Below are 57,226 nucleotides of genomic sequence, written 5' to 3' on the forward strand. Positions count from 1 at the left end.
CCATTAACTACTAATCCCCTATCGTGAAGGAGCAAAAATGCACTGACGGAGAAAATCCCATGTCGATGTCAATCAATACCAATACTGCGGCCATGTCGGCCCTGACAGTCCTGAACCAGACCACGGCTCAGCTGGATCAGACCCAGAACGCCGTTTCCACAGGCAAGAGCGTGGCTTCCGCAAGCGACAATCCGGCCATCTATGCCATTTCACAGACCATGAACTCCCAGATCTCGGCGCTCAAGGGCGTTTCCACGGGACTGCAGTTCGCCGGCGCGGCCCTGTCCACGGCCAGCACGCAGGGAAGTGCCATCGCCGACACGCTGAGCAACATGTCGGAAACGGTTACGAACGCCGCCAATAACGGTGAGAACCAAGACACGCTGAACAGCCAGCTCACCAGCTACTTGAAGCAAATCAACGTCGCGACCGACAATTCATCTTTCCAGGGCATCAACCTGCTCTCCGGTCAGACGGGCGGCAGCGTGAAATACACATCCGTGTCTGCCGCGCAGGACAGCAACGGCAACCTCTTCACCCAGAGCGGCTTCAACGCCACGGCCAGTGGACTCGGTCTCGACGGCCTGAGCACCACCATGAAGGGTGCCACCTTGTCTCTAGCCGGTGCTGACTCTGCGGCTGCGACCCTGTCCGCCACGGGCGCCACGGCTGACACGCTCACCCTTCAGAGCACAACGGCTGTCAATGGCGATGGCACCGCCAATGACCCGGCCACGACCACGGCCTTCGTTCTGGACGATGCGCCGGGCGCCACATCGGGTGCCGGCAGCGCACTGGCATCTGAAATCAATTCTGCCATCGGCCTCGCCACAGGCACAGCCGGCACAGCCGTCAGTGCAAGCAGCTCCGGCTCCCTTACCATCACGGGTGGAAATCCGGTTTCGAACTCGGATGGTTCGACCGTCTATACCTTCAACAATTCTTCTGATCCGTCCAAAAGCTACTCGATTACCCAGTCCTCCGACGCCAGCGGCAACGCGACCTACACCATCAGCAGCGGCTTCGACAGCAATGGCAATGCGACCCGCAACACCCAGATCGTGGATGTGGACACCAGCAAGGCCAGCAGCGACACGGATCGCACCACCACGCTCATGACAGCCGTGAGCAATGCCGGGTTCGGAATTTCCCGCGCCAATGACGGCACCCTCACGATCGCAGGCGGAAATCTGGACGCCAGCAGTGGTGTCCAGTTCGGAACCATGTCTGCGGCCGGAACGAGCATGTCCCTGACGGCCGATACACAGGCCGCTGCAACAACGGCCACCACATCCGGCACGGACGTTGTCCAGCTTGCCGTCACGGGTGCTATCAACAAGATGAGCCGCATCACCTCCAGCCTGGGTGTGGCATCCAATACCATCACGCAGCTTCAGAGCTCCAACAGTGCCCTGTCCGACTCCCTAACGACGGGTGTTGGCGCCCTGACGGATGCCGATCTGGCAGCGGAAAGCGCCAAGCTGACCTCACTTCAGACGAAGCAGCAGCTGGCCATCCAGTCCCTGTCCATTGCCAATTCCCAGTCCTCCAACATCATGACCCTGTTCCGCGGCTGATGCTGGATGAAGGGTGCCGGACTACTGGCACCCTTCATCATCCTGCCGGAACTGCTTCAGCGGTTTTCTGCATGCGCCGGGAGATTTTTCCTCCACGAATTTCGGAATACCGCTGAAACAGTTCTTTTCCTGACGGAGTTTCTGCCCATGACCTACGCCGCCTCACAATACCAGAAGCAGTCTGGTGCCTATCTGCCACCCCGCGAACTGGAAGCCATGGCCTTCCGTCACGTCAATGATCTGCTGGCACGGGCCAGACGGTCCCATGAACGAGTCGAAGCACTCTCAGCCAATCTGAAACTCTGGGGCATTCTGATGCAGAGCCTCCAGCGCGTTGACTGCCCGCTGGATGTCATTCTCCAGAAGGATCTTCTGACACTGGGAAGCTGGTCCATGAACCAGTCGAACAAGGCCCTGAACAACACTGACAGTATTCAGCCCATCATCGATATCAACACTGACATGATCGAAGGCCTGAGCGCTTCTATCCCTCCGGATGCCTCCATGCCTGCGTTTCAGGCCTCCGCGACGTCTTCGACCTCTCTCGATCGTTCGTCACTGGAATTGACGGGCTGAGAAGGGTGCGTTTTGCGCGGCCCTTCTCGCTGGCCGCCTGCAGGGAAAACCCATGGTGAAGACCATTCCACGCCTTCACCACGAAGCCCTGCCTCAGGGCGCAAGCACTGCCCTGTTATCCGCACGGTCGATATCCGGAATAACGTGATTCGGGTCCAGCGTAACGGCCTTCAGTCCTGAATGGGCTGACAAAGTAACCTGTATATCGCTTTTCTGCCGCCAGGCCTCGGTGGGGATGCGGACATCTTCCGAATGGCCGTCCGCATACTCCGCATGAAGGACGACAGGCAGGGGCAACGTTCCATAATTCAGAACCTGGACTTCGGCCGGTTTTCCAGCGTCACGCCGGATATGTCCGAGCGCGTAATCCGGGGCAGCATTCGTGAAGTACCAGCCGCGCCAGAACCAGCCGAGATCCTCCCCGCCTTCGCTTTCCATCATACGGAAGAAATCCGAGGGGGACGGGTGACGGAATGCCCAGCTTGCAATATAGCGCCGGAACGCCGCATCGAACCGGACCGGACCGAGGATCTGCTCCCGAAGCAGTTTCAGCCCATAGGCGCCTTTGAAATAGGAAACGCTGTGACGGTAATGCTCGGAAATGGCGTCAGCCGGCGTCATGAGAGTGGGAGCCTGCGGGTCCGTCAGGACGGGAACGATGTCCTGTGCCGGATTTCCGGTTTCCGGTGCGAATTCCGAATCGCGTTTGGGGGCGAATTCGCCGTTTTTGAAGTGATCGGATGCATAGGCATCAATGAAGGTGTTGAAGCCTTCGTCCATGAAGGCGTTACGGCGCTCGTCAGTGCCGACTATCATGGGGAACCAGCTATGTCCCAGTTCATGGGTCGTGATCCAGAACAGTTCCGGATCACGATCGCTGATGCCGTCGAACACGATGCCGGGATACTCCATGCCCGCACCATGCCCAGCCAGATTGACGGCGTTTGGCCAAGGATACTCGTACCACTGGGACGAGAAGTATTCGATGGCGTGCTTGACGTATTCGGTGGAGCGGTCCCAGCCATGGGGGCCGATGCCTTCCCGCGGATAGATGGACATCGCCAGCCGCGGCACGGGATGATAGTTCGCCCACGGGACGACAGGCTGCAGCCTGATGCGTGCGGCATCCCACAGGAAGGATGGTGACGCTGCAAACGCCACGTCACGGGAATTGTGCATGCCGTAATGCCATGTCGCTTCGCCGCTCTGTTTCAGATGGCTCTTCGGGTCCGTGACGTCATCAAGCGTCCGGATCATGACGCGCGTATCGCTCTGGGCGGCCTGGGCGAGGCGGGAGCGCTCCGTTGGCGTCAGGGTCTGCTCCGGGTTCAGAAGTGCACCTGATCCGACGAGCGTATAGTTCCACGGCACCGTCACGCTGTAATCGAAATTACCGTATTCCAGGAAAAATTCCTGCCCCAGATAGGGCAGCGTGTTCCAGCCGCGACGATCGTCATACACGCTCAGGCGCGGATACCACTGCGCAATTTCATAAATGTCACCCGCCCGATTCGGCGTTACTGCCGTACGTCCGCCCCAGGGACCGGGAAGGGTGTAATGCCAGTCCACTTTCACATAGGCCATACCATGCGCTTCGATCAGACGCGGCAGGCGGAGCTGCATCCGCGTATCCGAAATCAGGGGCGTGATCTCGGTTTCATGACCACCCTGAACGATCGAGACGCGCTCGACGGTCAGGCCATCCGTATGGTGGCTGTCATACCGGTCCCCGTATACGGCGCGGGCATCAGGACGGTAGATGTTCTGGTCGAGCTGAAGCCAGAGGATATCAAGCTGGTCGGGGCTGTTATTGGTATAGGCTACCGTTTCGGAGCCATGCAGGACATGGGTCTGCGTGTCGATCCGGGAATGAATCGTGTAATCCGTGCGGTTCTGCCAGTACTGCGGACCTGGCAGACCGGAACCGGAACGATAGGCATTTGGCGCATCCGGAAGGACCAGCGGGGCAAAGATCCGGGCTGGATCAGCCGGGGTCTTCGCGCAGAGTACGGGCGGGACCAGTACGCCTCCCAGCAGGGACAAGAGAAAAAGGCGTCTATGCATCCGGACCGGCCTTCCGTTCTGATTTCGGTTCTAAGCCGTTATAATATCACTCAGCTCTCCGAGATAAGATGCAAGATCCACTTTCAGGGGCATAATGTAGGCATTGTCATTTTTTTCCCGGATCATTGTCAGCATCTGGCGCGCAGCGGCGATGTTACCTTCCAGTGTGCCGTCATAATCATGGGGGAAAACCACGTGATTGATCCGCTCCCAGTACCGGCGGGAACGCTCTCCCAGAACGGGTGAAATGCCCCAGAACACCGTGTCGTCCCGCAGCCAGTCCATGCACAGTTCCAGCATCGGGCGTTCAAAAAGAGGCTGCGTGAAGAAACCACGGACCCCGGCGTCACGCTTGCGGGCAACTTCCTCGAGTTCAAGCCATGGCGCACGCCGGTAGGGGTCAAAGACGCCATAAACATCCAGATGCGGTGCTTCCCGGCGATAACGTTCGATGATCTGCGTGGAGGTGTTGGGGTAAATAACATGCCCTCCTCCCGCCGGGGGCGGATCGCCCGCCACGACCAGCACAGCCTTGAGATTGGGGAGGTTTACGCCAGGCAGCGGAGCCCCCGGCGCGATATCGATGGCACGGATATGCGGGATGACCTCAAGGGGATATTCACCCGCCACTTCGGACGCCGCTTCATAACTTCGCAGATCGAACCGCAGCAGGTCCGGGATATTCAGCATCCCGACCTGAGGCAGAACATGCCGTACTGTCTCCACGTCTGCCCGGAGGGCCTCTTTTGAACGGGGGACCAGTTCAATGGAGACACATGTCATGAAGAAGGATTTCCTTTCTGGATGTGCCGGGCGTATCGGGCGGCCTGGAGGGTATTGTGCAGCAGGCAGGCGATGGTCATTGGCCCGACACCGCCGGGGACAGGCGTAATGCGTCCCGCGACCGGAAGCGCCTCGTCAAAAACGACATCCCCCACCAGCCGCGTCTTGCCATCCCCGACCGGGACGCGGGTGATTCCGACATCGATGACGGTTGCGCCCGGCTTGATCCAGTCCCCGCGCACGAGCCCACTCTTGCCGGTCGCGACGACAAGAATGTCCCCTTCCCGCGCCAGCGCCTTTGTATCGCGCGTATGGATGTGGGCGACGGAGACCGTGCAGTTCTTATTCAGCAGAAGCTGGGCCATCGGTTTCCCCACGAGATTGGACGCCCCGATTACGACCGCATGCTTTCCCGTCATGTCTTCATGCACGGACTGAAGCAGCATCAGACAGCCCAGCGGCGTGCAGGGCACAATTCCGTCAATACCCAGCGCAAGACGGCCGGCATTGACCTCTCCCAGACCGTCCACGTCCTTGTGCGGCGCGATGGCGTTTGTCACGATGGCGGGATCGATCTGCGGTGGCAGGGGCAGCTGTACGAGGATACCGTGGATCTGCGGATTGGCGTTGAGCTGTGCGATCAGGTCCAGCAGCTCGTTCTGGGTGGTGCTCTGCGGCATCATGTTCATGAAGGACCGCATACCGGCGCGATGGGTCTGGATGGCCTTGTTCTTGACGTAGACCTCCGAGGCGGGATCATTACCGACCAGTACGACGGCGAGCCCCGGCACGGCGTTTCCCTCGTCCATAAAACTCTGGACTTCGCGGCCGATCTGATCCGTCAGCGTCCGGGCAATGCCTTTGCCATCAATGAGTTTTGCAGCCAGTTCGGGGGACAGCATGATTATGGGTTCTCCGGATGACAACGGATCGGGGTTTCGATTACGCTTCTGTGTACGACCCGCGACGGTCTCAGAAATCTTTTGAGGACAATCTCGTGACCGAGGAAATACGCAAGAATTTCGCCAGTGACAACGTCACTCCTGCCTGTCCCGAGGTTGTTGAGGCCATTCTGCAGGCCGGCACGGGATGTGTGGGATCTTACGGCGACGATGATCTGAGCGGTGCGCTGAACGGGCGTTTCGGTAAAGTTTTCGGAGCGGACGTCGCCGTTTTCCCCATTGTGACCGGAACGGCAGCCAACAGTCTGGCCCTCTCCGCACTGACGGCGCCCTATGGCTCCATCGTGTGCGACCAGAGCGCCCATATCAACAACGACGAAGGCGGCGCACCGGAATTCTTCACCCATGGAGCGAAGCTTGTCAGCATTCCCTCCGACGATGGCCGCATGGATGCAGCGGCTCTGGAAGTTGTTCTTAAGGCCAACCGGCAGAGCGGTATTCTGGCCCCGCCCATTCAGGCCCTTTCCCTAACGCAGGCCAACGAATGGGGTCTGACCTACGCGCCCGATGCCCTTAAAGCACTCGCGGGTCTGGCCCATGACCATGACCTTGCCGTGCATCTGGATGGCGCTCGGCTGAGCAATGCCGTCGCCCATCTGGGGTGTGAGCCGGCGGACGTAACCTGGCGGGCGGGCATTGATGTCCTGACGTTCGGAGGAACGAAATGCGGGGCGCTGGCAGCAGAAGCAGTCGTGTTTTTCCTCAATGACCGGACGGCGGCACCCGCCAGGGACTTCCTGCGCCGGGTCAAGCGCAGTGGACATCTGTGGTCCAAGCAGCGCTTCCTCAGCGCCCAGCTTCTGGCGCTTCTCGATGATAATGTCTGGCTGAAAAACGGCGCACAGGCCAATGCCATGGCCCAGCGCTTGGCACAGGGACTGCACCGGCATATTGGAGCGCATCTCCCTTATGAGACGCATGGAAACGAGGTTTTCGTCATCCTGCCGGAGCCGGTTGTCAGGGATCTTGAAGCTGCGGGATACGGATTCTACCGCTGGCCAACGCCGGAAGGCGTATCCGGTACCCTGATCCGGCTTGTCACCAGTTTCTATACGCGGCCACAGGATGTAGACGCCCTTCTGGCGGAAGTCAGCGCCTAATGGCGCACGGGTACCGTTCTGACAGGAACGCCCCTGAACGAAACGGCGCCAACCCGCTTGTCAGATCCTGACCGGAGGCGCCAGAAGGGCAGACGTTTTCTGTTTCAGAATGGTAAAGTTCCATGATCAGCCTGTTTGACCTCTTCCGGATCGGTATCGGGCCATCTTCGTCCCACACCGTTGGTCCAATGCGGGCGGCCCATCGTTTCATGGGCAGTCTGCCATCAGACCAGATACCCGCACATCTGAAGGTCACACTCTACGGTTCCCTGGCATGGACGGCGAAGGGCCATGCGACGGATCGTGCCGTCATTCTCGGTCTGGCGGGTGAGATTCCCGAAACGGTTGATCCGGCCCATGCTGACAGGATCGTCCGGACGGCACGGGAAAAACATGTCCTGCACAGGGCGGAGGGCGTTCTTCCCTTCGATCCGGAACGGGACATCATCCTGGACCGGGAGACCGTTCCCGTGTTCCATCCCAACACGCTTCAGTTCGAGGCCTTCTCTCCTGAAGGCGACTGCCTCTCATGCCAGCGGTTCTGTTCGGTAGGAGGCGGGTTCATAGTGCCGGAAAACGCAGCCGAGACCACATCCTATACCCTGCCGGACATGCCGCATGATTTCCGGAACGGAGAAGAACTGCTGGCGCGTGTGGCGGAAACGGGAATGGATATCGCAGGTGTCGTTCTGGCCAATGAGAGCGCCCTGCGCGCCCGGGCGGAGATCGAGGCCTATCTCGACCGGATTGCCGATGTCATGATGAACTGCATCAAGGCCGGACTGCACCATTCCGGCACGCTGCCTGGCCGCCTGAATGTGCGTCGGCGTGCCGCAACGCTTTATCGGAAGCTGGAGGAAACGAAACTCAGCAACCGGCCTTCGCCCCATGCCGTCATGGACTGGATCAGCCTGTTCGCCATCGCCGTCAATGAAGAGAACGCATCAGGCGGGCGTGTCGTGACGGCGCCGACCAATGGCGCTTCGGGTGTCATCCCTGCCGTGCTGCGCTATTACCGTGACTTCTGCCCAGATTATACGCTGGACGGTCAGCGGCGCTTTCTACTGACGGCAGCCGCCATCGGCGGGCTGTTCAAGCTGAACGCTTCCATTTCGGGTGCGGAGGTCGGCTGTCAGGGGGAAGTGGGCGTTGCGGCATCCATGGCGGCGGCTGGACTGGCCGCTGCGCTGGGAGCGACCCCGCTTCAGGTGGAAAACGCCGCCGAAATCGCAATGGAGCATCATCTGGGCATGACCTGCGACCCGGTGGCAGGGCTTGTGCAGATACCGTGCATCGAGCGCAACGCCTTCGGCGCAGTGAAGGCGATCAATGCGGCGTCTCTCGCGATGCACGGGGATGGCAGCCATCATGTCTCCCTCGATCAGGTCATCCGCACCATGGCGGAAACCGGACGCGACATGAACCATCGCTACAAGGAAACATCCCTCGGCGGACTGGCGGTCAACTTTCCGGAATGCTGAGAAAGATCCTGTCCTAACGCATCACTGTCAGCTTTCCGGCCGGGCACAACGCTACAAAAAAGGCGGAAGGACATGGTCCTTCCGCCTTTTCCATGACCGGCCCGCAGGCCAGCCTGTCATTCCGTGACGGCCTTACTGCCCGTCATCAGAACCGTCATCATCCGACCCGTTCGGAGAGACAGCGACAAAGAGCTGCTGGCCATCACGCAGGATACGGAGCAGAGGCGGCTGCTTGTGGGACAGGGCCTCATGGACCTGCGAGACCACGGCGCGCGGGGACGGCGTTACGTGATTGCCGACCGCGACAATGATGTCACCAGGACGGATTCCGGCCTGATCGGCAGGAGAGCCCTGAACGATATCCGCTACGACGGCTCCCTGCACGCTGTCATCCAGCCCCAGTTCCTGACGGGTGCGCGGCGTCAGGGACGCCAGGGAGACGCCAAGCTTGCCGGTTCCGGAATTCTGGGTGGCATCGCTGCCGTCACCGTCTCCGTGATCATGGGCGGAAAGGTTGCCAACGGTGAAGTCCACATCCATGGGCTTGCCGTCACGCAGCAGCCCAAGGGTTGCCTTCGTACCCGGCGCGATGGACACCACTTTCACGGCCAGATCATGCCCGTTCTTGATCGGCTTGCCGTTCAGAGTGAGGATGACGTCGCCACTCTTAATCCCTGCCTTCTCGGCCGGGCTGGATTTGGAAACGGATGCCACAAGCGCGCCATGGGGCGGGGCCCCCGGCTCGGGAGCCTTCAGGTTGAGGGCCTGCGCCATGGTCGGAGAGATGTCCTGCCCTTCGATTCCGAGATAGCCCCGAATAACATGACCAGTCTTCTGAAGCTGGCTGACCACGGATTTCACGGTGTTGGACGGAATGGCGAAACCAATACCAATGGAGCCGCCGCCATTGGGAGAGATGATCATGGAGTTGATCCCGACGACCTTGCCGTCCTGCGTGAACAGGGGGCCACCGGAATTACCGTGATTGATCGGCGCATCGACCTGGATGAAGTCATTATATGCGCCGGAATGGAGATCACGTCCGAGGGCAGAGACGATGCCTGCCGTCACCGTACCGCCGAGACCGTAGGGATTACCCACGGCGATCACCCATTCGCCCGGCTGGACCTCATCGGAATCGCCCAGTTCGATGAAGGGCAGCTTGCCGGTTGGCTTGACGCGCAGAAGGGCGACATCCGTCTTCGGATCGCGTCCGATGATCTTGGCGGGTAGCGTCGTGCCGTCATCGAGCGTGACCGTCACCTTGGTGGCGCCATTCACGACATGGTTGTTCGTGACGACATAACCGTCAGGCGAGATGATGAAGCCGGACCCGCGGGCCTCGACCGTGCGGCGGGGCTGCTGCTGCGGCATCATCTGGAACGGAAAGGGGAAAGGAAAAGGCGAACCGCCCATGCCTCCCATTCCGCCCCCACCGCCGGGACCGTCTTCTTCCTCGTCCGCGACATCAGCCTTGATATGCGACGTGATGGAGACGACGGCCGGTTTCACCTGCTTCACGAGGTTAACGAAGTTCGGAAGCGCCTGAACCCCGGTCTGGGGCTTGATGGCTCCGGACGCGGTGGTGGCCGAGTCAGCCAGCGCGACTGGAGCCGTGACCAGCATGGTAGTGGCGGCGAAAGCGGCGAGGGAAGTGCGGAAACGTGAGGTCATATCCATCCCGACGGGTTGCAGGTGAGCGGTCGTTACAGGTCAGAACTATGAACGCGCGTTCCGTTCCGCAAGCTGAACGCCGTGTGAAACATCCGTAAGCCGTTCCGTTTGCCGTTGCCGAAGCTTCTGGAAAAAAATCCTGAGCTGGCGGGAAGCCTCGGTTTCCCTCACCCCTCCAATGACGTCAGGCCGGTGCAGGCAACCGGGACGTTCGAAAAGACGGGGGCCATGTTCCACGCCACCCCCCTTCGGGTCATAGGCTCCAAACACCACGCGCGCGATCCGGAAATGCACCATCGCCGCCGCGCACATCGGGCAGGGTTCAAGCGTGACGACCACCGTACAGCCACTCAGACGTGGCGAGCCGAGGCGGGACGCCGCCTCCTGCATGGCCAGCAGTTCGGCATGGGCGGAAGCGTCATGCGTGGCTTCCACGCGGTTGGATGCCACGGAAAGTACCGTCCCGTCCGGCCCCAGGACAACGGCCCCGACCGGCACTTCTCCCCTGTCCGCCGCCGCCTGCGCCGCCTGAAGGGCCATCCGCATGGCATGGCGGGCATCGGTGCGGAACCCTGACGGAGAAAGGCTTGTCTCGTCCTGAATCATGATGCGATGATGCGGCGTATGATCCCTTCCCGTCCACCTCTCATCGGCCTGACCCTTGACCATGAACCTGGTGGGAGCGGCCAGTTCTCACGATATCCTTTCCACGCCCTCCGGGAAAACTATTTCACTGCCGTCAGCATGGCTGGAGGCCTGCCGGTCGGACTGGGTTATACGGGCGACGCGGAAGACCTGATAAGCCGGCTGGATGGACTGATCGTCACGGGTGGAGCCTTTGATATCGATCCGGCGCTTTATGGCGAGGTCCCTCATCCGCTGACCACACCACGCCCTGCCCGGACAGCCGCCGAGCAGGCACTCCTGCGCGCCGCGCTGCGGCAGAGGAAGCCGGTTCTGGGGATCTGTGGCGGAATGCAGCTTCTGGCCGTGGAAGCCGATGGCACGCTGATCCAGCACCTGCCGCCGGAACGTCTGCACGAACAGCCCAATCCGCGTCACGAGCCGGGACATGAGGTCGCCCTCCTGCCCGACACCCGTCTGGCGCGGATTGTGGGGACGGAACGGATGAATGTGAACTCATCCCATCATCAGGCCGTGCGGAACGCCGGACGGGCAACAGTTTCAGCCCGCGCTCCGGACGGTATCATCGAAGCCATCGAACTTGATGACGTTCCTTTTGCCATTGGCGTGCAGTGGCACCCCGAATTCACCCTCGACCCCGGCGACCGTCGCCTGTATGCGGCGCTGGTGGAGGCAGCAGCACGATGACCGAAGAAAACAATTCCCCCAAGGGCGAACGCATCGCCAAGTATCTGGCCCGCTCCGGCGTCGCCAGCCGGCGAGATGTGGAACGCATGATCGAGGACAACCGCGTCAAACTGGACGGCCAGCTCGTCACGCATCCGGCAACATTTATACAGCCGGGCGATATCGTGCTGGTCGATGGCAAACCGATCGATGTCCCCGAACGTACACGCCTCTGGCGGTATCACAAGCCGGATGGCCTGCTGACCACACACAGGGACCCGCAGGGACGGCCGACCGTCTTCGAAAAGCTGCCGGAAGGGATGCCGCGCGTCATCAGCGTGGGGCGACTGGACATCAATTCCGAGGGTCTTCTGCTGCTGACCAATGACGGCGAACTGGCCCGGCGGCTGGAGCTGCCGGGCAATGCCTGGGTGCGCCGCTACCGCGTGCGCGTTTTTGGCGTGGTAGATGAAAAGCGTCTGGCCTCCCTTGCCAACGGCTTCGAATATGAAGGCGTGAAATACGGTTCCATCGAAGCAGCGCTGGACTCCACGAAAGGCGACAATTCCTGGCTGACGGTCAGCCTGCGGGAAGGCAAGAACCGTGAGATCCGGCGCGTCATGCAAGGACTGAACCTGCATGTCAGCCGTCTGATCCGCCTGTCTTACGGGCCGTTCCAGCTCGGTCAGCTCAAGGTACGCGAACTTGAGGAAGTGCCGGGCAAGATCCTGCGCGAACAGATCCCCGACCTGCCGGCCCCGTCCCGGAAGCGGACGCGCTGATCCATGCGGATTGTTGGGGGGGAAAACAAAGGTCGCGCGCTGGTGGCGCCGAACGGCAATAGCACACGTCCAACCTCGGACCGGACGCGGCAGGCCATTTTCGACATGCTGGCCCATGCGCCCTGGTACGGACGGGAGGAACTGGAACAGGCCATTGTCCTGGACGCCTATGCCGGAACAGGCGCTCTGGGGCTTGAAGCCCTGTCACGCGGAGCTATCCGGGCTTCTTTCATCGAACGGGACAGGGCGGCGCTGGCGGCTCTGCGCGCCAATCTGGATGTCTGCCGCGAGCGGGACCGTGCGCGCGTCCTGAGTTGCAGTGTCACTCACCCTCCCCGCGCAACGGAACCGCATACGCTGGTCTTTCTCGACCCTCCCTATGGCAAGGGGCTGGTCGAATCGGGATTGCGGGCGCTGGCGCGGACAGGGTGGCTGGCAGAGGGCGCCCTGATCGTTGCGGAAACCGGTGCAACGGAAGATTTCACACCGATCGTGCCTCCTTCTGAACACTTTATGCCCACATTGACGCCAGAAATCCTGTCCTCACGCCGCTTCGGCGCAGCAAAGGTGACGATCTGGCGACATTCCGCCACAGTTTCTTAATTTTCCTTCTGTATTCAGAGACCTGTCAGCTATAGTTCAGAAGAAATTCCAGCATCGCAAACCAGAAAACCGACGGGGTGACGAGACTTGGCCGCGTTCAGCCGATCGACCAGCACAATGCGCAACATCGTTCGTGACGCGCATGACCGGCATATGACACCCGGATTACGCAGCGCCCTGCGCGCCCGTTTCATGGAACTGCTCGGGCTCAGCCTGCTGATCCTTGCGGTCGGAATCGGAATCGCACTCTGGAGCTTCAATCCGCACGACCCCTCCTTCAACACCTCGACCGGAACGCAGCCGACCAACTACCTCGGCCGGACGGGCGCGACCGTTTCCGACGGGCTGATCCAGTGGCTCGGCCTTGGGGCCGGACTGCCGATCGTGGTGCTGCTGGCCTGGTCCTGGCGGATGGTGCGCCACCATGGAATGAGCGTGCCGATTGTCCGCGTGCTCTCGGCGCTGGCCCTGCTTCCGGCGGGCGCGACCTTCATCGGCACCCTCCAGCTTCTCATCCCCGGTCTTCAGGTCGGATGGCCGACTGCCAGCGGACTGGGCGGGGAAATGGGTGTCTCCTGCGCCCACCGAATTCTTGACGCAGCGCAGGCGGAAGCCGGTGCGGCCGGCAATGCCATCGCCGTTCTGCTGGTTCTGGCCTTGATGGGTATTCTCATGCCTCTGGCCATGGGGCTTCAGGGACGCGAATGGCGCGCTCTGGGACAGGGTCTGCTTCTGCTGGGACGCAAGCCGCTCGATCTGGCACGTCGCATGAACGGGCCTCAGGATACACCCGGACGCCCCGCACCAGACCCTCGCCTCTATGAATTTCAGACCAGCCCGGCGGGTGGTGCGCCAGCTGCTGACGCGACCCCTCTATCCTTCCTGCGCCGGAGTTTTGGACGCAGCGACCCGCGGACGCGGCCCGAGCCGTTCGTGCCGGAAAACACAGGTTGGATGCAGCCACCCCTTGAAGGGCCGGACGATTCCTACGAGGCTCCTGCCGCCACGCGCAGAACCTCCCCGACACCACCCCCCCTCCCGCAGGAAGAGGACGCCCCTTCCAACCCCTATGCCGAACGTCTGGCCCAGATTGCCCGGCAGCGTGATTCCGCTCCGCCCGCACCGCGCCATGTGGATGACGAGGGCGATGACGAGTATCCGCAGAGCAGCATCGAGCCCCAGCCGCAGCCCGTGCCGGAGAAACGCGGCTTCTTCGGCATGCGCCGGGCCGAATGTCCGGCCGCGCCGGTTGCCGCCACGCCACGGCCGGCTCCACGCTCTCCGTCCGGAACAGGCTGGCAGCTCCCGGCGCTTCAGCTTCTGAACCCGCCACCGCCCCATGCCACTACGGGCCCCTCACAGGAAACGCTGCAATCCAATGCCCGTCTTCTGGAAAGCGTTCTGGCTGATTATGGCGTTCAGGGCACAATCGGGGACATTCACGCCGGGCCGGTCGTCACGCTGTATGAACTGGAACCCGCACCGGGCATCCGCTCGTCCCGCGTGATCGGGCTGGCGGATGACGTGGCGCGCTCCCTGTCCGTCCTGAGCGTGCGCATTGCCACGGTTCCGGGCCGCAACGTGATCGGTATTGAAGTCCCGAACGCCAAGCGCGAAACCGTGTACTTCTCCGAGCTGCTCCAGACGCCCGAATGGGCGAACGGCACGGGGCGTTTGCAGATCGCGCTAGGCAAGGACATTGCCGGTGTCCCGGTTTATACGGACCTGGCGAAGATGCCGCATCTACTGGTGGCGGGCACCACCGGTTCGGGTAAATCCGTGGGTGTGAACGCGATGATCCTATCGCTGCTCTACCGACTCAGCCCGGAAGAATGCCGCCTCATCATGATCGACCCGAAGATCCTCGAACTGTCGATCTATGACGGCATTCCGCACTTGCTGACCCCCGTCGTGACCGAACCGCACAAAGCTGTCAGCGCGCTCAAATGGACGGTGCAAGAAATGGACCGTCGGTATCGCCTGATGGCCCATCTTCAGGTTCGCAATATCAACGGTTACAACGAACGCGTCACGCAGATCCGGACGACGGGCGAGATGGTGACCAAGCGTGTCCAGACCGGCTTTGACCCCGAAACCGGCAAGCCCGTCTTCGACGAGCAGCAGGTACCGCTGGAGAACCTGCCCTATATTGTCGTGGTCATCGACGAGATGGCGGATCTCATGATGGTGGCGGGCAAGGAAATCGAGTCCGCGGTCCAGCGTCTGGCCCAGAAGGCACGTGCGGCGGGCATTCACGTCATCATGGCGACGCAGCGGCCCTCCGTGGATGTCATCACCGGTACCATCAAGGCCAACTTCCCGACCCGGATCTCCTTTCAGGTCATCAGCAAGTTCGACAGCCGGACCATCCTCCAGGAACAGGGCGCCGAGCAGCTTCTGGGACAGGGTGACATGCTGTTCATGCAGGGTGGCGGTCGCATCACGCGCGTCCATGGTCCGTTCGTGGCGGATGAGGAGGTCGAAGCTGTCGTGGCGGATCTGCGCTCCAAGGGAGACCCGATCTACAACGATGATGTTGTCTCGGGCGGGGATGATGACGGCGCTGCGACCGGCGGCAGTTCGAGTGCCTCCGGTGGAGGCGGCGATGGCGAGGGCAGTCTTTTCGAACAGGCGGTCGATATCGTCATGCGGGAAGGCCGGGCGTCCACCAGCTTCATCCAGCGCCATCTGTCGATCGGCTATAACCGGGCCGCCAAGCTCATCGACCAGATGGAGAAGGAAGGCATCATTGGCCCTGCCAACCATGTGGGCAAGCGCGAGATCCTGATCCGCCGCAAGACGGATGAGGAAGAATGACCGGCGGCCGCGTAGGCCCCACTTCCCATCCGGCCCTGTCTCTTCGGCGGCATCGCCTACCCCACGGGCCTTGTTCCGTGAGGGATGCGCCCTACCCGTCCTGCTGGAGACACCGCGTTTCCTGATCCTGAACAAACCGGCCGGACTGGCGGTTCACCCCGGCCCTTCCACGCGGGATTCCGTTGAAACGCGGCTGGTTCCCCATCCACGTGGCGGCCCCTGGCTGGCACACAGACTGGATGCGGATACAGCCGGCTGTTTGCTGATCGCCCGACGCAAGACGGCTCTTCTGGAAGCACAGGACGCTTTCCGTCACCGCAGGACGCACAAACTGTACTGGGCCGTCGTGGTTGGAAACCCACCGGAAGACAGCGGCAGCATCACGGGCCCTCTGCTCAAACGGTCGGACCGGAACGGATGGCGGATGGTCGTGGACGCGAACGGGGACAATGCCCGGACGGACTGGCGCGTTCTGGGTCGGAAGGATGGTCTATGCTGGCTGGAACTGGATCTTCTGACCGGACGCACCCATCAGGCCCGTGCCCATTGCGCAGCAGCACTCGGGACTCCGATCCTGGGCGATCCTGTTTATGGAACCTCCTGCCCTGCGGGGCTGCATCTGCTGGCCCGGCGACTGGAGGTCACGGTACCGGAGAGTGTACTGGCCGCCGAAGCTTCACCCTCCCCGGCCATGGCGGCCACATTAAAGGACTTTGGCTGGGACAGTCAGTTCTAGTCTTGAACAAGCCGGACCTTACCACTTGTCGTCTTGATGTGAATCTGGTCACGGCCACCATTCACACTGCCGGTCACGGTAACAGTCCGGGTTTTTGTCGAAGAGAGGACATGGCTTTCCCATTCCCCGGTCGCGACCGTCAGGCCAAGCGCCTGCTCTACCGGAAAGGTACTGTCATGGCTGCTCTGAACGGCCCGGATGTTGAAGGTTCCGCTGAAACCGGGTGACAGATGCAACGTCACGTCTCCGGAAACCGTAGTCAGATCGATGATCCTTGGCGTTCCGGCCGGAGCAGGCACGGTCAGTACCACGTCCCCGCTCGTACTTTTGATGTTCACGTCCCGGTTCACGGCACCAAGGGACATATCACCGCTGATGGCATGAATGGTGAGAGAGCCATCTGCGTGACCCAGACGGACATCCCCGCTGACCGTGTGGATTTCGGTCCGGTCAGTGGCGCTGCGGACAGTGATGTTCCCGCTGACTGTCCGGATTGATAGCGGGCCGGATACTGAGCCGAGCGTGAGATCACCGGATATCGTGGACAGCGTTCCACCGGTAGGCAGGTCGGACAGGGTCAGGTCATCACTTATGCTCTTCTGCACGAGCGGACTGGCGACGGCGCTTCCTGCCAGACAGAAAACACCAGCAAGGACACGGGAAATGCGAATCAGGGGAAGCATGGCGGTCTCCTTCACGCGCAGAACCGTGCGGACGCAACGGAACGGTTGAGCAGAAGGGCATGCATGCCCCGGGCGATGGCCCAAGCGGTCAGAAGACCCCAGCACAGCGTCAGACCCCACGGAATGACCATGAAAACCAGTCCCAGTCCCGCCGTCAGGGCGCCCAGACCGGCAACCATGAGATGAATGGCCCCGATCACGGTCAGGGACAGTGCGCCATACCAGAAAAGACGGATCTGCCAGTCCAGCTGCGCCCGGTTCAGAGCGGTAGCGTTCCGCCGGACCCTATGCGCAATCAGCACTCCGATGAAGGCCGTCACACCTGTAAAGAAACCGGCGATATACAGCCCGTAAATCAGCAGGATCAGGTCCCGTCCCGTGTCCTTCCGGACAGGCTCGTAAGGCATGTGGGCTGCGTACATGAAGGTATTCCCTGAAAGAATGGTCTCAACAGGGAGAGATCATGCAGAAATCATGCCAACACTGTTTTGCCGTACTTTCTGGCGTAGAGGGTGAACACAGGGGAGATCAGAATGGCGAGATCCACCAGTTTCCGGAGCCGGTTTTCAGTCTGCTAGCGTATGAAGCCGCCGGGGTACGGGGCCTTCTCCTGTCGTCAGGGCCCGGACGCCATAGATCAGGGATACCAAGAGCGCGATGTTCCACAGCGTGAAGATTCCGATTGGCAAAAGAAAGATCAGTTGCCCCGGTCCAGAACTGCCAGGAGGTTCGGTTATGAAACAGGCTCCGAACAGGGCAAGACAGCCAATAATGAACGCCACATCATACCAGAAAAGGCGGATCAGCCAGTTCAAGTGAACCCGCTCCAGCCCCTGGCTCCCTCCGCGCAGCACATAGGCCAGGATAACACCGACCAGCAGCGTGATACCCGTGAAGAAACGCGCAATATACAGGCCATAGACCAACAGGACGCCGCCGCGGCTCACATTGGTGGACGACAGAACGGATTCATTCATGAAGCAGTATCCTTACTGGCTGCATCCTATAAAAAAACGTCCGGTCAGACGACCGGACGTTTCACGGGTCTGGTCGAGGCAGATCAGATCAGCGACCGAGCTTCCGCAGTTTCACGCCACTCATGAGTCGCTGCTCGATCAGGGCCAGCGACATGCCCCGGGTTTCCGGTACGAACAGAATGGTCAGCACCAGAAACAGGGCATTCAAGCCTGCAAAAAGCCAGAACGTGCCCGCCGTTCCCAATATTTCCATCAATGTCAGGAAGCTGACGCCAACGAGCAGGTTCGTCATCCAGTTCGTGAAGGTGGAAATCGCCATTCCAAAATCACGCCCGGCCATGGGCTGGATCTCCGAACACAGCACCCACATCAGCGGCCCGGCTGACATGGCGAAACCGGCACAAAACACCATCAGCAGAAAAACGGCGGCAATCTGGGAAGACTGCGTCGTCATGCCGGTCTGGAGCAGAAGCGCAAGAGACGCCATGCCCAGCGCCATGACGCTGAACCCGGTATAGAGGATCGGCTTGCGCCCCCAGCGGTCCACCAGCCCCACCGCCACGAACGTCGCCAGCATGTTCACAAGCCCGATGATGGCCGTGCACCACATCTGCGCCTGAGCATCGAAATGCGCTGCCGCAAGGATGTTGGGTGCGTAGTACATGACGATATTGATCCCCGCGAGCTGCTGCATCATCTGGAGCATGATGCCCAACGCGACGGACCGCCGGAAGTTCGGGTTCGTGCGGAACAGCCGGAAACCTTCCTGTTTTGTTTCAAGCTGGGCGCGAATGGCACGAATCTCCTTGGCCGCTTCAAGCGGATCATCGCGCAGGTCGAGCAGGATCTGACGTGCTTCCTTGTGCCGTCCCTGCATGATCAGCCAGCGCGGACTGTAGGGCAGGAAAAGCACTCCGATCAGGAACAGGACGGCCGGAATGGCGGCCACACCGAACATCCACCGCCAATCCCCGCTGTAGGAAAAGTACGTATCGGACAGGAACGCGATGAAAATGCCGACGGTCACCATGAGCTGATAGGTCGAGACCATTGCCCCACGGGAATTTTCACTGGCGATTTCGGAGAGATAAAGTGGCGCGGTAAAAGCGGAAATTCCGACGGCCATTCCCATGATGACGCGAAAGACGATCATGGATGCCACGGACCAGCTCAGCGCGCATCCGACCGTACCGATCCCGAAAATGGCTGCACCCAGGATCAGGGTATGCTTGCGTCCGAGCGTGCGGGACAGCCAGCCGGCCGTCAGCGCGCCTGCGGCAGCCCCCGCCATCATGGAACTCACCACCCATTCCAGGGCGACGGTGGACGCATGATACTGATGGCCGAAAAGGTCGAGTGCCCCTGCCACAACCCCGATATCAAGACCGGACATCAACCCTGCCAGCGCTGCGATCACGCCGATGGCGATGATCTTGAACCGGGTCGCATCGAAAAAGGAGAACGTTGTATCGTCAGTCTGGGGCGGAACGGGCTGTGTGGTCTCGACCTGATGATTCATGAAGTGGCGGCTGCCTTTCGTGTGGGTGAACGGAACGAACATCTCCCCTTGTTAAAGATGTCCATTCTGTAACCTATAACACGAAAAAGTTAATCTGTCAGGGCAGCCCGGATATCCCCGACCGTCATGCCATTCCAGTTCCTGAGGGTCTGCCGCGCCGTACTGTCCAGAACCTGACGGTCTTCGGCTGTCCGCAGGAGCGTATCGCTGCCGAATTTCCGCAATAGGGCCGACATGGCGACTTCCGCCGCACGGTTGGCGCCATCATCCGTCTTGATCGCAAAGCCAAGGCCCTGTTCGGGCAGGGCGGCGACCATCACGCCCTCCGCACCCATCTTGACGAAAGCACGGGTTCCAAACTGTTCCATGACCGTCGTGTCGTAACGTCCGCTGCCAGCTACCATGAACGGATTGTCCGCAACGGCCTGCCGCAGCCGCGCCGTGGCTTTCGCGCGACCGGCAGACAGCCCGTGACCGGTTCCAAACCGGGCGAAAGCCAGGGCGAGTGCCTGGAGAGGTACGGCGTAGGTAGGCATGGAACAGCCATCAATCCCGCGATTATCCGCGTCATGAGGCGTTCCGGTCATGGTCTCCAGAACAGCCGTGACGCGCCGCTGGATCTCATGTGCGGGGTCGATATAGCCGGTCGGGTCCACGCCCTGGTCGCAGGAGAGACACACCATCCCGGCATGTTTGCCGGAGCAGTTGTTATGAAGCGCGCAGGCCTGCTGATGATGCGCCGCCAGTATGCGCCCCGCCGGCTCGTAAGTCGGCCAGTGTGTGCCGCATTCCAGGGACGTCGCATCCCGATTCACTGTTTCCAGCATGGACGCCGCTAGCCGGGTATGGGCTTCCTCGCCACCATGGGATGCACAGGCCAGCGCCAGCGCTTCCGCCGACAGTCCCAGTCGGTCCGCCGCTCCGCTCTCCACCAGTTCAATGGCCAGAAGCGCCTTGACGGTGGAACGTGGAAAAACGGCGGCATCCACATCGCCGCTAGCCCAGACAATGTTTCCATCCGCATCCACCACCACCGCACAGCCCAGATGGCGTGATTCCACCCGTCCGCCCCGCGTGACTTCGGCAAGGAGCCCCGATTGTCCTGTCATATTCCGATGTTCCCCGTTCCGTTATCTGATCGTGCCGGCCTGAAAGACGAGGACATAGCATTTCTGTCCTTTCGGCCCATAGGGGCGCAGCCAGGGCAGGATCAGGCGGCGGCGGACACGCAGGATCCGCACGTCCTGCTCTGGTGAGGACGCTGCCAGATCAGCCGCCAGTCTCATACCGTCCAGAAAAACCGTTTCATCCGCCAGAGCCAGCCCGTCGCGCAGACAACCCTCGCCCTGCGCCATTTCTACCAGTGCATAAAGGAATGCTTCACCGGATGGCGGACGGAAACCGGACGGTTCAAGAAGACAGGCTTCCACGTCCGCTGCGGGAAGATGGGTCTGTGGCGGCTGCCAGTCCAGCAGGTCGGGCTGTGAAGAGGATGCGGGCGGCTGAGGACGGGAACTGACGGGAGGACGATCCTTCCGCTGCACCGGCAGGGCGGGGAAAGGCAGCGCGGCCGACCGGGAGCGACGCTCGCCCACTGTCTGCTAGCCGTGCCCGGCTGTCGGGGCGGCGATAGATCCATCTTTCTGGCAGGCGGCGCACAGACCCTCGATCTCGACGGTAGCAGCCTCTGCCCTGAACCCCACCTTCCGGGCGGCAGTCATCAGGGCAGGCGCCACCGTTTCCTGTTCCAGTTCCCAGGCCCGGCCACATTCCCGACAGATCAGGAACTGCGCGCGATGCACACCCCATTCCCCGTGGTCACATCCGTGATGACAGACCACCGCATGAGAGCACGCCACAAACGCGCTCAGACGCTCAAGACGATGAATCAGTCCGTGCTCAAGGAGGAAATCCAGTGCACGGTAAACCGTAGGCGGAGCGACATTCGGATGAACGGGCCGCAATCGGCCCAGCAGGTCATAGGCTCCGGAGGGCCGGTCATGCGAAAGGATCAGGCCGAGGATCTGACGGCGTGTTTCCGTCAGGCGCTGCCCCCTGTCACGGCACCACTCCGCCACGTCATCAAGGCGCGCGGTCACTACGGGAGAAAATGAAAGGCCTTCCGGGACGGAAGGGGCAGAAAGCGAATCCGGCATGACGTCAATATGGCACTTCAGGATGTTTTTTCGATAGGGCCGAACGGAATTCCCGCAGCGCTCAGGGCGCAAACTGCCGCACAAGCTGGCGTATGGTCTCCGCGTCCGTTTCCATCATGACCTGCCGTCGCAACTGGTCACAGTCTTCCAGCGACAGGGTCCGGAGCAGACGCTTGACTCGCGGCAGGGACGCTGAATTCATGGAAAAAGACCGTAGGCCCAGCCCGATCAGCAATGCCACGATCTGCGGAACAGACGCCATTTCCCCACAGACCGATACCGGCCTACGCGCCCGAAGCGCTGCATCCGCCGCCATACCGACCAGTTTCAGCACGCCCGGATGCAGAGGCGTATAACGGTCCGCCACCATGGAATCCGCACGATCCACGGCCAGCGTGTACATCGTCAGGTCATTGGTGCCGAGGGCCATGAAATCGGCATGCTGGGCCAGCGTATCCGCTGTCAGGGCCGCCGCCGGGGTTTCAACCATGATGCCCAGAGGTGGAAGCGGATCGGGCAGGGTATGTCCTTTCCGTTTCAGGCGGCGCGCCACCTTTTCATAGATCTCGCGTGCGGCGGTGATTTCATCGGCGGACGTGACCATCGGCAGCAGCACCCGCACAGGCCCGGGCGTATCCTGTCCATCATGAGGCATGGCTGCGCGAAGGATGGCGGCAAACTGCGTTTCCAGAACCTCTGGCACACGAAGCAGAAGGCGGATGCCGCGCAGGCCCAGCGCCGGATTATCCCCGTCCGCAACGTGTTCGGAAATGCCGAGACGGCGCATGCAGGCACGTCCCTTCTCTCCGCCCCAGTCGAGCACACGAATCGTAACCGGGCGTCCGTCCATGGCTTCCACAATGGAGCGATAGGTTGCGGCCTGCCCGTCCTCGTCGGGGAGGTCATCGTGTTCGCCAAACAGGAATTCGCTACGCAGGAGACCGATTCCCTTGGCTCCGTTCCGCAGGATCATTGGCAGTTCGGCAGGCAGTTCCAGATTGGCCAGAAGCTCGATCGGCTCGCCACCGTGAAGCTGCGCCGGAAGACGCTTGAGACGCCCGAAGGCGCGTTTTTCCTTTGCCTCCTTTTGGGCGGCCTCACGTGCAAGACGCAGTTCCGTCTCGCCGGGAGACAGGGTGATTGTCCCGAGATGCCCGTCCACGACCAGCATCTCGCCTTCCTGCACCTGTGCCATCAGATCCGGCACGGCAAGAATAGCCGGGATATCGAGGGCGCGCAGGAGAATAGCCGTATGGTCCGCCCCGCCACCACCTTCCGTCACGACGGCCGCAACGCGGGCAGGGTCGATCATTGCCACATCCGCCGGACGGAGCTGCTCCGCCACGAGCACCGAGCCGGGCGGCATGCTGGAGAAGGCGCGATAGGAAATACCGCTCAGATTCCGCAGGAGCCGGCGACCGATTTCCTCAAATTCGCCCGCCAGGCGCAGATTGGCATCCGCGTCCTGATCCTCGTTTTCCTGCGCCATGGCTTCGGCGGTGCGTGCAACCTGAAGCGCCAGCGCTTCGCTGACCTCGTCCACAGCGGCCTCGGCGCACAGGCCATCTTCCTCAATCCGCGCCCGTATCTGCCGCGTCAGGCGCGAAGGCCCCAGCATACGTTCATAGACCGTCAGGAGCATGGCGATTTCTTCGCGCCCCTCTTCCGGCAGTCCGACCAGACGGTCCCGCATCTTGTCGATCTGATGAAGAGCACGGCCAATGGCCTCATCAAGACGGACAAGCTCGGCTTCCGGGCCGATGGCGCTGAAACGTTCGCTGATTTCGGGAAGCGACAATTCCTCGACACGACCGGCCGGTCCAAGGCCGATTCCCTGTGTGATAGCTTTTCCCTGCAGGGTAACGGATGACCGGTGACCGCGACGACTGGCGCGGGGCGAACGTCCTTTCACGCTGCGCCCTGACGAACCCGGACCATCAGTCACGCTCACCGAATCCATCGGCAATCAAGGCTTCAAGCGCATCCAGAGCCTCGGCGGCCTGCGGCCCGTGGGACCGGAGGGTTACGGTTTCCCCTTCCCCGGCGCCGAGCATCATCAGCCCCATGATCGACAGGGCCGAGACCACATTGCCACCCCGTTCAACCGTGGTTTCAGCGTCAAAGCGCTCGATGGTCGTAACGATTTTTGCGGCCGGGCGAGCGTGCAGGCCCAGATGATTGACGATGCTGACGGTCCGGGGGGAAAGGGTCGTATCGCTCATGCTTCAGTGAACCGGCAGGATGCAGGCTCGTGGACCGCCATGCAGGCAGGGATCGGGAAGCTGCGAAGCCACCGCGATATATTTCCGTCCCGCGATGGTCGCCTTGTCCACGCAACCTGCCAGATCAAGACAGGCCCGCGTCTTGGCGAGCTTGACCAGCATCGGCACATTGACGCCAGAGACCACTTCCACCCGCCCTGGCTCCCGGAGCGAAAGGGCAAGATTAGAAGGAGAACTGCCAAAAATATCCGTCAGAACCAGAACGCCATCACCCGTATCGAGCCTGTGCAGAAGACAGTCCGCGCCGGGGCGGAGGACGGCCGGGTCATCGTCATCACCTACGCCGACGATTCCGATCTGGGACTGGGGTCCGGCAACATGCTCCATTGTCTCCAGCAGGACGTCCCCGAGGCGACCATGCGTAACGAGCATCAGTCCGATCATGCTTTACTGTCCTGTGGAGGAACGGCCCAGCGCCAGGACGCCAAGCCTTTGCGGGCGAGTTCACGGTGAAGGACCATCATGGGTCCGACAGGGGCGGTCTGCGGCAGAATGCGCGCCAGTTCCTCGATGATGGTCACGGAACGGTGGCGGCCACCGCTGCACCCAACGGCGATGGTGGCATATTTCTTGCCTTCCCCGACAAATCTCGGGAGCACAAGATCGAGAAGACTGTGAACATGGCTAAAAAAGGCTGGATAGGCCGGATCTTCCTTGACGTACTGCACAACGGCTTCATCCAGACCTGTAAGGGGCTGGAGATAGGCATCATAATGTGGATTGCGCAGAAAACGGGCGTCGAAGACCATATCTGCTTCCCGCGGGAGACCGGACGGATAGGCAAAGGACATCAGCGCGACCGTCAGTCCATCCGCCGTTTCGCTGCCAAAGCGCGTCTCGATCAGCTGGCGCAGTTCGGGAGCAGGAAGATCGGATGTGTCGATGACAAGATCGGCACTGGCCCGAAGCGGGGTCAGAAGTTCGGTTTCCTGCTCGATTCCGGGAAGAATTGTGCCGCTGCTGACCAGCGGATGGCGCCGTCGGGTTGCGGTGAAGCGGCGCAGAAGCACCTCGGGTTCCGCCGTAGCATAGAGAAGCTGGACGGTTGTGCCGGGAACGAGCTTGAGTCGCGTCACATCCTCAAGAACCCTGTGGGCTTCAAACCCCCGGCTTCGGACATCAATCCCAATGGCCAGTCGCGGACCGGAACGTGTGAGCAGCGCTTCAAGCAGGTGCAAGGGCGGGTTGTCCACAACCTCGTAGCCCAGATCCTCCAGAACCCGCAGAATGGATGATTTCCCCGCGCCGGACAGGCCTGTGACAATCAGAACGCGTCTCGGTCCGGGACCGTATCCTGATGAAGGCGCAGACTCGGGGGCGTTCGCCACTGTCATGTGCCTCACTCTAGCCCTTTTTCGTTTCGCACGGAACCATTTCATCAGAGTGCGAGTCTGCCATATCGCCACCCGCTCCGGCGACCCAGCCATACGTTCCATCGACGGCACGCAGGGCGGCCCTGATGCGGGCTACGACGCCCGGAAAACCCGGGTCCAGACGCAGAACGACGCAATCACTTCCGGGCTCGGGATCGGGCTCAGGCAGACGGGGGCCGTTTTCCCCCAGATGAACCTTCAGCCGGACAGGTACTTTTATGACAAAAGGTGTCCGAAGGATGCCGACACCCCGCACCTCGATGAGTCCCGCCAGTCGCCTCGGGGCAGACGCGACAGAGTCGTCCAGCATGACCCTGTCATCCGCGACAAGCTGGAATCCGGCATCCATCAGCCGCAGGGCAAGATCGGATTTGCCTGCGCCCGGCGGCCCCAGAAGGAGGACACCCATCCCGTTCCATGCCACGCAGGAAGCGTGGATCGTCATGGGTTCGGGCAAATTCTCGTTCGACCGTGGGGAACAAGGCACAGATTGCGACCTTTTCGTGACAGGACTAAGAGTCAGATCGCCTGCGCGACCGACAGGCCCAGACCGATGCACCGGGAATCACTGACATATGGGCATTTCCCCCACATATGAAACCATCACGCGGCACGGCGATGAAGTCATCTGTACCGATTTCAGCGGTCTTGACCCGCAGGGCGAGCGTCCTCAGCGCCTTTCCGAAGAATGTCAGGCCGCACTGGATGCCATAGGGCGGGCGCTGGCTAAGCATGACCTTACCCTGGGCCATACTCGTCACGTCGCGGCAATGCTGCGCGAAGGAGATGCTTTCGGGCAGTGTCAGGCCATTCTGGACCAGGCGCTTGCAGCGTCCCGGCCCATCATGACACTGCGGATCGTGAAACGTTTTCCGCTCGCCGGACAGCGCATCGCTCTCAGCGTCGCAGCCAGTCCGCACGCGTAATAGGCATAAAAGATCATTCCGTGGTGTATTATGCCATTTTTGGTGAAATATCTCTTTAAGGTTGCTTTTTTTCTAAAAGAAAGCGGCTTTCGAGCAGGTTTGGCACGCTTTCTGCTTTGAAAGAATCCAGGTGGCACGACCACCCGATTTCTCTTCAGGAGCGCCTCTACCATGTCCCGTCTTTTCCCTGTCGCCGCCGCCCTTCTGCTGACTGGTCTGCCTTTTGCTCCTGTCTTCGCACAGGGCGTGGACACATCTGACTCTGCCTTCACTCTTAGCAAGCGGGTAGACATCTCCGGGCTGGACCTCACCCGTGAACAGGACTGGCGAATCGCTGCACGACGTGTAGAGACGACCGCGCAGAATATCTGCCAAACTCTCGCGACGCCGCAGGCCGATACCTTCTACGACATCGAGGCCTGCGCACAGGACGCCCGCCAGAACACGTTCCGGGATCTGCGTGACCTGCGGGAATACCAGCAGGACAGCCATCGTCGCGGGCATGTCATTCTGGCGGGAGACACCGATGGAACACCGCGGCTCTAACGGAGGGATTCTGCATGTCTCTCCACCCGCTGGCGATTCTCTCGCTTGCTCTGCCTTTCTCGGCCAGCCTGCTGCTCTGTCTGCCCTTTCCGGACAGACAGATGCCGGACATTCCCGTTACCGGGTTTTCGGAACACGCCTGTCAAAAAATATCAGGATGCCTGCGGCAGCCGCACGACAAAACACGCTCCGCGGATCTCACCGCCCGGACCGTGGATGTTCTCGGCGAAGAGACTTCCCCGCAACGCATGGACAATCTGACGGCTGATGGCCAGTCCAAGGCCGGAGTGCTGGCCGAAATTCTCGGCCTTCGGTCGCTCTGAATAAAAGCGGTCGAAAATGCTTTCCAGTTTGCCGGGGGGGATACCGGGGCCCTGATCGCTGATGGTGATTTCCACCACGCTCCCCGTTCCTGAACCCAGCCCCTCGATCTCGCGGGCGCTGGCATGAAGGGCGATTACGCCGTGTGGTGGCGAGAACGAGACGGCATTGCCGATCAGGTTCCGCAGGACCTGAACCAGCCGGTCTTCCACCGCGAGCGCCTTCAGGGGCGGGTCCTGTTCACGCACGTCCAGCCGCAGGATCGGATCGTCCTCGCGTCGCGTCGTCTGATGCATTTCCGCCAGAATGGACAGAAGCGCCACCACCGCCACGGGTTCGGGACGAACACGGGACAGCTCGGCGTCGATCCGGCTTGCATCGGAAATGTCAGTAATTAGGCGATCCAGCCGCCTGACATCACTGCTGATGATACCCATCAGTCGATCCCGCCGCTCTCCATTTTCAATTCTGGGCAGGGTCTCGATGGCGGAGCGGATGGACGAGAGCGGATTCTTGATCTCATGGCTGACATCGGCTGCGAATCGTTCGATGTCGTCCATTCTGGCCCAGAGCGCCAGCGCACTCCCCCGCAGGGACCGGGCGAGAATGCCGATCTCGTCCCGCCGGGCCAGAAGCCGCTCGGAGACGAGATCATTGCGACCATCGGTCTCGCGCATGTCGTTTGAGGCCCGCGCCAGCATTAGTAGCGGACGGGCGATCGTCAGCGACAGATACCAAGACAGCAGGACCGTCACGACCAGCGCCGCCAGAACGAGCGACAGGATCGAGGACCGGACCTCGAACAGCGTCCGGTCCACTTCCGGGGCATGGCGGGTCAGCTGGATTTCACCGACCGTCTGCCCGTCATGAACCACCGGCTCGACCACTGTCACCACGAGCTGATGATCCCTGGTACGGCGGATATAGGGCGGCAGTTCCGACTGTGGCCTGAGCGGCTGGGCATCCTGCGGGCCTTCCAGCGCAGTGTCGGACGTATCAAGCGTCACGACGCCTTCACTGGAGGTCAGGGGAAGAAAGGACAGGAGCCAGTCGTAAAACCGCTGGAGTACGTTACGATGCGGTGGCTGCCAGGCGCCGTCCGTGATCGGGTCCGGCCTGGGCACGCCCTTCGGAACTCGCGGTCCGGTCCGGCTGTCGGCCACGAGCTTTCCGTCAGGATCGAACAGAAGTGCGTGGGCGTTGGGGCTCGGTTCGGTCAGGCTGGCCAGAAGCGGCCGGGCCTTGGCGGCGTCAAGCATCAGGTCACCGCCTGGGGCAGGATGCCCGCCCCGGGCGCCCGGGGCAACACGCACGGTGTCCTGCCCAATGGCGCCCGCGTAGATATGGGCCTGTTCACGCAGGGCATTAACGTCCGTTTCGAGCAGACCGTTCTGAAACTGGTCAAGAAACAGCAGCGTGATGGCGAGCAACACCAGCGGCAGCGCATTCAGGAGCAGAATCCGGATCAGAAGCGGAGATGCCTTGCGCCGGGAAGACAGGGACGCGGAAGGCGGCCTGGCCCGTTTCAGGAACCGCTGGAACAGTGTGCGCAGGAACCGCCCCGCCGTATGACGGCGCGAGCCGGCCCGCCGCCGCTCACGGCCCTGCGCCAGACGCTCGGCGTCCAGCGCCTCGGTATCATAAGCGGCGGGGGGAGGCGGAATGTGACCACCATCAGGACGTTCGTCCTGCGGCCAGCCCTTTCCGGAGGGATAGGATCCCGTCACGCAGCGTTACTCGTCCCGGTAACGGTAACCGATTCCATAAAGCGTCTCGATCTGGTTGAAGTCGTCATCCACCTGCCGGAACTTCTTGCGAACGCGCTTGATGTGACTGTCGATCGTGCGGTCATCAACATAGATGTTGTCACCATAGGCGGCGTCGATGAGCTGATCGCGGGATTTCACCATGCCGGGCCGCTGCGCGAGCGCCTTGACCAGAAGGAATTCCGTCACTGTCAGGGCGATGTCGCGCCCGTCCCACAGGCACTGATGGCGCGTCTCATCCAGCGAGAGCTTGCCACGGATAATGGCGGAACTGACGGCGGCCGTGCCGGTGGCTTCGGCGCGGCTGGCGTCCTGACGGCGCAGGAGCGCGCGGATGCGTTCGATCAGCAGTCGCTGGGAAAACGGCTTGGTGATGTAGTCATCCGCTCCGAGGCGCAGGCCCATGAGCTGGTCCAGTTCCTCATCCTTGGAGGTGAGGAAAATCACAGGCAGATGCGAACGCGCCCGCAACCGCTGGAGCAGTTCCATGCCGTCCATGCGGGGCATTTTCACGTCAAGCACCGCCAAGCTGACCGGCCGCGAGGTAATGCCCTGAAGCGCACTTTCGCCATCCGTATAGGTATGGACGATGAAACCTTCGGATTCGAGCGTCATCTGCACGGAGGTCAGTATGTTCCGGTCGTCATCCACCAGCGCGATGATGGGGGCGGCAACCGGGGAGGCCACGGGCTGGGAAGCAGCCGTCGGCGGCATGGTGGGGGTTCGGGGCGTCTCCATAAGGGGTCCGTCTGCTGAAGGCTGAGGCGTGTTGGAACTATAGCTCAAGAAGCGGCTAGGTCAGAAAATAGGCATTTCAATGACATCCCGCGCGGTTGCAACCCTTGTCTTTAAGACAATCAGCGTTATCTCCTGAAAGAGAACGGGGCCGCGTGACGGCCCGTCCCATAGCAAAAGGTCGTGACATGACAGACCACAAGGCATCACCGGAAGCGGTCAACGATGCGCCTGATCAGGGCGTCGAGACTCCCGGCATGAACGAAACCGGCGGCGAAACGGTGGATGAGACCACCCCGGAAGCCCGCATTGAGGCCCTCGAAGCCGAAGTCGCGGAACTGAAGGACCGCTGGGTCCGCTCGGAAGCGGAGAACCAGAACATCCGCACCCGCGCCAAGCGTGACGTCGAGGATGCGCGCCAGTACGCCATTCAGAAATTTGCCCGCGACGTGGTGGAAGCCGCTGAGAACCTCCAGCGCGGACTGGCCTCCATCCCGCCGAAGACGGAAGGCGAGGACACGCTCATCACCAAGCTGCGCGAGGGCATCGAGGGTACGGAACGCTCTTTCCTCAACATCCTCGAACGCCACGGTATTACCTGCGAGGACCCGACAGGCAAGCCGTTTGACGCCAACCTGCATCAGGCGATGGCCGAACAGCCGTCCGACCAGCATCAACCGGGCCATGTCATGCAGTCCTGGACGCCGGCGTGGCTGCTCAAGGGACGCTTGCTAAAACCGGCAATGGTCGTCGTCGCCAAGGGAACGCCAGAGGCCAGCGCCGCCAGCACATCCCCGGGCCTCAACACGACGGCCTGACATCCTGCCCCATGGAATTTCCCTTTCCCCAAGGAAAGGGGATTTCTTTTGCGGAACACCGCTCTGACCAGTTGGCGCGCCGCCACAGCCTGCTACAACAGGTGGCATGAGCCGCATTCTTGTCATAAAGCTTGGCGCGCTGGGTGATTTCATTCAGGCATTCGGTGCTTTCGCATCCATCCGGGCTGCTTTCCCTGACGCCTCCATCACCCTTCTGACTACGCAACCCTTTGTGGATCTGGCCTTGGCCTCCCCGTGGTTCGACGATGTCATGGTCGATGACCGTCCGTCCCTGTGCAGGCCACTCGGGTTGTGGCGTCTTTCACGCAAGCTGCGGGGATTCGATCAGGTATTCGACCTCCAGACCTCCGGCCGCTCGAAAATCTATTACCGTCTCGCCGGAAAGCCGCGTTCATGGTCGGGCATTTCTCCCGGATGCGATCTGCCGCACGCCAATCCGTCGCGCAATGACATGCACACTTTAGCGCGGCTGGATGACCAGCTTCGGGCCGCGGGCGTGCCGTCCCTGCCTCGGACGGTTCCGGACTGGCTGAAAGGCGCAGGCCCCGAAATTGCGGGCCGTTATGCCGTTCTGGTTCCCGGCGCTGCGCCACATCGCCCCCAGAAACGCTGGCCCGTATCACGCTTCGCGGATGTAGCGCGCTCACTGGAAGCCCGTGGCATCCGCCCCGTCATTATAGGCGGTGCCGAAGAGAAGCCGCTGGCGTTGGCCATCATTCGGACCTGCCCGGACGCGCTGGATCTGACAGGCAAGACGACTCTGCCTGAACTCGCAGCTGTTCTGGATGGGGCGGAAACAGTGATCGGAAACGATACGGGGCCGATGCATCTGGCCGCTGCGATGGATACACCCATCATCGCCCTGTTTTCCTCTGCCAGCGATCCGCGTCTGACGGCTCCCCTCACTTTGTCAGCAGACCGGACCGAAATCCTGGTCGTCCCCGATCTGGCGCTGCTGCCGGCGTCCCGCGTGGAGGCACTGCTGCCGGTATGACCGTCATCCGCTGCGTGACCATGCAGAAGAACGAGGCGACGCTTCTCGAACCCTGGATCCGGTGGCATGCAGCGATTTTCGGCCTCTCCAACCTGACGGTCATTGATAACGGCTCGACAGACCCGGTAGTTCTGGACATCCAGAACCGTTATGAGGCGCAGGGACTGACGGTCATCCGGGAGTTTCCCGAGCGCGAGCATTTCCTGCACAAGGGCGACGTCATCACGCGGATCATCCGGCGGTGGGATGCTGGCAGGGCCTGTGATTTTGCCGTGCCGCTCGACTGCGACGAGTTCATGGCCGTTTTCCTGGACCAGCTTTCAGTTGATCCCGCCATCATCCTTGCAGAATTCGAACGCCTGAAACACGAGAAGGCCACGCTCCTCACGGACCGGCTGCTCCTCAATGTTCCTAGTGCGCCGAACTATTACGGGCCTCAGATCGTCCGTCGCTGCCTGTTCCGGGCCGGAACGATCCGCAGCCTCGACCGCGGCTTCCACGACCCGCAGACCATCCATCGTCAGCGCTATATCCAGACCGCCTTCGTGCATATCCATCTGCACAACCGTCCGGACTACGAGGACATCCGCCGCTTTGCCCGGCAGAAGCTGGACCCGTCCGGAACAGGCCCCCGTCCCGTTCATGCACAGGACGGTGCGCATCTGCGATACTATTTCCATGCCAGTGCGAAAGAGTTCCTGAACAGCTACCGTCACACGCCGGATCTGTATGCGCCCGTCATCGCGGAACGCTTTCAGGAACTGGGCCTTGCCGTAGAGCCTTTGCTGGGCACCGGTCCGGTGCCGGAACCTGCCTTGAATCTTGCCGCCCGGTTTGCGGCTCATCGGTTCCTCGATACACCGGCACGTCACGAATATGTCGCGTTCGATCCGGTTTTCTACGCACAGGCCAACCCCGATGTGATGGCTGATCCGCATTACGGGATCTGGCCGCTGATCCATTTCATGGAAGCCGGCTGGCAGGAAGGCCGGGCGCCCAATCCCGCCAATTTTCCTCCGCTTGTACTCCAGACCCCGCCAGAAGGCTGAAAAACCGTATTCCTTTGATGGGAAGGGGTTGCGAGCCGTCCCGGATTAGGGCCATTTACCCGCTGTCTTTTTCCGGCAGAGGGCTGCCGGAACCACTCGCAGAGGAGCGATCTCCATGCCCGCCATCACACTCCCCGACGGAAGCGTCCGCACCTTCGACGGGACCGTGACGGGCACGACCATCGCGGCCTCCATCGGGCCGGGTCTCGCCAAGGCTGCCCTTGCGATGGACGTGAACGGCAAGCTCGTCGATCTCGATACCCCGATTTTGGAAGATGCCACCGTCAGGTTCATCACGAAAAAGGATGAAGCGGCACTGGAAATGATCCGCCATGACGCGGCGCATGTTCTGGCGGAAGCCGTCCAGTCTCTCTGGCCGGAGACGCAGGTCACGATCGGACCGAGCATCAAGGATGGGTTTTATTACGATTTTTCCCGCGAGAAGCCGTTCACGCCGGAAGATTTCGACGCCATCGAAGCCCGGATGCGCGAAATCGTCACCGCCAACGCCCCGTTTAAGCGCGAAGTCTGGAACCGTGACGACGCCATCCGGTTCTTCGAGGAGAAGGGCGAGAACTTTAAGGCCGAGCTGATCCGCGATCTCCCGGAAAACGAGGAAATCTCGATCTATCGTCAGGGTGAATGGCTTGACCTGTGCCGTGGCCCCCACCTGCGCAGCACTGCCGATGTCGGGACCGCTTTCAAGCTGATGCGCGTGGCAGGTGCCTACTGGCGCGGAGACCACCGCAACCCCATGCTGACCCGCATTTATGGCACCGCCTGGCGGGACAAAAAGGAGCTGGACGCCCATCTGTTGCGTCTGGAAGAGGCAGAGAAGCGCGATCACCGTCGCATCGGCCGCGAGATGGATCTCTTCCATACACAGGAAGAGGCGGTCGGACAGATTTTCTGGCACTCGAAAGGCTGGCGCCTTTACACGGTGCTTCAGGAGTACATGCGCCGCGCCCAGACACGCAACGACTACGAAGAAGTGCGTACGCCGCAGCTCGTGGATCGTGCCCTGTGGGAAGCCTCGGGACACTGGGACAAATACCGCGAGAACATGTTCGTCGCGACAGTGGAGGACGAGGACAAGACCCTTGCCCTTAAGCCGATGAACTGCCCATGCCATGTGCAGATCTTTCGCCATGGCCTCCGGTCTTACCGTGAACTGCCGCTGCGCATGGCCGAGTTCGGAGCCTGCCACCGGTATGAGCCGTCCGGCGCGCTGCATGGCATCATGCGCGTCCGTGGCTTCACGCAGGATGACGCGCATATTTTCTGCACGGAAGACCAGATTGCGGATGAAACCGCGAAATTCGTGCGGATGCTGGATGAGGTTTACAGGGACCTCGGATTCGAGAGTTTTCGCGTAAAGTTCTCCGACCGTCCGGAAACGCGCGCGGGCGACGATGCGACCTGGGACCGGGCGGAAGGCGCGCTCAAGAAAGCCTGCGAAATCGTAGGTGTGGATTATGAACTGAATCCCGGCGAAGGTGCATTTTACGGTCCGAAGCTGGAATTCGTCCTGACGGATGCCATCGGACGGGACTGGCAGTGCGGCACGCTTCAGGTCGATTACGTCCTGCCGGAACGTCTGGATGCGTCCTATATCGGAGAGGACAGCAACCGGCATCGCCCGGTCATGCTGCACCGCGCAATTCTCGGGAGTTTCGAACGCTTTATCGGCATCCTGATCGAGCAGTATGCAGGCAAGTTCCCACTCTGGCTGGCACCGACGCAGGTTGTGGTGGCCACCATCGTTTCCGATGCCTCGGACTATGCCCATGAGGTCGCAAAGACCCTCAAGGCCGCGGGGCTTCAGGTCGAAACCGATGTCCGCAGCGACAAGATCAACGCCAAGATCCGCGAACACAGTCTGGCACGCGTTCCGGTCATCCTCGTGGTCGGACGCCGGGAGGCGGGGGAACGCAAGGTCGCCATGCGGCGTCTGGGCGGGGCTGCACAGGAAATCCTGTCTCTCGATGACGCCGTGAAGACCCTGAGGGACGAGTCGCTTCCACCCGATCTGGCAAGACTGACATAGGATTGAGTGTAATCCCCTTGCACCGGAAGGTATGCAGGACTATTTGCAGAAGTAACGGGATCGATTTGGCCGCATCCCGCCTTTCATCATGAAGGCGGGTGACACTTTTCGGCTCGGTCCCCGTTGGAAACTGATGACAGGAGCTGACCATAGCTAGACCGCCGATGCAGGCCGCGCCCACCCGTGAAGGACCGCGCGTCAACGATGAAATCCGTGTTCCACAGGTTCGTCTGATTGACGAAGCCGGCGAAATGATTGGTGTCATGTCAACACGTGACGCCCTGAACCGCGCTTTCTCGGCTGGGCTTGATCTGTTGGAAATCAGCCCGACTGCCGTTCCGCCTGTCGTCAAGATTCTTGACTATGGCAAGTTCAAGTATGAACAGCAGAAGAAAAAGAACGAGGCCCGGAAGAAGCAGAAGGTTATTGAGATCAAGGAAGTGAAGGTTCGTCCCGGAACGGGCGAGCATGATTTCCAGACGAAACTCAAGGCCATCAACACCTTTCTGGACGAAGGCGACAAGGTCAAGGTTTCCCTGCGCTTCAAGGGCCGTGAAATGGCCCATCAGGAACTGGGTATCAGGATGATGGAACGCATCCGCATTGAGGTAGAAGAGAAGGCAAAGGTCGAACAGATGCCTCGCCTCGAAAACCGCCAGATGCTGATGGTTCTGGCTCCGCGCTGAACGCGGCGTCCGATCATCCTGACGCATACTGAAAAAAAACCGGCGCTCCCGTCCCGGAACGGAGCGTCGGTTTTTTTATGCCTGTTCTCTTTCGGGCCGCTCTCCAGCTGGAAAAAACATCATTCCATGGGAAGCGCCCTGCGATTCGGGAACAGGCTCAGGCCGCTTCGGTCTCCTGATGGGCGCGATAGATCGCAACGAGTTTTCGCAGCATTTCCGCTGCGTCCACAGCAACACTCTCCCAGTCTCCAGAGACCGGCTGATGGAAGATACGCATGGTAGGATACCAGGGCGTAAGGGTCTGTCTTTCGCCCCAGCGCCAGCATGCGTCCGCACGCGACAGCATCCAGACCGGGCGCCCGAGCCCTCCGGCCAGGTGGACCATGGATGTATCCACACTGATCAGCAGGTCGACACCGTAAAGCCGCGCCGCCGTATCGGCGAAATCAGTGATGCCGTCCGTTGCATCGTATAGAGGAAACCCCGTCTCCGCGATCTGATGTCTGGGAGCCCCCATCTGAAAACTGGCAAACCGGACCCCATCCACGGCAAAGAGTGGGGCCAACCGGCTAAGGACCACACTGCGACGGCGATCCGTCTGAAAGGCGCGTTGGTCATGCGGCCGCGGATCACCGCCCCAAACAAGCCCGACCGTAAGATCAGGCCGTGCCTGTCCCGCCGTCAGAGCCTGCCGCAACGCACCACCCTGCCGGACCTGCTCCTCCAGCGGGGCAGACAGGTAAGGCAAGGAAGAGAGGCGTGATGGATCGATTTTCAGCCGCAGGGGCAGGCTGAGCAGCGGAACATGGTAATTCGGCTTCAGGAACGACTCCCGCGTGGCCGTGACTTCCGTAACGCCCTGCACGCGTTCCATCAGCCGCTTCAGGGGCAGCGGAACCTGAAGGGTGACCTTCGCCCCTTTCCCGGCCAGCATCCGCACCAAACGGACGAACTGAAGCGTATCGCCATAACCCTGTTCATGATGGACGAAAATGGTCTTCCCGCGGAGGGATTGCCCCTCCCATAACGGAACGGCGAGATCCAGACGCGGCATCTGGCATGCTCCCCAGCGCCACTCATATTCCGCCCAGCCCTCCCGGAACTGACCGGCCCGCAGGAACGCCGTCGCCCGCCCGAACCGGACAGTCGCGTTCCCGGGATCAATCTGAGTGGCCTGGTCATAACAGGCCAGAGCCTCCCCGGAGCGGTTCATGCACTGAAAGGCATGGCCCAGATTGTTCAGGGCACTGGCATCCCCTGGGCGGAGTTCGAGAGCCGAGCGTGCCAGACAGGCCGCCTCTTGGAACGCGCCCTGACGGGAGAGAACCATGCTGAGATCAATCCTGTAATCAGGGTTTTCTGGTGCCAGGGCGATGGCGCGTCGCAGAGCGTCCGCGCCGTTGTCCAGATCGCCGATGTTAAAGAGGGTGATGCCCAGCCGGTGCCAGCTCCGATGTGCCTCCGGAGCCAGAACCACACAGCGGCTGAAAAACGCCGCCGCCTGTTCCCAGGCTTCATACCGTTCATACAATCCACCTACCAGAAAGGTCGCTCCTGCCGTATCCGGCATGCACGGTTCTGTCTGGAGCAATTCTTCCAGAGCCTGCGACCGCTGCTGCGGAGCGGTCAGACTCATGATGTGTCTGATCCGTGCGATGAAAGGGGCATCGGAAAGCAGACTCGGGGACGATGCGGGGGGGGTCATGGCGGACTCCTCTTTCCTTCCGGGAATAAGGAAGTATCTTTTAAGAAAAGCCTAAGATTGCGTTCGAAAGCCCATGTTTCCGCCCTTTACCGCCTGCAGTACTGCCCCGTTTCCCAAAGACCGCATAAAATAAATCCGCTTTCTTCACCCTGACAGGGTGTTCTCGGGCAAGGCTTGCGCTAAGACGCCCGTGTTCTGTCACAGAACCTGTTCAGGGTTCTGGCCGTCTGGAATGGACCCATGCCCCATTCATCTCCATCTCCCCGGCCCCGGCCGCTCCGTGCCTTTTCCCGCCTGCTTCAGTCACGGGCGCCACGCTCGGCCCGGCGGGACGCCATTTCCGCGGCGCATTACCGACCGGAAGCGGAATGCATCGAAGCTCTGCTGCCGAAAGCGCAGCTGACGCCCGAACAGGACCGACAGGCATCCGAACTGGCCCGGACTTTGGCACAGAGCCTGCGCCGGATGCCAGCGGGTAGCGTAGAGAGCCTGCTTCACAGTTTTCCAATTGCCTCGCCGGAAGGAACCGCCCTTCTGACGCTGATGGAAGCGTTCCTACGTGTGCCTGACACCCCGACGCGGGACGCCCTGATCCGGGACCAGATCGGCCAGACGGACTGGAGCCGTTATACGGGCTGGCAGCGCTCCCCGCTGGTCAACACCATGGCCCGGAGCATGACGCTGGCAGCCAAGCTGAGGCAGGCGAAAGGGTTCAGTCTGCGTAGGCTGACGCTCCAGACGAGCGCGCCCATGATCCGGCGCGGACTGGACAAGGCGCTTCATCAGGCGGGTAACGAATTCATTCTCGGCTCCGACATCGGAGTAGCCCTCAAGGCGTCCCAGCCACGCGAAAAGGATGGGTTCACCTTCTGCTACGAGATGGAGGTCTGCACTGCCCTGATGGCAGATCAGGCGGCACAGGCCCTCACCACCTATGAAGAGGCGCTAGAAGCGCTGGGCCGTCATGCCGGCGTGACGGGGACACTTTACGAGCGGCCATCTCTCTCGATCCGTCTTCCGGCTCTGCATCCCCGGTTCGGGCGGGCACGACGGGAACGTGTGATGGCAGAACTGTTTCCCGTTCTCCACAGATTGATCGGCCGGGCGCGACAGCTCGATATCGGGGTGGTTCTTTCCTGTGAGGACAGCACGCATCTGGAACTGACGCTCGATCTGTTCGAGGCCCTGTGCGGACAGCCGGAAGTGGAAGGCTGGAACGGGCTGGGGCTTACGCTCCAGGCCTATGACCGCCGCACGCCGGCGATTCTGGATTTCCTGATCGATCTTGGCCGCAGAACCGCACGGCGCATTATCGTGCGGCTCGTGAAAGGCGCATGCTGGGATTCGGAAATCCGCCGCGCCCAGCACGAGGGGCTACCGGATTTCCCGGTCTATACGCGCCGTTGTCATACGGATCTGGCCTATCTCGTCTGCGCCCGCACCCTTCTGGGTGCGCTGGATGCAGTCTATCCGCGCTTTGCCACCCATAATCCCCGCACGATCGGCCATCTTCAGGCGCTCGCAGGCCAACAGGAAGCCGGAAGCTACGAGTTCGAATGTCTCAACGGCACGAACATCATTCCGCTTCTGCGCCAGCAGGGCCTGAATGTTCCATGCCGTCTCCATGCGCCCGTCGGCCCTCATGACAGGCTTCTGCCCTGTTTCGTGCGGCATCTGCTGGAAAATGGCGCCACGTCCCTGATCCTCAACCGTGATGCGGACCCAGCGGCCACGATCGAGGCGCTGACGCTTGATCCCGTGGAGGCCGTTCGGGCCATCCGTCCGACCGAACGCGCCAGCCGGGCCATCCGGGCGCCAGCGGATCTCTTCGCGCCCGGACGCCGCAACGCCAGTGGATACGACCTGTCGGACGAGGCCTGCCTGCGGGCGCTTCAGAATGCATTGAAGGATGAGATTCCCTTCCTTGAGGCGGGGCCGCTCACGCCGGATGCTCCTTCCTCTCCGCGTCTTCCCCGGACGCTGTGCAACCCCGCCGATCGCAATGACGTGCTTGGCAACGTGGTGGAAACAGATGGCCCGACCCTTCTGGCAGCGCTAGACACCGCCGGACGGGGCCAGCCGGGCTGGGCCGCCCGGTCCCGTGAGGAGCGCGTCCGGATCCTTCAGGCGGCAGCGGACCGGCTGGAAGCGGATATCTTTACCCTGATGGCGCTTCTGGTGCGCGAGGCGGGCAAGACCTTCCCCGCGGCACTGGATGATGTCCGGCGTGCGGTCGATTTCATACGCTATGACGCCGAATCCCTTCAGGATCAGGATCTTTCCGGTATGCCGCTGGGTCTGGTCGCCTGTATCAGCCCCTGGTGCAGTCCGCTGGCGGCGTTCGTGCAGCAGGTGACGGTAGCTCTGGCAGCGGGCAATGCCGTTCTGGCCAAGCCAGCGGAAGAAACGCCATTCATTGCCTTTCATGTTGTCCAGCATCTGCTGGCGGCCGGGATTCCGGCGGATGTACTGCATTTCTTGCCGGGGAACGGATCGGTCGGGGAGCAGCTGGTCGCGGATCCCCGCATTGACGCCGTGATGTTCACCGGCTCGACCCCCGTGGCCAAGGCCCTCTCGCGGCAGGTTTTCGACCGCAGGAGCCGAACGGGACTGCGGATGCCACTGATCGCACGGGCAGGTGGTCAGAATGCCATGCTGGTGGACAGTTCCGTCCAGCCGGAGCAGGTGGTGCAGGACATCCTGACCTCGGCGTTCGACTGCGCCGGACAGCACTGCTCCTCCCTGCGCATCCTGCTGCTTCAGGAAGACTGTGCCGATGAGGTGCTGTCCCTTCTGCGGGGCGCGATACAGGAACTGTCCCTTGGTAATCCGGTGCATCTCTCCACGGAGATGGGGCCGATCATCTCTCCCGAGGCGCAGACAGAGGTGGAAGACCACATCAACATGATGCGCCGTGCCGGGCGGCCTGTCTGGTCTCCCGAGCTTGGGGAAAACTGCCTGTTCGGAAATTTTCTGGCCCCGACCCTGATCGAGATCGGGCGTGTCGCGGATATTCCACAGGAAGTCTTCGGACCGGTCCTGCATATCCGCCGCTTCGCCCGCTCGGAGATGGATGGCGTGATCGACGCGGTCAATTCAATGGGCTATCGCCTGACCTTCAGCGTACAGTCCCGCCTTACCTCAACGATCGACCGCATCACACACCGGATCCAGGCCGCCAACATCTTCGTCAACCGTCCCATGACCGGAGCAGTCGCCGGGTCCCAGCCTTTTGGCGGAAACGGCATGTCCGGTAACGGCCCCAAGGCGGGCGGACCCCTTGCCCTGCGGCGTATGGTCGCCAAGGCCGGGAACTGGAGACTGCCCGAAGACGGACAGCCGGGAAAAATTCCGGGACGCGCCAGGGGACTGGTGGCGTTTCTGGAAAGCCGGGACGCCGTCTCGGCACGTCGCATCCGGCAGGACATCAGCCATGAACTGACGGGCGCCGTACTGAACCTGCCTGGCCCTTCGGGGGAGATCAATACTCTCACGCTGGCGCCTCGCGGAGCCATCCTGTGCGCAGGTGAGAGCTGGCCTGCCATCCTGCGGGCAGTGGGTATGGCTCTCGGGACCGGAAATACAGCGCTGGTTCTGGGGCCGGATCACGCCCTGGAATGGATGCAGCGCCTCCCGCAGGGGCTGGCGGACGGTATCCAGCGCGTCGATCCGGGGGCACTGCCCGAATGCGCGGCACTGCTCATGGAGCCCACATCCGCCCTTGCCCGACAGGCCGCCAGTACGCTGACAAACCGGGAAGGCGCGATCGTGCCGATCTATTGCCTGAACGACGTGCGCCCGGAATGGCTGCTGGAAGAACGCGTCATGACGGTCAACACGGCCGCGCTTTGTGGTGATCCCACGCTGATGACACTCGCCTAGCCCGGGATCAGCGGATCAGCGTGCGGGTTACGGATCCGGTGACCAGTTCGCGGGTAGTCCGGGCTTCCTCGTTCAGGTCCATCGTATAGACGGCGTGAATGATGGCGTCGTCCATCGGGGTCAGGGTGAAGGGACCTGACTGGACCTGCCGGTTATGGATGAAAGCGCCAAGAACGGTGTCCCTGCTGTCATAATCTTTCAGAACAGGGTCCAGCAGCGCCACCATTTCCACGTATGAGAAGATGGACGACCATGATGCGCCTGCCATCTTCGACAGATCGACGATAACGACCATGTATTTCAGGTCCTCACGCGTCTCCGGATCCAAGAACGTCGTGTTCAGGGGCTGGGAAAGATATACGACACCACTGCCTCCGGGTACAATCATGGGCGGCACGCCATAGGCATCCTCGACGCCGACATCCGCGAACCAGCGGACCGGATAATCCCGGCGCAGGGCGGCAATGATTTCCTTTGAGGGACGATCGCCGTTGGTCCAGAAACGCGGATCAGTATCCAGCCCCTGCATCAGGGAAGGGTCCCGTTTCAGGATCCGGTCCACGAGAGGAGTGGCCTGTGTGGTGACGAACACCATGAGATGCGAAAAACGGCAGGAGAATTTCGCTGTCACACCAAAGCGGCTGAACGTCGCCGTCATATGCTGGCGGAACTGCTGTTCTGTCGGGGCGTCCAGTCCCTTGAACTCCGTACAGACCGGCATGTTCCAGCGTGGTACCTGATGTCCTGGCGGCGGGGTCAGGACCTCCCTGACGGTACGGTCAACCTGTTCGGACCGGTATCCACGCACCACCATCCGGTCTCCACCACGGTCTTCGCCGAAGGCGGTCTGCCCCATGGTGAAGACCAGCAGGAAGAGGGCTGGAAAGAAACGTCCGATCATATTTCAGAATCGTAACACCCCTCTCCCGCAGCAGAAAGATATATCCTTCCGCCAGATCTTCCCTCAGGGAGCCAGTTCGGCCTGCACGGACACGTCCACCCGGATCGTCTGTTCCTCCAGTGTCCGCTGCGGAGCGGGGCCTGCATCCGCCATGCGTGCCATCATCATGAGCGGACGCGGCCCGGGTTCGTTGGAAGAGACCCGCACCTGCTTCAGGCGCAGGACATGCAGCCCCAGCGTTTCGGCGCTTTCCGTCGCCTGGGGACGAACCTTGCGCAGGGCTGTCGTCCGGGCCTGCTGAAGAAGCTGTTCGCGCGTATGGGCATCGAGGGACCAGTCCAGCCCTTCCAGCATCAGGCCCTGCGCCTGCAATGCACCGGCCAGAGACAGGAGCCGCACGGAATCTGTCCCGCTCAGCTGCATCTCCTGACGTGCGGTCCAGCGGGACGTTCCGTGGTCGAGCGTGATCTGCGTCATGGAATATCCACCTGCCCGGGCCTCGACGCCATCCTGTGCGGATGCGGTCTGAAGCGCCTTGGCCATCCGGGTATTCAGCGCCTTCTGGGCCTCGGCGGCAGAGGAGCTGTCCTGCTGGCCTGAAAGCCGGACTGTCAGTAGCGTGGGCAGGGCGCGGGCTTCCCCCGTGACGGAGAAATCAAGTTCGGTGACGCTGGAAGCTGGCATGTCTGCTGCCCGTGCTGGAGAAAGAAACGGCGTTCCGGCAATGAGCGCGAACGCAAGAGCGGAGGGAAGAAGCCGTTTCATAATTTTTCCTGACCGTGTTCCAGAAGGATCAGCGCCCGGCGCAGACGTTCAATCCCGGCGCGGACATGATTTTTCGCACACAGGAGATCACCTTCGCGGCGGAGATGCCGGGCATCTTCCATCGCCCCCAGCGAAACGGCATGAGGGGTAGCAAGGTGCCTGTCCACGCTCTCCTTCAGGCGAAGGCAGTATTCCATGCTGTCCGATGTCACGGAAATGACGCCATCCGTCCGGCTGACGGGAAGAGGCGTGACGGGATGCACGACAGGCGCGGCAGCCAGACAGCCCATCAGGCAGATCACCGAAACAGTAACGGGAGAGATCAGAAACGGACGCATTAAAAGTACTTTGCCACAGGACAGCTAATCCCAGAGTGAGAGCCGCATGAAACTTCCGTCATGCGATGTCTTTTCCGGTCGCGGCGACAGGCAGAAACAGCGTCACGAGCAGGCCCGGCTCTCCGGCGCGCAGCTCCATGCGGCCGCCATGCAGGCTGACGACCGCCTGCACCAGTGCCAGTCCCAGCCCCGCTCCGGGTGTATTGCGAGCGGCATCTGCTCGGAAAAACCGTTCTGAAGCGCGGCTCATGTCTTCCGCGCTCATGCCAGGCCCCTGATCCGCGACCGTAATGGCGATCTGTCCGTTCTGCATCCGTGCGGACAGCGTGATGACGCTGCCCGCCGGGGCAAACTTGATGGCATTGTCCAGAAGGTTCACCACGGCCTGCTGCAACAGGTGGGGATCTCCGTTCACGGGCTGCAATGGCGCAATCTCGAGTGCAAGGACAATCCCCGCTTCCTCGGCGGAAGCTTCGTACAGTTCTCCCAGCCCTGTCAGGAGCGGCGCGATGTCCAGAACCGTGAAGGCCGCCCGGCGGGACCCCGCTTCAAGCTGCGCAATACGCAGAAGGGCCTCGAAAATGGACGTCACATGATCTAGGTCCACGACTGCGCGATCGATGGCGGCATGAAGTTCCTCCATCGAGGTGGCAGTGAGGCTCGCATCCTCCAGCCGCGCGCGGGCACGGGTGATCGGGGTTCGCAGGTCATGGGCGATGGCGTTGGAGACCTGACGCACGCCGTCCATCAGACGGTCGATGCGCTCCAGCATCGTATTGACGGTTTCGGCTACAAGGTCAGTCTCATTGCCGGTCAGGGGAATGCGGCGGCTGAGGTCCCCCTGCGCCACAGCGGAGGTCGTGCGCGCGATGGAACGGACCACCTGACGGAAGATGCGCCGGACCGCCAGCGCACCACCCGCCGCCAGCATGGAAACCATGATCCAGGCCCAGATCAGCGTATCGGTCAGGACGTGCCGGACTAGCTGCCGCCCGCGCACATCTCTGCCAACGATGAGATGGAACCCGCCCGACAGGTCATAGGCGTGCATCTTCGCATTGGTGCGGAAGCCTTCCCGGCGGATGGCAAGTTCATAAAACCGGTCCCGACTCGTGATGACCACGGGCCAGCCGGGCAGGTTTCCGGCATATTTCCGGCCTTCCGGCCCGATCAGGAGGTAAAGTTCGTCGTCCTCGACGTTCTGATCCAGCCGGTCCTGAATGGCCATGAGGAGGGCCGCCGGACCGCCATCGGCCCAGCGATGGGCCAGATCGTTGGCGTCCACTTCTACTGCTGCCTCGACCTGCCGGTCGAGTTCACCCGTGGTGTTCCACCAGATGAAGGACAGGAACAGCCCCGCCGAGATCACGAAGACCAGCCCGTAGGCCAGGGCGAAGTTCACCCCGGCGGACCGGACCGGCCATCGCAGGCGTTTCCTCAGGCGGGAGAACACGCTCAGAATCTCAGTCCGCCCGGAGGATGTAACCGGCGTTGCGGATGGTATGGATCAGGGGCTTGTCAAACGGCTTGTCCACCTTCTGCCGCAGACGCGAGACATGCACGTCGATCACGTTGGTCTGCGGGTCGAAATGATAATCCCAGACCCGCTCCAGCAGCATGGTCCGTGTCACGACCTGACCGGCATGGCGGATGAGAAACTCCAGCAGACGAAACTCGCGTGGCTGAAGATCAATCTTCTCGTTGCCGCGCTTCACGGTGCGGGCCAGCAGATCCATCTCCAGATCGCCCACGACAAGGCGCGTCTGGGGCGCGCTCTCCGGTCGGCCGCGACGGCCAAGTGCTTCTACCCGGGCCAGAAGTTCTGAAAACGCAAACGGCTTGGTCATGTAATCATCACCGCCAGCCTTGAGCCCGGCAACACGTTCATCAACATCCGCCAGCGCCGAGAGCAGCAGGACCGGCGTCCCGTTCTGCTGTCCGCGCAGGGTTTCCAGGATGCGCAGTCCGTCAATGCCGCCGGGTAGCATCCGGTCAAGGATCACGACGTCATAATGTTCGCTGACCGCCAGAAACAGGCCATCCTTGCCGTTGTCAGCTTCATCCACCACGTGCCCGGCCTCCTTGAGGCCTTTCAGCACGAATGCCCGGACGGTGGGATCATCTTCGACCAGCAGGATACGCATCGTCTTCCGCTCTCTTCAAACCTGGCACGTTCATGCGCCGTGCATTCCGCAACAGGATACCGGCTTCACGCGATGGGTCAAAGCCACCTTTCCGCCCATGCCTCCTAGCGGGGAATATGGTCATCGAAATCGGATTCCTGCGCATCCTGCACGGAAGAGTTCTGGATCGGCCCCCAGGAATAGGGCGAAGCTTCGGAGGGACCGTCCACGTAGCCGCCTTTCCCCTGCCCGGGCATAGGCGGAGCCGTCTGACAGGCGCCCAGTGCCAGAAGCGCCAGAACACCGGCTGCCCTGATGCCTGGGGACATCAGTTGCCCGCATCCTTCGGGCGGCGTCCGATGTGAACCGGCAATGTCAGGGTGTTCTTTCCGCGCTGGATGGTAAAGGTCAGGATTGTATCAGGGCGGGCCGCGGCGATACTGCGCAGGAGCATCCGGCCACTCGTCACAGGAACGCCGTCCAGTTCCCGGACGATATCTCCCCGGCGCAGGCCGCTTTTCTGCCCTGCGCCACCACTATCGACATCCGCGATGCCGATCTGGGTGTCGCTGTCATCGAGCGTAATGCCCAGCCAGCCGTGTTCGGCATGGCCGGTGGCCTCGATCTGGGCCACAACCGGCTCCACGATTTCGGACGGAATCCCGAAGCCGATGCCGACCGAACCGCCCGCCGGGGTCACAATCGCCGCGTTCACCGCCACGACCTGCCCGCGCATGTTGAAAGCAGGACCGCCGGAATTACCCGGATTGATCGGGGCGTCGAGCTGAATGAAGTCGTCGAGCGAACTCATGCCCAGATCCCGCTCCACCGCGGAAACGATCCCCGCCGTGACGGACGAGCCGAACCCGAACGGGTTGCCTGCCACCAGGATCCAGTCCCCGATATCGGTCTGACGACTATTCCCCCAGGTCACATGCGGCAACGGCTCGGGACTGTCCACCTTGATTACGGCGATATCTGTCAGGGGGTCCGCCCCCAGCAGGCGTGCAGGCATTTCATGGCCGTTGGAGAGGGACACCACGACCTTGTCCGCTCCGCCGACGACATGGCGGTTGGTCACGATGATGCCGGAGGGATCAACGATGAACCCGGACCCGGCACCCACCATTTCCTCCTGCTCCCGCTTCATGCGGTCGTGATAGCGCTTCTCGAGGGGCGTTCCCCTGATCTGGGGCGGCGTATGGTCATGACCATCCGGACTGTTCTGGGTAATGGCGATGTTGACGACGGCGGGAATGACCTGTCGCACAAGCGGCGCGAAACTCAGAGGACCGTTTTTGACCAGAAGCGGCGGAAGTGCGGGGGCAGCGGGAGGAACCGGGGCCTGAAGGGGAATGCCTTTCTGGTCCGATTTTTCACCGGCGACGGTATGGTCCGGGATAACGGTCGAAGGGATCTTCGGAGAGAGAGACTGCCCTGTTGCCGGGGTGCTGGAGGACGGGACTGTTCCCTGTGATACGGGCGTTATCCGCAGGCCGGAATCATGACCGCGCAGGGCGAACATGATCCCCATCGTCACGACGGTCGCCGTTCCGGCGCCGATCGCAGCGGCCTGCAGGGTCCGATTCATGGGAAACAGGTCAGGAACATCGTCATATTTCTGCTGCTAACATAAAATCCGGCCCGTGCCTAAACCGGGAGAGCAAAAGGCGTCGTTCCGTTGTCCTTGCGTTTCCTGAAAAACACGCCTTTGCGCCATCAGGGCCAAAAACAGGGTAAGGGCCTGCGGTCAGCTGCGCCCCTACCGACTTCCGGAGCGGCCCGGCCGGGGCTTCGGCGGCTCGGCCGTGGCGGGATCTTCCGGCCAGTCATGCTTTGGGTAACGACCCCGCATATCCCGGCGCATATCGGCCCAGCTCCCTTTCCAGAACCCGGCCAGATCCGCTGTGATGGCCTGTGGACGACCAGCCGGAGAAAGAAGTGCGCATTGCAGGGTGACCTGCCCGTTCGCGAGGAGGGGCGTACGCGCCGTGCCATAGAACGCCTGCGCCCGGGCGGAGACCGTCGGAACGGGAGTGGTGTAGTCGATGTCGTGCGTGCTGGCTTTCAGGACCAGACGGGGCGGGAGGTTGCGGTCCAGATCGGCCAGATCGGCATACTCCAGACGGGCGCGCAGAATGGACAGAAGGTCAAGCGCCCTGACCTGCGCCAGACGGTCACACCCCGCCAGATAAGGTTCCAGCCAGCCCAGCGAGGCGGATAGTCCTTCGTCCGAAAGATCCGGCAGATAGGAGGCGTAGGTCCGGCGCGCATGGGCGATACGCGCCTGAAACTGGCGAACGGCGTCCGTCCAGTCGAGCGTTGCGGTCAGGTCCGATGCGACCTGTTGCAACAGCAGGGTCTGTGCCTCCTCCGGCGTTAACTCTTCGTTCCGGTCCCGCAGCACGAGCATGCCCAGACGGAGGCGGCGGCGCGCAATGATGCGACCGGAGGTTCCGTCCAGACTTGTTTCCACCTGTTCGCGGGTCCGCTCCAGTAATGTGGCAGGAAGATTCGCAGGGTCCAGAGGAGCGGCAAGCGTGATTTCCGTGGCTGTACGGGTATGGAACGCTGCGCCGGCCAGAAGTTTTTCCCGGGCCAGCGGATCGTTCGCCGAAACACGCGCGCTTCCACCTCCCGCCAGACGGAAGCGTCCCATTTCACCTGCGGCCTGAGCCACACGATCGGGAAAACCGGCCGCCAGAAGGGCCCCGGCATAATCCGGAAGCGGGAGCAACGGCAGATCCCGCCCTCCCATGCGCCGCAGGAAACGTTTCGCGGACTGGCGGATATGGAACACGCTGGTCCGGTCCGCACGCGGATCGTCCCGCTCGAACAGGGCAAGACGGGTCCGGATATCCGCCCCGGCAGAGGGGCCGCCGCGCGTGTTGGGGCGCGGGCGAAGCGGGTCGCGTTCCTCCAGCAGGGCCGCAAGGCAGGCCGCCGTCACCTGCTCGGGTAAGGTGCGCGCTGCACAGAGCATGGCCGCCAGCCGGGGATGCGTCCCCAGAGAGGCCATGCGTCTGCCCAGTTCGGTAATCCGGTCGCCGTCATCCAGCGCGCCGAGTTCGCGCAGCAGTTCCCGACCGGCCGCCAGCACGCCTGCCGGTGGCGCGTCCAGCAGAGGCAGAGTGTCCGGATCCGTCCCCATAACGTCGCGCCAAGCCGCCGTCACGAGCGCGAAATCCGTCAGATCAGCCACAAGGATTTCCGGCGCATCCTGTGGTCTGAGGCTACGCTGTGTGGCCTCAGACCACAGATGGATGGCAATCCCGGGCGCCTGACGCCCGGCACGGCCAGCCCGCTGGGTCGCGGTCGCACGGGAAATCCTGAGCGTTTCCAGACGAGACAATCCGGTATTGGCGTCCAGTCGGGGTGCCCGACGCAGCCCTCCGTCCACGACGATCCGCACACCGGAGACCGTGACGGAGGTTTCTGCAATGGACGTGGCGAGAACGACGCGACGCTGCGTAGAGGGTGCGATCGCACGGTCCTGATCTTCGGTGGTCTGTTCACCGTGGAGCGGAAAGACGGGTACGTCCTCTCCCAGGAAGGCCTGCGTTCGCCGGATTTCACTCACACCCGGCAGGAAGGCGAGAATGTCTCCTTCTTCCTGTGCCAGAGCCGTCCGGATGGCGTTAGCGCAGACTGCCGGAAGGTCACGTGGGTGCGGAATATCCCGCGTATGGCGGATGTCGATGGGATACTGGCGGCCTTCACTCTCGATCAGGGGGGCCTGCATGAGTGTGGTGAAAGCCCGGCCATCGGGCGTAGCGGACATGGCGACAATCCGCAGGTCAGGCCGCATTTCGCGCTGGATGTCGAGGCAGAACGCCAGCGCCGCATCCAGATCCAGCGAGCGTTCATGCACCTCGTCGAACAGGATGGCTCCTACCCCGTCCAGAAGGGGATCAGCCAGCAGGCGACGCAGAAGCAGTCCTTCCGTCACGACCTCGATGCGGGTCCGCGCCGAAACGGCGGAGTCCGTGCGCGTGCGGAACCCGACCGTACCGCCAGGCTTTTCCCCCAGCGTGGACGCCATGCGGGCCGCCGCTCCACGGACTGCCACGCGCCTTGGCTCTACCAGAATGATCTTCTGGCCTTCCAGCCATGATGCCTCCGCCAGAAGGGTCAGCGGCGTGACGGTCGTCTTGCCCGCTCCCGGCGGGGCGACGAGGACGGCGTTTGAGCCGGCATCCAGCGTGGCCAGAAACTCCGGCAGGATGACCGTCACGGGCAAGTCTGGAATCGGGAACGCAGTCAGGACGAACCTCCGGCGACAAGAAGACAGCAGCGTCCTGCTATACTGCGCGCAGGACGCTGACCAAAAGGGGATGGCATCTTTTCATGCTGTCAGAGGTTTGAAGAGCGAACCGGCGCAAACCGGCTAACAGGACTGTCCTGCACTCCCCCAGGTCTTTTTCCGGCGGATGGCATGACGGGTGGAAGGTTTTCGATGAAGCTCTGTCGCTTTGGTCCTGCCGGGCAGGAAAAACCGGGACTGATTGATCTGAATGGCAGGCTCCGCAGTCTGGCCGGTCATCTGGAGACAATCGATGTCACCACGCTGGCACCGGACCGGCTGGCGGCCCTTGCCCGGATCGACCGGGCGACCCTGCCCGTGGTCGAAGAGACGCAACGTTATGGCCTCCCGTTCACGGGAAGCCGCAAATACATCGGCATTGGCCTCAATTACAGTGACCATGCCCGCGAGGCCGGAATGGCGACGCCATCCGAACCGGTCATTTTTCTCAAGGCCATCTCCGCGCTCTGCGGCCCGGACGAGGACATCATCCAGCCCAGTGGCTCCACGAAACTGGACTGGGAAGTTGAACTGGCCGTCATCATCGGAACGCAGGCGTCCCGGGTGTCACGCGATCAGGCCCTTGATCACGTTGCAGGATACTGCATCGCCAATGACGTATCCGAACGGGGTTTCCAGCTCCAGTCCAGCCAGTGGGACAAGGGAAAAGGCTGCGACACGTTCGGGCCGGTCGGTCCCTGGCTGGTTACGAAAGAAGACGTGCCGGACCCGCAGGTGCTGGAACTGTGGCTGGACGTGAACGGCCACCGCATGCAGCACGGCACGACCCGCAACATGATTTTCGATGTCCGCACGATCGTATCCTATGTCAGCCAGTACATGACACTGACGCCCGGAGACATCATTGCCACCGGCACTCCGGCCGGCGTCGGCATGGGGGTACGGCCCGACCCGGTCTATCTGAAAGTTGGAGACCGGATCGAACTGGGCATCGAAGGACTGGGTAGCCAGAGGCAGAAAGTCGTCGCGCTTTCCTGACAGCTTTATTTCAGGGGGAAGCCCATCCGGGCCAAAACGGTCCTGAGCACGTGTCGCCCACCAAGCCCCTTGTAGCTTTCCACGCGTCTGGCCACGATTTCGGTCCAGGCGCGGTGAGGAAGCCCCTGCTCCTGCTGGTAGGCATCGGCTACCCGGTCATAGGCAGCGATTCCTTCCGCTTCCCCGACGGCGCTGTACCGCTCGTGATGAATCACGACATCCTGACCCAGACGCGGCTTGTAGCCGTTCTGGCAGGAGGGATCCGGTCGACCGACGCACATTCCGACGACCGCGAAGGCGCGTTTCGGCAGGTTCAGCAGCGTTGCGACCTCCTCGGGATGATTGCGTAGCCCGCCGATATAGACCGTTCCAAGTCCCATCGACTCGAAAGCCGTCACGGCATTCTGGGCCGCAATCCCGGTGTCGAGCGTGCCCATGGTGAAGGCTTCCTCGTAATCGAGGGCCTCATGCGCCAGGCCGGCGCGGTCTGCCACCCGCTCGAGACGCGCCAGATCGACGATCCACGCCAGAAACAGGGGGGCGACCTCGATATGTTTCTGGTTACCGCAGAGTTCGGCGAGTCTGGTGCGCGTTTCGGGATCTTCCACGGCGACCACGGACCAGGTCTGGAGGTTGCTGGAAGTCGCGGCCGAGGATGCTGCTGCGATTCCGGCCTCCAGCGTCCCCTCAGGAAGAGCGTCAGGCAGGAATGCCCGGACTGAATGATGTTTCAGCAGCAGTTCAAGAACAGGATTATCCGGCAGATTCCCGGGAACGGGAGTGCGGTAACGGGTCTGCCAGAGCGCGGACATACCAGCCATTGTACGTTCCTTACTCGTCGTAAGTGATGAGAGCGTTGAGCGGCACGTCCAGTTTCTCACGTCCCTTCAGTCCTGCCAGTTCGATCAGAACAGACGCCCCGACGACCTCGGCTCCGACCTTGCGCAGCAGAGCAACGGAGGCCGCCAGCGTGCCGCCCGTTGCAAGAAGATCGTCCAGAACCACCACGCGCTGTCCGGGTTTGACCGCATCGGCCTGAATGTGGAGTTCGTCCTCGCCATATTCGAGTCCGTACTGAAGGGAGATGGTCTTGCCCGGCAGCTTGCCAGGCTTGCGCAGCATCGTGAAACCACACCCCAGACGCATGGCCAGCGGCGCAGCGGTCAGGAAGCCGCGGCTTTCAATTCCCGCCAGCATGTCCGGCTGCCAGGCGGAGATGATACGCGCCAGACGGCCGGTCGCCACCTGCCAGGCATCTGCAGAACGGATCAGGGTAGAGATGTCGTAAAACAGGATGCCCGGTTTCGGAAAATCCGGAACCTCGCGGATATAATCCTTGAGATCGATGGCCTTGGGCTCCTGGAACAACATCTCACACCGCTTTCATCTGGTCATGGCAAACAGCGGGGCATGTAGGGGACTCTTCCGCCCGACTCAAGTCCCGCCGCCACCGGAGACGATGGAACGGGCCTGTGCAATGGCATCCAGAAGCGCCTTGCGACGGAACGGTTTGGAGAGAGTGACCATCGCGTTCGGTCCCGGACCACTCTCCTCGAAATCTCCTGAAATCAGCACCACTGCCAGCTGTGGATTGCGCTGCCGCAACTGGCGGGCAACCGCCGTTCCGTCCTGTCCGCCAGGAAGATTGAGGTCCGTCACGAGAAGGTCCGGCGTTTTCGCCGTCAGCGCACGGGTGGCATCAGGGGCCTCCTCAACGGACCAGCCTTCTTTCTGCAGGACCATCTGGACCACGAGAGCAACAGACGAATCGTCTTCGACAAGCAGGGCTTTCACGTCCTGTCTCCTGAAGGCACGGCCATGGGAGTGAGTTTCGGACGCAGCGTGGCAAAGAACATCGCCGCAATAAAGGCGAAAGACAGGAAGAGAGCCATGGGTATGGCCGTACCCGTCGGCATCAGCCCGAACAGGCCGCTCGCCACCGCCCCGAAGAGATACTGCATCGTCCCTGCCAGCGCGGATGCGGAGCCCGCACGATCGGACTGTTCGGACAGGACGCCCACCATGGCATTGGGCCCGATAATGCCCGTCGGTCCCATGACGATGATGAGAGCGATAATGAGTGGCCACATGAACAGATGTGCCAGATGTCCGGCAGGAGACAGATGAGCCGCCGAAATGGTCGCCAGAACCGTCAGGATGAGACATCCCGACAGGCTGACGCCCAGCGCACTGAACAGCATTCGTCCCGTACTGACGCGGCCCACAAGCTGCCCGTTGATGGCCGAGGCGCCGATCATGCAGATGGCGAACAGCCCGAACAGCATGCCATAGGCGGCCGGCGTCATGTCGAAACCTTCCTCGAACAGCATCGGAGCGGCCGTGAGGTAGGTGAAGGTCACGAAACCCAGAAAGCTCCAGACCATGCCATTGGTAATAAAACTGCGCATCCGCAGGATGTAGAGATAACGTTCAGCAATGGAGAGCAGGCGCAGGTCCCGGCGGTCATGCGGGTTGAGCGTTTCCGGGAAAATGGTCATCAGGGCCAGTGAACACAGTCCGCCATACAGCGCTGTCGCCCAGAAAATGACCCGCCAGTCCACGAATTTCAGCGCCAGACCACCCAGCATCGGCGCCAGAATCGGTACCGTCCCCTGAATGACGATCAGCCGGGACATGAGCCGGGAGGACGCATCGCCTTCCGTCAGGTCCCGGATGCAGGCATTCGGGACAACAAGACCGGCAGAGGCCATGAGGGCTGAGAAAACACGACACAGACAGAGAATGGACATGCTGGGCGCCATCGCGCAGCCGATCTCGCCCAGCGTATAGCCAAGCATCCCGATGAGAAGCGGAATGCGCCGTCCGAAGCGGTCCGAGATGGGGCCGATACTGATCTGCCCGAGAGCCAGCCCGACAACCCATGCTGCCATGGTGGCGCTGCCGGAGCCGGAAGCGGCATGAAGCTCATGCTCCATGGCGGGAAGCGCCGGCAGATAGACATCCGTCGAAACGGGGCCAACCGCCGTAAAAATCCCCAGCAACAGCGGAAGCCAGCCGGGTAATGGATCGCCGCGCCGGAATGGCACTCTCTGTTCTGTCATTCGCGTCTGCCTGTCACAGCCTCAGTTCGGTAATGCCGGGCCGGGCCATCATTCCGACGCAGCAGAAGCGCCCCGAACACACCCGACACGACGAAGAGAATTCCCGCAAGACCCAGCTGAAAAACATGACCGATCCGTGTCCCTGACCCCACAAGAACAAACACCAGCGTCTGAGGCAGCCCTCCCAGAAAGGTTGCCAGTGAAAACGGCAGAAGAGGCAATTCAAACAGTCCTGCGGCAGTCGAAACAAGCAGCGCTGACCCGACCGGCATGAGGCGCAGGGTCAGAACCGCACGAAACGGTTTTGTGTGCAGTGTGTGCGCCAGTGCGGCGTAATCGGTCTCCAGACGGTCATGCAGCCGTGTGCGGAATGCGGCCGGGGCAAGTCCCCTTGCCCAGCCATATGCCAGGACAGCACCCAGCATATAGGCAAGCGAGCATAAACCAAGGCCGCCCCACAGACCAAATGCAAGCCCTGCTGCCACGCACAGTGCCTGCCGCGGCAGCCCGCAGGCACTGTAGGGAATCGCCAGCAGCAAGAACCACAGCGGTGCGCCTGGCGTCTCGTGCCAGTGCGGAGCGTTTTCCAGCAGATGATGGATGAACGGCAGGCGCTGAAGCAGTGCGACACCCACCAGCATCGCGCCGATCGTCAGCGCGGCCCGCCATGGCACGAGCTGGCGCAGCGTCCGTCGCAGATCCGGATCGGGGGGAGAAAGGAACGGCTTACCCATCCTCGCCCGATACCAGCCTCCATGCCACACGGCTATGCAGCAAAATTAAATTTGAGATTCTTCTTGCGTACATATCTTAAGATACTATATCGTTCGATATATCACTTAAGGAGAACATCATGTTCGTTCGAAAATCTTTCAAGCACGCCAGACCATCGGCAGAACCCGCCCACCGTGGACGCAGACACGGTCATGAACAGGCCAAGGGACACAAGGGACGTTTCCGCGGCGAAGAGATCGCCGCTTCCAGTGAAGGGCCGTTTCGTGATGGACCGGAAGGCCGCGAACGCCGAGGCCGAGGCGGACACGCCAACCGGGAACGGCGGGGGTTCTTCGGGGGGCGTGGCGGAGGCCGCGGCAGAGGTGGCCCGGGTGGTTTCGGTGATGACCGTTTCACCCGCGGGCGCAAACTGACGGCGGATGAACTTCAGATCGTCATCGAGGCCTTGCTCCATGAAGCACCCGCCCATGGTTATGAGCTGATCCGCCGTCTCGAAGAGCGCTCTGGCGGGTTCTACAAGCCCAGTCCGGGCGTCATCTATCCCTCCCTGACCTATCTTGAGGAAGCCGGCCTTGCCGCCGTCACGCAGGAAGGCAACCGCAAGAGCTATGCCCTGACGGAAGAGGGACTGAAGCACTATGAGTCCAACAGCGCAGAAGCCGACCGTATTCTTGACCTTCTCTGCCGGATCGGAGCGCGGATGGCGGATGTGCGGGATGCCTTTACCGGCATCAATGACCTGGATCCCACCCTGGGACAGGAGTTCCATGATGCACGACAGGCGCTGAAGATGGCCCTCAAGTCAAAACGAGGCGCAAGCGCCGATGAATTGCGCCGGATCGTGAAGATCCTCCAGCAGGCCGCGGCGGAAATCGGCGGAACGTCCTCCCGCGAGGACTGACCCTTCGCCCGGGACCGCCCCTGCGATACAAGGGAGGTCATGATCGTTCAGGACCATCCCTATTTCTGCAACATGCCGGAAGACATGCGATATTATCGGCCGGCTGTCTTTCCGGAAGGCTTCATCGAGAAATCCATCGTCTTCGTCCTGCCGGATCGCCTGCGGAAATTCCGACGCAATCTATGGCATGTCCGGCGTAATCCGGGAGACGATGCGGTTTACATGCCGCTCTTCCGTGTCAATTGCGTGCTGGAATCCGAGCCGCAGCCAACAGGCCTAGAAGGACCGTTCGACATCTATCCCTTCTACACGCGCACGACAAAAACCCGCAGCCGGGAACTCGATTACTATGTCCTATTTCTCTTCCGGGAAAAGCTGGCGTTCCTGCGCTGTCAGGAACTGACGGGCGATGACTGATCCCTTTCCCTCATGAGCCCCTCACGGAAACATGCGCTTGCTGCCCGGCACGAGGTCGCCCATTGAGGATGACAGCACCTCATGCGCCAGCTTTTTTTACCTTGCGGGACCACTGTTTCATGCCCAAAACACTTTACGCCACGATGAAAGCCCTGCCCGGCCAGCGCGACAGGCTCCGCGCCCTTCTGACCGACCTCGCGTGCGACGTCCGCGCAGAGCCGGGCTGCGAGCGTTTCGTGGTCTATACCCTCGCCAGTGATCCGGATTCCTTTCACGTCGAGGAAACCTATCGGGATGAAGCTGCCTTCGCTGCCCATATGGCGACGGAACATGGCCGGATCTTCAATGACGCTATCACCCCGCTGGTCGAGAATGGCGGCTCGGACGTGGTATTCCTCGATCCCGTAATCTGATGGTCAGATCAGCCCCTTCGCACGGATCAGCGCGAAAGCGGCCAGAGAGACCATGCATCTGAAGTCTCCCCCGCTGACCAGTTCTTCGAACGCGGCCAGCGTCATATCATGGGTGGTGATGTCCTGTTCCGTATCCTCGCGCGCGGTTTCACCCCGCGTGAGGTTGCGGGCCAGAAAGACATGTCCTTTCTGGTTCGAATATCCCGCACCCTGGTACATTGTGCCGATATGGATCATTTCCCCGGCGCGCAGGCCCGTCTCTTCCCGGAGTTCACCCAGGGCCAGTTCTACGGGGTCGACGTTTTCCTTCGTTTCCCACATGCCCATCGGCAGCTCCCACAGGCGTTCGCCCACCGGATAACGGAACTGGCGGATCAGCGTCACCTTCCCGTCCGCATGGACCGGCAGGATCACGACAAACTCCCCGCGCTCGACAATTCCATAAAGTCCTTCCCGGCCATTCGGATGGACGATGATGTCCTCCCGCAGGGCAGTCCAGGGGTTGCGGTAGGCCAGACGGCTGGACAGGGTCTGGAAACCGGCAGCGCGGCGGGCGTCTTCGATGCTCATGGCTGATCCTGATCTTGTTTCGTTCTCTTTGATCGGCGAGACTGGAGGGATGGAGTTCCGCCGCATCGTGCATATCGACATGGACGCATTTTTCGCGTCTGTCGAACAGCGTGATCATCCCGCCCTGCGCGGCCGACCCATTGCTGTGGGCCGGGGGGAGGCGCGCGGCGTGGTCGCGGCCGCCAGTTATGAGGCGCGTCCCTTCGGCGTGCGCTCGGCCATGCCGTCCCTCAAGGCCAAACGCCTCTGCCCGGACCTTCTGTTTGTTCCGCCGCGGTTTGACGTTTATCGCGCCGTTTCAGCCCAGATCCGCGACATCTTCGCCCGCTACACGCCTCTGATTCAGCCGCTCTCACTGGACGAAGCCTATCTGGACCTGACGGATCATCTTGGCGCGTATGGTTCGGCCACACTGATTGCCGAGCGCATCCGCGAGGACATCCGGATGGAAACCGGGCTCACGGCATCCGCGGGCGTGTCCTATAACCGCTTTCTGGCCAAGCTGGCCTCCGATTATCGCAAGCCTGACGGACTGTTTCTCATCACGCCCGCCATGGGACCGAATTTCGTGGCCGATCTGCCGGTCAGTTCGTTTCATGGTATCGGCCCAGCAACGGCGCGCAGGATGCGGACGCTGGGAATCGAGACAGGCAAAGATCTCCGAGATGTCAGTCTTGCTGTCCTGACACGTCATTTCGGCAAGGCCGCTCTGTTCTATCACGGGATCTCACGCGGAATTGATGACAG

Annotated in this window: 56 protein-coding genes (1 of these 56 running past the window's edge); 22 read left to right on the forward strand and 34 right to left on the reverse strand. The window is 61.6% G+C overall.

The window, feature by feature from the left end; all coding sequences use genetic code 11:
• Positions 1-59: 59 nt before the first annotated feature.
• On the forward strand, positions 60-1,577 hold the full coding sequence (locus GMO_RS07815) for a flagellin N-terminal helical domain-containing protein (RefSeq protein WP_040508692.1): 1,518 nt from the start codon (positions 60-62) through the stop codon (positions 1,575-1,577).
• Between the two features lie 147 nt (positions 1,578-1,724).
• The gene (locus GMO_RS07820; protein WP_040508785.1) at positions 1,725-2,153 is read left to right on the forward strand and encodes a flagellar biosynthesis regulator FlaF; all 429 of its coding nucleotides are present in this window, start codon (positions 1,725-1,727) and stop codon (positions 2,151-2,153) included.
• A gap of 93 nt (positions 2,154-2,246) precedes the next feature.
• On the opposite strand, the gene GMO_RS07825 is transcribed toward GMO_RS07820, so the two are convergent.
• The 3 genes from GMO_RS07825 to folD are packed head-to-tail and all read right to left on the reverse strand — an operon-like array spanning position 2,247 to position 5,902.
• Positions 2,247-4,217: a M1 family metallopeptidase gene (locus tag GMO_RS07825; protein WP_040508693.1), complete on the reverse strand. Its 1,971-nt coding sequence runs from the start codon at positions 4,215-4,217 to the stop codon at positions 2,247-2,249.
• A gap of 30 nt (positions 4,218-4,247) precedes the next feature.
• On the reverse strand, positions 4,248-5,000 hold the full coding sequence (locus tag GMO_RS07830) for a methylenetetrahydrofolate reductase (protein WP_008851810.1): 753 nt from the start codon (positions 4,998-5,000) through the stop codon (positions 4,248-4,250).
• The gene (gene folD, locus GMO_RS07835) at positions 4,997-5,902 is read right to left on the reverse strand and encodes a bifunctional methylenetetrahydrofolate dehydrogenase/methenyltetrahydrofolate cyclohydrolase FolD (protein WP_008851811.1); all 906 of its coding nucleotides are present in this window, start codon (positions 5,900-5,902) and stop codon (positions 4,997-4,999) included. Before folD ends, GMO_RS07830 begins: the two co-directional genes overlap by 4 nt.
• Positions 5,903-5,997: 95 nt before the next feature.
• Between folD and GMO_RS07840 the strand changes: the two genes are divergently transcribed.
• Together GMO_RS07840 and GMO_RS07845 are read left to right on the forward strand one after the other, a co-directional pair.
• On the forward strand, positions 5,998-7,062 hold the full coding sequence (locus GMO_RS07840) for a threonine aldolase family protein (protein ID WP_040508786.1): 1,065 nt from the start codon (positions 5,998-6,000) through the stop codon (positions 7,060-7,062).
• A gap of 122 nt (positions 7,063-7,184) precedes the next feature.
• Complete coding sequence (locus GMO_RS07845; protein WP_008851813.1) at positions 7,185-8,543, forward strand: L-serine ammonia-lyase; 1,359 nt, start codon at positions 7,185-7,187, stop codon at positions 8,541-8,543.
• A 132-nt stretch (positions 8,544-8,675) separates the two neighbouring features.
• Here GMO_RS07845 and GMO_RS07850 read toward each other — a convergent pair whose 3' ends face one another.
• Positions 8,676-10,217, reverse strand: a complete 1,542-nt coding sequence (locus GMO_RS07850; RefSeq protein WP_040508787.1) for a Do family serine endopeptidase — start codon at positions 10,215-10,217, stop codon at positions 8,676-8,678.
• 45 nt (positions 10,218-10,262) lie between these two features.
• Entirely contained in the window at positions 10,263-10,823 is a 561-nt protein-coding gene (locus GMO_RS07855) for a nucleoside deaminase (RefSeq protein WP_008851815.1), read from the reverse strand.
• A gap of 6 nt (positions 10,824-10,829) precedes the next feature.
• Between GMO_RS07855 and GMO_RS07860 the strand changes: the two genes are divergently transcribed.
• The 5 genes from GMO_RS07860 to GMO_RS07880 all read left to right on the forward strand — a co-directional run bounded on the left by GMO_RS07860 (position 10,830) and on the right by GMO_RS07880 (position 16,466).
• The gene (locus GMO_RS07860; RefSeq protein WP_008851816.1) at positions 10,830-11,549 is read left to right on the forward strand and encodes a gamma-glutamyl-gamma-aminobutyrate hydrolase family protein; all 720 of its coding nucleotides are present in this window, start codon (positions 10,830-10,832) and stop codon (positions 11,547-11,549) included.
• Positions 11,546-12,310 carry a pseudouridine synthase gene (locus tag GMO_RS07865; protein ID WP_008851817.1) on the forward strand — a complete coding sequence of 255 codons (765 nt, stop codon included), beginning with the start codon at positions 11,546-11,548 and terminating at the stop codon, positions 12,308-12,310. Before GMO_RS07860 ends, GMO_RS07865 begins: the two co-directional genes overlap by 4 nt.
• A 3-nt stretch (positions 12,311-12,313) precedes the next feature.
• Complete coding sequence (rsmD, locus tag GMO_RS07870; protein ID WP_008851818.1) at positions 12,314-12,913, forward strand: 16S rRNA (guanine(966)-N(2))-methyltransferase RsmD; 600 nt, start codon at positions 12,314-12,316, stop codon at positions 12,911-12,913.
• Positions 12,914-13,030: 117 nt separating this feature from the next.
• A complete protein-coding gene (locus GMO_RS07875; protein WP_008851819.1) occupies positions 13,031-15,730 on the forward strand; it encodes a DNA translocase FtsK in 2,700 nt (899 codons plus the stop codon).
• A 70-nt stretch (positions 15,731-15,800) separates the two neighbouring features.
• Positions 15,801-16,466, forward strand: coding sequence for an RluA family pseudouridine synthase (locus GMO_RS07880; protein WP_008851820.1), 666 nt, complete (start codon positions 15,801-15,803; stop codon positions 16,464-16,466).
• On the opposite strand, the gene GMO_RS07885 is transcribed toward GMO_RS07880, so the two are convergent.
• The 12 genes from GMO_RS07885 to GMO_RS07940 form a co-directional block, all read right to left on the reverse strand.
• Positions 16,463-17,149 carry a DUF4097 family beta strand repeat-containing protein gene (locus GMO_RS07885; protein WP_040508698.1) on the reverse strand — a complete coding sequence of 229 codons (687 nt, stop codon included), beginning with the start codon at positions 17,147-17,149 and terminating at the stop codon, positions 16,463-16,465. The two genes, GMO_RS07880 and GMO_RS07885, sit on opposite strands and share 4 nt — an antisense overlap.
• An 11-nt stretch (positions 17,150-17,160) precedes the next feature.
• Positions 17,161-17,571 (reverse strand): hypothetical protein, encoded by a 411-nt coding sequence (locus GMO_RS07890; RefSeq protein ID WP_040508701.1) that lies wholly within the window; start codon positions 17,569-17,571, stop codon positions 17,161-17,163.
• 144 nt (positions 17,572-17,715) lie between these two features.
• The gene (locus GMO_RS07895) at positions 17,716-18,126 is read right to left on the reverse strand and encodes a hypothetical protein (RefSeq protein ID WP_008851823.1); all 411 of its coding nucleotides are present in this window, start codon (positions 18,124-18,126) and stop codon (positions 17,716-17,718) included.
• Positions 18,127-18,214: 88 nt separating this feature from the next.
• Positions 18,215-19,645: a sugar porter family MFS transporter gene (locus tag GMO_RS07900; RefSeq protein WP_040508790.1), complete on the reverse strand. Its 1,431-nt coding sequence runs from the start codon at positions 19,643-19,645 to the stop codon at positions 18,215-18,217.
• Between the two features lie 89 nt (positions 19,646-19,734).
• Positions 19,735-20,754: an asparaginase gene (locus tag GMO_RS07905; RefSeq protein WP_040508704.1), complete on the reverse strand. Its 1,020-nt coding sequence runs from the start codon at positions 20,752-20,754 to the stop codon at positions 19,735-19,737.
• 21 nt (positions 20,755-20,775) lie between these two features.
• Entirely contained in the window at positions 20,776-21,240 is a 465-nt protein-coding gene (locus GMO_RS07910) for a hypothetical protein (RefSeq protein ID WP_008851826.1), read from the reverse strand.
• A 6-nt stretch (positions 21,241-21,246) separates the two neighbouring features.
• Positions 21,247-21,801 carry a Fur family transcriptional regulator gene (locus GMO_RS07915; protein WP_008851827.1) on the reverse strand — a complete coding sequence of 185 codons (555 nt, stop codon included), beginning with the start codon at positions 21,799-21,801 and terminating at the stop codon, positions 21,247-21,249.
• Positions 21,802-21,862: 61 nt separating this feature from the next.
• Positions 21,863-23,761: a phosphoenolpyruvate--protein phosphotransferase gene (gene ptsP, locus GMO_RS07920; RefSeq protein ID WP_083813634.1), complete on the reverse strand. Its 1,899-nt coding sequence runs from the start codon at positions 23,759-23,761 to the stop codon at positions 21,863-21,865.
• On the reverse strand, positions 23,739-24,023 hold the full coding sequence (locus tag GMO_RS07925) for an HPr family phosphocarrier protein (protein ID WP_008851829.1): 285 nt from the start codon (positions 24,021-24,023) through the stop codon (positions 23,739-23,741). The genes ptsP and GMO_RS07925 overlap by 23 nt, the downstream gene beginning before the upstream one ends.
• Before the next feature lie 3 nt (positions 24,024-24,026).
• Positions 24,027-24,467, reverse strand: a complete 441-nt coding sequence (locus tag GMO_RS07930) for a PTS sugar transporter subunit IIA (protein WP_008851830.1) — start codon at positions 24,465-24,467, stop codon at positions 24,027-24,029.
• Complete coding sequence (gene rapZ, locus GMO_RS07935; RefSeq protein WP_008851831.1) at positions 24,464-25,417, reverse strand: RNase adapter RapZ; 954 nt, start codon at positions 25,415-25,417, stop codon at positions 24,464-24,466. Before rapZ ends, GMO_RS07930 begins: the two co-directional genes overlap by 4 nt.
• Positions 25,418-25,427: 10 nt before the next feature.
• Positions 25,428-25,901: an HPr kinase/phosphorylase gene (locus GMO_RS07940; protein ID WP_008851832.1), complete on the reverse strand. Its 474-nt coding sequence runs from the start codon at positions 25,899-25,901 to the stop codon at positions 25,428-25,430.
• Between the two features lie 130 nt (positions 25,902-26,031).
• Between GMO_RS07940 and GMO_RS07945 the strand changes: the two genes are divergently transcribed.
• Entirely contained in the window at positions 26,032-26,382 is a 351-nt protein-coding gene (locus GMO_RS07945) for a RidA family protein (RefSeq protein ID WP_008851833.1), read from the forward strand.
• A 171-nt stretch (positions 26,383-26,553) separates the two neighbouring features.
• The gene (locus tag GMO_RS07950; RefSeq protein ID WP_008851834.1) at positions 26,554-26,928 is read left to right on the forward strand and encodes a UrcA family protein; all 375 of its coding nucleotides are present in this window, start codon (positions 26,554-26,556) and stop codon (positions 26,926-26,928) included.
• A gap of 152 nt (positions 26,929-27,080) precedes the next feature.
• On the opposite strand, the gene GMO_RS07955 is transcribed toward GMO_RS07950, so the two are convergent.
• Complete coding sequence (locus tag GMO_RS07955) at positions 27,081-28,913, reverse strand: stimulus-sensing domain-containing protein (RefSeq protein WP_040508795.1); 1,833 nt, start codon at positions 28,911-28,913, stop codon at positions 27,081-27,083.
• Between the two features lie 69 nt (positions 28,914-28,982).
• Positions 28,983-29,729 carry a response regulator transcription factor gene (locus GMO_RS07960; RefSeq protein WP_008851836.1) on the reverse strand — a complete coding sequence of 249 codons (747 nt, stop codon included), beginning with the start codon at positions 29,727-29,729 and terminating at the stop codon, positions 28,983-28,985.
• A gap of 209 nt (positions 29,730-29,938) precedes the next feature.
• Between GMO_RS07960 and GMO_RS07965 the strand changes: the two genes are divergently transcribed.
• The 5 genes from GMO_RS07965 (at position 29,939) to infC (ending at position 35,365) form a co-directional block, all read left to right on the forward strand.
• Entirely contained in the window at positions 29,939-30,568 is a 630-nt protein-coding gene (locus GMO_RS07965) for a nucleotide exchange factor GrpE (RefSeq protein ID WP_040508706.1), read from the forward strand.
• Positions 30,569-30,674: 106 nt separating this feature from the next.
• On the forward strand, positions 30,675-31,583 hold the full coding sequence (locus tag GMO_RS07970) for a glycosyltransferase family 9 protein (protein WP_008851838.1): 909 nt from the start codon (positions 30,675-30,677) through the stop codon (positions 31,581-31,583).
• Positions 31,580-32,632, forward strand: coding sequence for a glycosyltransferase family 2 protein (locus GMO_RS07975; RefSeq protein WP_008851839.1), 1,053 nt, complete (start codon positions 31,580-31,582; stop codon positions 32,630-32,632). The genes GMO_RS07970 and GMO_RS07975 overlap by 4 nt, the downstream gene beginning before the upstream one ends.
• Positions 32,633-32,747: 115 nt before the next feature.
• Entirely contained in the window at positions 32,748-34,679 is a 1,932-nt protein-coding gene (thrS, locus tag GMO_RS07980) for a threonine--tRNA ligase (protein WP_008851840.1), read from the forward strand.
• 164 nt (positions 34,680-34,843) lie between these two features.
• Entirely contained in the window at positions 34,844-35,365 is a 522-nt protein-coding gene (infC, locus tag GMO_RS07985; RefSeq protein ID WP_008851841.1) for a translation initiation factor IF-3, read from the forward strand.
• A 157-nt stretch (positions 35,366-35,522) separates the two neighbouring features.
• Here the strand turns inward: infC and GMO_RS07990 are convergent, their stop codons facing one another.
• On the reverse strand, positions 35,523-37,070 hold the full coding sequence (locus GMO_RS07990; protein WP_040508707.1) for a tetratricopeptide repeat protein: 1,548 nt from the start codon (positions 37,068-37,070) through the stop codon (positions 35,523-35,525).
• 240 nt (positions 37,071-37,310) lie between these two features.
• Here GMO_RS07990 and putA point away from each other — a divergent pair, with 240 nt between their 5' ends.
• Entirely contained in the window at positions 37,311-40,952 is a 3,642-nt protein-coding gene (gene putA / locus GMO_RS07995) for a bifunctional proline dehydrogenase/L-glutamate gamma-semialdehyde dehydrogenase PutA (protein ID WP_008851843.1), read from the forward strand.
• Between the two features lie 7 nt (positions 40,953-40,959).
• Here putA and GMO_RS08000 read toward each other — a convergent pair whose 3' ends face one another.
• The 8 genes from GMO_RS08000 to hrpB all read right to left on the reverse strand — a co-directional run bounded on the left by GMO_RS08000 (position 40,960) and on the right by hrpB (position 49,313).
• Entirely contained in the window at positions 40,960-41,853 is an 894-nt protein-coding gene (locus GMO_RS08000) for a hypothetical protein (protein WP_008851844.1), read from the reverse strand.
• 63 nt (positions 41,854-41,916) lie between these two features.
• Positions 41,917-42,618, reverse strand: a complete 702-nt coding sequence (locus tag GMO_RS08005; protein ID WP_008851845.1) for an SIMPL domain-containing protein — start codon at positions 42,616-42,618, stop codon at positions 41,917-41,919.
• A complete protein-coding gene (locus tag GMO_RS08010; RefSeq protein WP_008851846.1) occupies positions 42,615-42,956 on the reverse strand; it encodes a hypothetical protein in 342 nt (113 codons plus the stop codon). The genes GMO_RS08005 and GMO_RS08010 overlap by 4 nt, the downstream gene beginning before the upstream one ends.
• Positions 42,957-43,014: 58 nt before the next feature.
• Complete coding sequence (locus GMO_RS08015) at positions 43,015-44,409, reverse strand: sensor histidine kinase (protein ID WP_008851847.1); 1,395 nt, start codon at positions 44,407-44,409, stop codon at positions 43,015-43,017.
• Between the two features lie 10 nt (positions 44,410-44,419).
• Positions 44,420-45,100, reverse strand: a complete 681-nt coding sequence (locus GMO_RS08020) for a winged helix-turn-helix domain-containing protein (RefSeq protein ID WP_008851848.1) — start codon at positions 45,098-45,100, stop codon at positions 44,420-44,422.
• A gap of 104 nt (positions 45,101-45,204) precedes the next feature.
• Positions 45,205-45,408, reverse strand: coding sequence for a hypothetical protein (locus GMO_RS08025; protein WP_008851849.1), 204 nt, complete (start codon positions 45,406-45,408; stop codon positions 45,205-45,207).
• Positions 45,408-46,670 carry a S1C family serine protease gene (locus GMO_RS08030; protein WP_008851850.1) on the reverse strand — a complete coding sequence of 421 codons (1,263 nt, stop codon included), beginning with the start codon at positions 46,668-46,670 and terminating at the stop codon, positions 45,408-45,410. Before GMO_RS08030 ends, GMO_RS08025 begins: the two co-directional genes overlap by 1 nt.
• 171 nt (positions 46,671-46,841) lie before the next feature.
• Positions 46,842-49,313 carry an ATP-dependent helicase HrpB gene (hrpB, locus tag GMO_RS08035; RefSeq protein WP_008851851.1) on the reverse strand — a complete coding sequence of 824 codons (2,472 nt, stop codon included), beginning with the start codon at positions 49,311-49,313 and terminating at the stop codon, positions 46,842-46,844.
• 222 nt (positions 49,314-49,535) lie between these two features.
• Between hrpB and GMO_RS08040 the strand changes: the two genes are divergently transcribed.
• Positions 49,536-50,381, forward strand: a complete 846-nt coding sequence (locus GMO_RS08040) for a fumarylacetoacetate hydrolase family protein (protein WP_008851852.1) — start codon at positions 49,536-49,538, stop codon at positions 50,379-50,381.
• A gap of 5 nt (positions 50,382-50,386) precedes the next feature.
• Here the strand turns inward: GMO_RS08040 and GMO_RS08045 are convergent, their stop codons facing one another.
• The 5 genes from GMO_RS08045 to GMO_RS08065 form a co-directional block, all read right to left on the reverse strand.
• Positions 50,387-51,202 carry an NADPH-dependent oxidoreductase gene (locus GMO_RS08045; protein ID WP_040508713.1) on the reverse strand — a complete coding sequence of 272 codons (816 nt, stop codon included), beginning with the start codon at positions 51,200-51,202 and terminating at the stop codon, positions 50,387-50,389.
• Between the two features lie 10 nt (positions 51,203-51,212).
• The gene (locus tag GMO_RS08050; RefSeq protein ID WP_008851854.1) at positions 51,213-51,752 is read right to left on the reverse strand and encodes an adenine phosphoribosyltransferase; all 540 of its coding nucleotides are present in this window, start codon (positions 51,750-51,752) and stop codon (positions 51,213-51,215) included.
• Positions 51,753-51,815: 63 nt separating this feature from the next.
• Positions 51,816-52,175: a response regulator gene (locus GMO_RS08055; RefSeq protein ID WP_008851855.1), complete on the reverse strand. Its 360-nt coding sequence runs from the start codon at positions 52,173-52,175 to the stop codon at positions 51,816-51,818.
• Positions 52,172-53,443, reverse strand: coding sequence for a multidrug effflux MFS transporter (locus tag GMO_RS08060; RefSeq protein WP_040508714.1), 1,272 nt, complete (start codon positions 53,441-53,443; stop codon positions 52,172-52,174). Before GMO_RS08060 ends, GMO_RS08055 begins: the two co-directional genes overlap by 4 nt.
• Positions 53,440-54,177 (reverse strand): TVP38/TMEM64 family protein, encoded by a 738-nt coding sequence (locus GMO_RS08065; protein ID WP_008851857.1) that lies wholly within the window; start codon positions 54,175-54,177, stop codon positions 53,440-53,442. Before GMO_RS08065 ends, GMO_RS08060 begins: the two co-directional genes overlap by 4 nt.
• Positions 54,178-54,296: 119 nt before the next feature.
• On the opposite strand from GMO_RS08065, the gene GMO_RS08070 reads away from it, so the two are divergent.
• The 3 genes from GMO_RS08070 to GMO_RS08080 all read left to right on the forward strand — a co-directional run bounded on the left by GMO_RS08070 (position 54,297) and on the right by GMO_RS08080 (position 55,909).
• Positions 54,297-55,079 (forward strand): PadR family transcriptional regulator, encoded by a 783-nt coding sequence (locus GMO_RS08070; RefSeq protein ID WP_008851858.1) that lies wholly within the window; start codon positions 54,297-54,299, stop codon positions 55,077-55,079.
• A 39-nt stretch (positions 55,080-55,118) separates the two neighbouring features.
• Complete coding sequence (locus GMO_RS08075) at positions 55,119-55,496, forward strand: hypothetical protein (protein WP_008851859.1); 378 nt, start codon at positions 55,119-55,121, stop codon at positions 55,494-55,496.
• A 119-nt stretch (positions 55,497-55,615) separates the two neighbouring features.
• A complete protein-coding gene (locus GMO_RS08080) occupies positions 55,616-55,909 on the forward strand; it encodes a putative quinol monooxygenase (RefSeq protein WP_008851860.1) in 294 nt (97 codons plus the stop codon).
• 3 nt (positions 55,910-55,912) lie between these two features.
• Here GMO_RS08080 and GMO_RS08085 read toward each other — a convergent pair whose 3' ends face one another.
• Positions 55,913-56,479 (reverse strand): NUDIX domain-containing protein, encoded by a 567-nt coding sequence (locus GMO_RS08085; RefSeq protein ID WP_008851862.1) that lies wholly within the window; start codon positions 56,477-56,479, stop codon positions 55,913-55,915.
• 49 nt (positions 56,480-56,528) lie between these two features.
• On the opposite strand from GMO_RS08085, the gene dinB reads away from it, so the two are divergent.
• Positions 56,529-57,226, forward strand: partial view of a DNA polymerase IV gene (gene dinB, locus GMO_RS08090; protein WP_040508802.1) — the 5' portion only. Its footprint extends 382 nt past the window's final position; the window shows 698 of its 1,080 coding nt (coding positions 1-698); it begins with the start codon at positions 56,529-56,531; its stop codon lies beyond the right edge, outside the window.

Origin of the sequence: Gluconobacter morbifer G707 (assembly GCF_000234355.1) — a bacterium.
Taxonomy (GTDB): Bacteria; Pseudomonadota; Alphaproteobacteria; order Acetobacterales; family Acetobacteraceae; genus Gluconobacter; species Gluconobacter morbifer.

Coding starts and splice junctions, on each gene's coding strand:
- GMO_RS07815 (WP_040508692.1), top strand. CDS start 60: ATGTCGATGTCAATCAATACCAATACTGCGGCCATGTCGGCCCTGACA.
- GMO_RS07820 (WP_040508785.1), top strand. CDS start 1,725: ATGACCTACGCCGCCTCACAATACCAGAAGCAGTCTGGTGCCTATCTG.
- GMO_RS07825 (WP_040508693.1), bottom strand. CDS start 4,217: ATGCATAGACGCCTTTTTCTCTTGTCCCTGCTGGGAGGCGTACTGGTC.
- GMO_RS07830 (WP_008851810.1), bottom strand. CDS start 5,000: ATGACATGTGTCTCCATTGAACTGGTCCCCCGTTCAAAAGAGGCCCTC.
- folD (WP_008851811.1), bottom strand. CDS start 5,902: ATGCTGTCCCCCGAACTGGCTGCAAAACTCATTGATGGCAAAGGCATT.
- GMO_RS07845 (WP_008851813.1), top strand. CDS start 7,185: ATGATCAGCCTGTTTGACCTCTTCCGGATCGGTATCGGGCCATCTTCG.
- GMO_RS07850 (WP_040508787.1), bottom strand. CDS start 10,217: ATGACCTCACGTTTCCGCACTTCCCTCGCCGCTTTCGCCGCCACTACC.
- GMO_RS07855 (WP_008851815.1), bottom strand. CDS start 10,823: ATGATTCAGGACGAGACAAGCCTTTCTCCGTCAGGGTTCCGCACCGAT.
- GMO_RS07860 (WP_008851816.1), top strand. CDS start 10,830: ATGATGCGGCGTATGATCCCTTCCCGTCCACCTCTCATCGGCCTGACC.
- GMO_RS07865 (WP_008851817.1), top strand. CDS start 11,546: ATGACCGAAGAAAACAATTCCCCCAAGGGCGAACGCATCGCCAAGTAT.
- rsmD (WP_008851818.1), top strand. CDS start 12,314: ATGCGGATTGTTGGGGGGGAAAACAAAGGTCGCGCGCTGGTGGCGCCG.
- GMO_RS07875 (WP_008851819.1), top strand. CDS start 13,031: ATGCGCAACATCGTTCGTGACGCGCATGACCGGCATATGACACCCGGA.
- GMO_RS07885 (WP_040508698.1), bottom strand. CDS start 17,149: ATGCTTCCCCTGATTCGCATTTCCCGTGTCCTTGCTGGTGTTTTCTGT.
- GMO_RS07890 (WP_040508701.1), bottom strand. CDS start 17,571: ATGTACGCAGCCCACATGCCTTACGAGCCTGTCCGGAAGGACACGGGA.
- GMO_RS07895 (WP_008851823.1), bottom strand. CDS start 18,126: ATGAATGAATCCGTTCTGTCGTCCACCAATGTGAGCCGCGGCGGCGTC.
- GMO_RS07900 (WP_040508790.1), bottom strand. CDS start 19,645: ATGAATCATCAGGTCGAGACCACACAGCCCGTTCCGCCCCAGACTGAC.
- GMO_RS07905 (WP_040508704.1), bottom strand. CDS start 20,754: ATGACAGGACAATCGGGGCTCCTTGCCGAAGTCACGCGGGGCGGACGG.
- GMO_RS07915 (WP_008851827.1), bottom strand. CDS start 21,801: ATGCCGGATTCGCTTTCTGCCCCTTCCGTCCCGGAAGGCCTTTCATTT.
- ptsP (WP_083813634.1), bottom strand. CDS start 23,761: ATGGATTCGGTGAGCGTGACTGATGGTCCGGGTTCGTCAGGGCGCAGC.
- GMO_RS07925 (WP_008851829.1), bottom strand. CDS start 24,023: ATGAGCGATACGACCCTTTCCCCCCGGACCGTCAGCATCGTCAATCAT.
- GMO_RS07930 (WP_008851830.1), bottom strand. CDS start 24,467: ATGATCGGACTGATGCTCGTTACGCATGGTCGCCTCGGGGACGTCCTG.
- rapZ (WP_008851831.1), bottom strand. CDS start 25,417: ATGACAGTGGCGAACGCCCCCGAGTCTGCGCCTTCATCAGGATACGGT.
- GMO_RS07940 (WP_008851832.1), bottom strand. CDS start 25,901: ATGACGATCCACGCTTCCTGCGTGGCATGGAACGGGATGGGTGTCCTC.
- GMO_RS07945 (WP_008851833.1), top strand. CDS start 26,032: ATGGGCATTTCCCCCACATATGAAACCATCACGCGGCACGGCGATGAA.
- GMO_RS07950 (WP_008851834.1), top strand. CDS start 26,554: ATGTCCCGTCTTTTCCCTGTCGCCGCCGCCCTTCTGCTGACTGGTCTG.
- GMO_RS07960 (WP_008851836.1), bottom strand. CDS start 29,729: ATGCCGCCGACGGCTGCTTCCCAGCCCGTGGCCTCCCCGGTTGCCGCC.
- GMO_RS07965 (WP_040508706.1), top strand. CDS start 29,939: ATGACAGACCACAAGGCATCACCGGAAGCGGTCAACGATGCGCCTGAT.
- GMO_RS07970 (WP_008851838.1), top strand. CDS start 30,675: ATGAGCCGCATTCTTGTCATAAAGCTTGGCGCGCTGGGTGATTTCATT.
- GMO_RS07975 (WP_008851839.1), top strand. CDS start 31,580: ATGACCGTCATCCGCTGCGTGACCATGCAGAAGAACGAGGCGACGCTT.
- thrS (WP_008851840.1), top strand. CDS start 32,748: ATGCCCGCCATCACACTCCCCGACGGAAGCGTCCGCACCTTCGACGGG.
- infC (WP_008851841.1), top strand. CDS start 34,844: ATGCAGGCCGCGCCCACCCGTGAAGGACCGCGCGTCAACGATGAAATC.
- GMO_RS07990 (WP_040508707.1), bottom strand. CDS start 37,070: ATGACCCCCCCCGCATCGTCCCCGAGTCTGCTTTCCGATGCCCCTTTC.
- putA (WP_008851843.1), top strand. CDS start 37,311: ATGCCCCATTCATCTCCATCTCCCCGGCCCCGGCCGCTCCGTGCCTTT.
- GMO_RS08000 (WP_008851844.1), bottom strand. CDS start 41,853: ATGATCGGACGTTTCTTTCCAGCCCTCTTCCTGCTGGTCTTCACCATG.
- GMO_RS08005 (WP_008851845.1), bottom strand. CDS start 42,618: ATGAAACGGCTTCTTCCCTCCGCTCTTGCGTTCGCGCTCATTGCCGGA.
- GMO_RS08010 (WP_008851846.1), bottom strand. CDS start 42,956: ATGCGTCCGTTTCTGATCTCTCCCGTTACTGTTTCGGTGATCTGCCTG.
- GMO_RS08020 (WP_008851848.1), bottom strand. CDS start 45,100: ATGCGTATCCTGCTGGTCGAAGATGATCCCACCGTCCGGGCATTCGTG.
- GMO_RS08025 (WP_008851849.1), bottom strand. CDS start 45,408: ATGTCCCCAGGCATCAGGGCAGCCGGTGTTCTGGCGCTTCTGGCACTG.
- GMO_RS08030 (WP_008851850.1), bottom strand. CDS start 46,670: ATGAATCGGACCCTGCAGGCCGCTGCGATCGGCGCCGGAACGGCGACC.
- GMO_RS08040 (WP_008851852.1), top strand. CDS start 49,536: ATGAAGCTCTGTCGCTTTGGTCCTGCCGGGCAGGAAAAACCGGGACTG.
- GMO_RS08045 (WP_040508713.1), bottom strand. CDS start 51,202: ATGGCTGGTATGTCCGCGCTCTGGCAGACCCGTTACCGCACTCCCGTT.
- GMO_RS08050 (WP_008851854.1), bottom strand. CDS start 51,752: ATGTTGTTCCAGGAGCCCAAGGCCATCGATCTCAAGGATTATATCCGC.
- GMO_RS08060 (WP_040508714.1), bottom strand. CDS start 53,443: ATGACAGAACAGAGAGTGCCATTCCGGCGCGGCGATCCATTACCCGGC.
- GMO_RS08065 (WP_008851857.1), bottom strand. CDS start 54,177: ATGGGTAAGCCGTTCCTTTCTCCCCCCGATCCGGATCTGCGACGGACG.
- GMO_RS08070 (WP_008851858.1), top strand. CDS start 54,297: ATGTTCGTTCGAAAATCTTTCAAGCACGCCAGACCATCGGCAGAACCC.
- GMO_RS08075 (WP_008851859.1), top strand. CDS start 55,119: ATGATCGTTCAGGACCATCCCTATTTCTGCAACATGCCGGAAGACATG.
- GMO_RS08080 (WP_008851860.1), top strand. CDS start 55,616: ATGCCCAAAACACTTTACGCCACGATGAAAGCCCTGCCCGGCCAGCGC.
- GMO_RS08085 (WP_008851862.1), bottom strand. CDS start 56,479: ATGAGCATCGAAGACGCCCGCCGCGCTGCCGGTTTCCAGACCCTGTCC.